The sequence below is a fragment of the Cryobacterium lyxosi genome (genome assembly GCF_004403345.1).
GTDB classification, from domain to species: domain Bacteria; phylum Actinomycetota; class Actinomycetes; order Actinomycetales; family Microbacteriaceae; genus Cryobacterium; species Cryobacterium lyxosi.
In genome coordinates this window covers 457,075-508,022 of the sequence record NZ_SOGT01000012.1, presented here as the reverse complement: position 1 = coordinate 508,022, position 50,948 = coordinate 457,075, and the positions used below count along the sequence as shown (strand labels likewise).

Below are 50,948 nucleotides of genomic sequence, written 5' to 3'. Positions count from 1 at the left end.
TCGAGCTGCCCAAACTGCACCCCATCAAACGCCAAAGCCAGAATCGCACCGGCCTTTGCAACGGCCGCAACCCGAAAACCCTCAGGTTCCGGCACGGAGCCAGTTGCAGTGGGCGGGGCGGTGAGGGTCATGGCGTCAGTGCCTCCTTCACCCACAATTATAGCCCGAATCGACCACTAAGGCGAGTAAATCTCAGCATAAAAGTGATGTCAAATCAGAAGTTTCTTCTCATCAACGAGCGCGGAAAAATGGTTGTTTTGGAAGCAACGATTGACCCGCTCTCGCGAGATACACCGCAACGGGGGTGGACGAACGATCTCTCACGCGATTCATCATGGGCAAAGTTACCCCTGAACTGGGTCCGCTATAGGGGGCGGTACCACCGGTGGGAACGGGTTCAGCCGTCGCCCACCGCGATAACGTAAGGAGTCAGTGTCGTGCCGCGACTGCGGTGTGCCTCCACGGGGGCACATTGAGCTGACTGAGAACTCCGGGGGAGCCGCGCATACGTGACCAGCCTGACCGAAATTTTAATCGTGCACGGTTTGCTCCCAACCGAGCGGCTCGACACCGTGCGGTTGAACGACCGCGCTGACGAAGCTATGGTGCGCAACCTGGTCGAGGTGGGCACGATCACCGAGCTGCAGTTCGCCAAGGCGCGTGCCGAGCAGAAAAACCTGCCGTTTGTCGAGCTGCTGGACTATCCCGTTGACCGTCTGGCCGTTGCCAAAGTGCCCGCCGCCGTCTGCCGCCGCGCCAACGTGCTCCCCATCGGCTTCGAAGACGGTCGTCTCGTAGTGGCCATGGTCAACCCCGGCGACGTGTTCGCCGTGGACGACGTGCGCGAGGCTGCCCGCATGCGGGTCAGCCCGGTCGTCGTCGAGCCGTCCGATCTGCAAGCGGCCATCGCCCGCTACCATCGTGCCGACAACGAGCTGATCGACCTCAGCACCACCCTCACGGCCGACAATGAGGAGCCCGACGATACGACGACACCTGCCGAAACGGATGACGCAGCACCGATCGTGCGTTTCGTCAACCTGCTGGTCAGTCAGGCGATTCAGGACAAAGCGTCGGATATTCACATTGAACCCGGCGAGAACGACGTGCGCGTACGCTACCGCATCGACGGCGTGCTGCACGAGATGCAGAAGGCGCCGTCAACCATCGCCGGCGGCGTCACCTCGCGCATCAAGATCATGAGCGACCTCGATATCGCCGAGCGCCGCAAACCTCAGGATGGCCGCATGTCCGTGCACCACAACGGTCGTACGGTCGACCTGCGGGTGGCCATTCTGCCCACGGTCTGGGGTGAGAAGGTCGTTCTGCGAATTCTTGACAACGCGACCTCGTCGATGAGTATGGAGGGCCTCAACCTGCTCACCGATAACTTCAACGAGTACGCGATGGCGTACACCAAGCCCTACGGCATGATTCTGGTCACCGGGCCGACCGGTTCGGGCAAGTCGACCACCCTCTACACGACACTGCAGGCTATCAACCGGCCGGAGATCAATGTGATCACCGTCGAGGACCCGGTCGAGTACCGCATGCACGGGGTCAACCAGGTGCAGGTGAACCGCAAGGCGGGCCTCACCTTCGCCGTGGCGCTGCGTTCCATTCTGCGTGCAGACCCCGACGTCGTGCTACTCGGTGAGATTCGAGACCAGGAGACCGCAAAGATCGCCATTGAGGCCTCGCTCACCGGTCACCTCGTGCTGTCGACCCTGCACACCAATGACGCGCCAAGCGCGATGACCCGGTTGATCGAGATGGGTATCGAGCCGTTTCTGGTGGGGTCGGCACTGGACTGCGTTGTGGCGCAGCGGCTGGCCCGGCGCCTGTGCGACCGTTGCAAGGTACCCGATGATCGCACCGACCTGGCCTCTTTGGGTTTTGTGGTCAATCCGACGGTGGGTTACGTCTCGAACCGTTCTATGGTCATGCCCGAGATCGGTCCGGCCATAGATCCCACCACAACAGGCACCATCATCTATAAGCCCGCCGGGTGCGCCAGCTGCTCGCAGACGGGCTACCGCGGACGACTCGGCATTCACGAGGTCATGACGGTGTCCGAAGAAATCGAGCGGCTCACCGTGGCACGCGCCTCGAGCGCGCAGATCGCAGCCGCGGCACGCAAGCAGGGAATGATCACCATGCGTGAAGACGGCTGGGCCAAGGTCGCCCTCGGGCTGACCTCGATCGACGAGGTGCTCCGTGTGGTTTCCTAGCGTCTGGGATGGCGCGGTTGGTCACCGACGGACCGCGCAGGTACCTCAGTGAGGTCGCCCGACTTCGGTTATGCCGTGCAGGAATCCGATGACATCCAATACGGGGAGCCGGCCGCTGCCGCGCCCGTCTCTACCGTTGATATCCGTGCCAGGAGGCTTATGCGGTCCGAATCATCGGCTCAATTCAGCACGCCGATGTCCGATCCCGATCTGCTCACGGCACTGCGGCTCGTGTTGAACGAGGGAGCGAGCGACTTGCATATTTCTGGCGGTGCACCGCCAAGCATGCGCGTTGACGGTTTTCTGAGGCCGATTCCCGGGTGGGATCGTTGGTCGCCCGAGAAGGTCGCCTCCGCTCTGAGGAGTATTCTCTCGCCCGGGCAGCGGGAGGAATTCGATCGGGAACTCGAGCTCGACTTCGCCCACACGGTGGGGTACACCCGCTTTCGGGTCAACTTCTACCAGCAGCGCAACACGGTCGGTGGCGCCTTTCGTCTCATTCCGAATGAGATCAAATCGTTGGCCGATCTGGGCATTCCGGAATCTGTGGCACGGTTTGCACACCTCCCGCGAGGCCTCGTGCTGGTCACCGGTCCCACCGGCTCCGGCAAGACCACGACCCTGGCCGCAATGGTTGACCTGGTGAATCGCACCCGAGACGACCACATCGTGACGGTGGAGGACCCGATCGAGTTCATTCACGAGGGCAAGAAAGCGATGATCAGCCAGCGTGAGGTCGGGCAGGATACGCACAGCTTCGCATCCGCTCTGAAGCACGTGCTGCGCCAGGACCCCAACGTTATATTGATCGGCGAGCTGCGGGACCTCGAGACGATCTCGGTCGCTTTAACCGCCGCTGAGACCGGCCACCTCGTTTTATCCACCCTGCATACTCAGGATGCCGCCCAGACCATCGACCGCATGATCGACGTTTTTCCGCCGCACCAGCAGGCGCAAGTGCGCGCGCAGTTAGCGGCGACCCTGCGCGGGGTGGTCTGCCAGACGCTCGTGCGCAAGATCGGCGGCGGACGCGTGGTCGCGACTGAAATTCTGGTGACCACTGCAGCCATCGCAAACCTCGTGAGAGAAGGCAAGACGCACCAGATAGCTTCGGCGCTGCAGTCGGGGCGATCGCTTGGCATGCACACCATGGACCAGCACCTGGCCGAACTCGTCGACGCCGGCCAGATCACCCGTGAGGCCGCCGAGGAGAAGGCAATGGACGTCGAGGTGCTCAGGCAGCTCGTGCACCGGGTTGATCCGACAGATGTTTCGGTGGGCCGCCTGAGCGCTGGCGAAATTGACTTCAACGATTCGTTTTCGCCCGGGAGGCGTTAGATGTCCATCGAAACCTCTTTCAGCTACACCAGTCGGGACTCCCGCGACCGCGTGGTCAAAGGCCGTCTGGATGCGGCGTCGGAGCGGGCAGCGCTTTCCCAATTGCGCGCCATGGGACTCTCGCCCATTACAATCGCTCCGGCCCGCGAGCTCACGAGGCTTCACGCAGATCTGAGCATTCCGGGGTTTCAGAAGCCCATCGGCCTGACCGACCTCGCAGTGATGAGCCGTCAGATGGCGACCATGACCCAGGCCGGGCTGTCGCTTTTGCGCACACTGAATATTCTCTCGGGGCAGACCGAGAATAAGCAGCTCGCCCAGGTGCTCGCAGTCATTCGCGGCGACGTCGAGACCGGCGTGTCCCTCTCAGAGGCCTTCGATAAGCATGACGTGGTGTTTCCGCCGATTATGATCAACCTGGTGCGCGCGGGGGAGATCGGGGGTTTTCTCGGAGACGCCCTCAACTCCATCGCCGACAACTTCGAGTCCGAGGTGAAACTGCGCGACACGATCAAAAGCGCGCTCGCCTACCCGGTGATCGTGTTGGTCATGGCGCTTCTCGCCGTGGTGGGGATGCTCATCTTTATCGTTCCCGTTTTCGAGAAGATGTTCCAGGGTCTCGGCGGCGATCTGCCCCCGGCCACTCAAGTGCTCGTCGTGCTCTCCAACGGCATGATCTGGGTGGCCCCGGTACTACTCATTGCCGTCATTGTTTTCTCGGTGTGGTGGCGCAAGAACAAGCACAGCCTGGCCGTGCGCCGCGTGGTCGACCCGTTCAAGCTCAAGCTGCCCGTGTTCGGCCTACTGCTCACCAAGCTGGCCATTGCACGGTTCAGCCGCAACTTCGCGACCATGATCGGCGCCGGCGTGCCAATACTGCACTCGCTCAAGATCGTCGGCGAGACCTCGGGTAACTACGTCATCGAGTCTGCCCTCGGCAAGGTGCAGGAATCGGTGAGCCAGGGCCGCTCCATCGCAACACCGCTCGCCCTCGAGCCGATTTTTCCGGCCATGGTCACGCAGATGATCGCCGTGGGAGAGGATGCCGGTGCGCTCGAGCAGATGCTCACCAAGATCGCCGATTTCTACGACCAGGAAGTGCAGTCGACCACTGAGCAGCTCACCGCACTCATCGAGCCACTCATGATTGCCGTCATTGGCGTGATTATCGGGGGCATGGTCGTGGCTCTCTACCTGCCCATGTTCAGCGTTTTCGACTACGTCAAATAGCCGCCAGGAGTCACAACCCCCGTTTAGGCTGCACTCCCACTGGGGGTAGTCCGACCGCCGAAAAAACAGCGGTACACCGTGGTGGCCAACTTAGGCTTGAAAACGGGCAAGCCACTGCATTGCTACCTGCTGAACAACGCAAAGGACACACATATGAACCGCTTCTTCACAACAGCCCTGGTCAATAAGCGCACGGCCCTCGGCGAGAAGGAGAAGGGCTTCACGCTCATCGAGCTTCTCGTGGTGGTACTTATTCTCGGCGTTCTCGCCGCGATCGCCATCCCGATCTACCTGGGCCAGCAGGACAAGGCCAAGGACAGCGCTGTGGAGGCGGCTATCACCAACGCGAAGACGGCCGTTGTCGCGGAACTGGTTGAAGGAACCGAGCTCTCCACCCTCGACACCGATTTTCCGAGTCGCCTCACCGCGTACACCGCGAGTGATGAAATTTCAGTCGCCATGGAGGTAACTTCTTCGACGAGTTTCATCATTACCGGTAGCTGGGGTCCGATTACCGACCTCGATCACGATCATTACATCACCGAAAAGGGCGCTGCGGTAGAAGGTCCGGTGCCTGCCGCCGCGTCGTCCGACGCTGTGGGGTAGCACTGCCCACCGTCTTTTCATCGGTGGGGCGTCCCAGACGCCCCACCGATGGTCGAAAATCGCCCGTAGTGAAAGGGAACTAGTGCGAGTCGGACACCGCTCCGTGACTAATTCGCGACCCGGCGAGGCAGGCTTTGGCATGATCGAAATCGTCGTGTCGATGCTGCTGCTCTCCCTGCTCGCCATCGCCTTTCTGCCGATGCTCGTCACGTCGTTGCGAGTCTCGGTCTCCAATGCCACCCTCGCCTCGGCCACCCAGCTCGTCGCCACCCAGATGGAGAACATCCGTTCCATCGGCACAACCTGCGCGCCGCTCCGCTCGCATGCTGCCACGCCGCCAGCCGCCTTCGACCCCGACGGCCGTGCCCTGCAGCCCAGCTTCGATCCGATCACCTGCCCGATCACCTACCCGGCTACAGTGCCGGTGCACGTCTTCGTGACTGAGGTATCGACCAGTGAAATTCTGGCCGAAGCGACGACGAGCATTTTCGTGAACGGCTAGGCCTGGGCATGGTTGCGAGAGCACGTCACCACCAGCACGATGTCGCGTCGGGCACCGGGGCGAACCAGCGGCGACAGCGCGGTGAAGGCGGTTACAGCCTCATTGAACTGCTCATCTATTCGAGCCTGCTCGTGATCATTCTGACCATCGTGGGCGGCATGCTGCTCAACACCCTGACGTCTAAAGCCAAGGTACTGGGGAGCGCAGACGCAAATGCCGTCAGTCAGCTGATCTCCACGTCGGTACACTCCGGTGTGCGCAATGCCACGGCGCTTCAGGTCACCGATAGCGCGAATCCCGATATCGATGACCAGCTCTTTGTGATCACAGCCGTGAGCAGCGATCCGAAAGCCCTGGCGACCGAGCGGGTCTGCCAAGCCTGGTTCTACACCGAGTCCAACGGCGGCGCCATGTTCTACCGGCGCGCAGCGGCTCCGCAAACCTTCGTTGCCCCCACGCCGGACGCCCTCGCCAATGACATGAGCGGATGGACCCTGCTGGGTACCGGCTTGTCTGCAGCCTTCGCCCAACCCGTCTTCAACCCTGATGTCACTCCCGACCGCCGGGCCGTCACCGTCAACTTCACAATCAACGCCGGTGGTGACAGCAGCCCGGCGCTGATGTCGACCAAAGTCACGAGCCGCCAGGGCGCGGCACCCCCCACGGAGCCCACATGTTTCTAGTTCGCAAGACCTTCCTTCTCCTGGCTGGCGAGACGGGAAGCAGCATGCTCGCCGTGATCGGGCTCATGGCCGTGGCGGCAGTGGCCACCGTCGCCATTGCTGGTTCCACCATGAACTCTCTCGGTGTGAGCAGCGCGACCCGCGCCGGAGTGCAGGCGCAATCGGCGGCGGAAGCGGGCATCGACGATGCCCTTCTCAAGTTGACCAACAACACCTGCACGGTGGCGAACTGGAGCACCAGCAGCCCGGCTGCGGCGGTGTTGGTCTCTTACTCCACCAGTGCCACCTCCGACAACTGGATCAGCGCGTGCCCATCACGGGCAGCGGTTCGGGTCAAAATTCTGGCGACCGGCGAAGCTGTCGATGTCGGTGTCGGGGGCAATACCACGGGCGACGCGCGCACGGTCGAAGCGATCTACGCCTACGTGCCGGCTGACACCGACACTACCGGCGCAGGCTCCGCCCTCTACTCCCACAATTTCGGAACCTTCGCGGGCTCAAGCCAGTTGAACTCCGTCGACGGGTCTGAGCCTGTGGTGCAGGTGCGCCACGACAACGTTTCCTGTGACAGCACCCACAGGGCTGATACCAGCATTCTCAACGCCGATCTAGTGATCGCGGACGGAGGGCTCGCAGTCGGGGCAACCTGCACGATCGTCGGCGACGTCTGGGCCACCGAACCTGTCGCCCTGCACGATTTAGCCCAGGTGCGCGGCAATGTCGTGGCGCCGAGCACAGAGTTCACCGACGACACCATCATCTACGGCAGCATCTGGACCACGGGGGCGACGGTGCTGGAATCTTCTGCGTGGATCAAGGGTTCGGTCACGGCCGGTTCGCTGAGCATGATCAACAGCGCAAAAATCGACCACGACGCCTGGTCTGCCGGCGAGACGACCATCGGCCACAGCACGAACGTGATCACCGGTCACCTGACGACTCAGTCCCTCGCCAACAGCGGGCCCGGCGTCATCACCGGCGGCACGACAGTGGTTGCGGTCGGTCCCGGAGCGGGTTCAGCACCGGCTCCGGCACCATTTGTGCCCGACTGGGTCGATGTCGACTATGACCTGACCGATTGGCCCGGGTTTCAGGTGGCGACGATGAACAGTGGCTGTAGGCTCGCAGACATACAAACAGTCGCAAACTTATTCACGGGTCCGGGAATCATCGATGCCCGCGAGTGCCCTCAGGGCGTTTTCCTGAAGGAGAATAACGTGACCTTGAGCCTGCCACAGGACCTGGCGATTTTTGCGGATCGATTCGAAATCGGCCTCGACGCGCAGATCGATGCGTCGGGAGCCACGCCTCGCAAATTATGGCTGATCTCGCCCGATGAGACGGCTGACGGATCGCCCACGTGCCGGAATCCCAGCGACTATTCGGACATTACACATGTCTTCATCGTGCAGGCTCCCGTGACGGCCATGCTCTACACGCCGTGCTCGATCGACCTCGATTTTTCGGCGCAGTGGCGCGGCCAGCTCTACGGTGGCACCGTCGGCATGGCCGGGACAGCGACGCTGCACTACGCACCAGTGGGTATCCCCGGAGTCGACCTGTCCACGGGAATGACACCGGGCGCGGGCGAATCGATCGCACACCTCGGCGCACGTGTTTCGATTCGAGACCTGAATGGATAGCACTATCGCGGGGGTATTCGGCATCCTGGGAGCCCTCATCGGCTCTTTTTTGAACGTGGTGATCTACCGCATACCGGCCGGCCGCTCCATCGTCTCCCCGCCGAGTTCGTGCAGCAGCTGCGGCGCGCGCATTCGGCCGTACGACAACATTCCGGTTGTGAGCTGGCTCGTGCTGCGCGGTAAATGTCGCGACTGCCAGGCGCCGATTTCGCCCCGTTACCCGATGGTGGAACTCGGCACCGGGGTCGTCTTCGCGATCGTCGCCCTCTGGGTGTTCTCGACCGCTGATTTTGGCTGGGCGGGTGTCACTACCAACGACAACACCCTCGCGATTCAGCTCATCGCGCTCGTGGCGTTCCTCTACCTGGCGGCGATCAGCGTTGCCCTGGCCATGATCGACCTCGACACTCATACCCTGCCGAACAAGATTCTGCTGCCGGCCTATCCGGTCGCCGCCGTGTTACTCACCGCTGCCGCCCTCGTGGCCGGCGAACCGGGTCGGGTGCTGACCGCCCTCATTGGGGCGGCGGCATTGTTCGGTCTTTACCTGGCCCTGGCGCTGATCAGTCCCGGCGGCATGGGGCTCGGTGACGTCAAACTTGCCGGGCTGCTCGGCTTATACCTCGGCTATCTGGGGTGGGGACCCCTGATCGTGGGGGCATTCGGCGCCTTTCTGCTCGGCGGCGTGTTCGGGCTTATTCTGCTCGCCACCCACAAGGCCAAGCGCCGCAGTGGCATCCCGTTCGGCCCGTGGATGCTCCTGGCTGCCTGGCTTGGCGTTTTTTTCGGTGACCAGATAGCGATCGGCTACCTCACGCTGTACGGCCTCGCGTAAGTGGCAATTGTCACCGCCAGGCCCACTCCTCGACCACCGCTTACACATCAAATTCTCACTGGGGGAAACAAATGACTACTCGTGTGGTCGGACTCGACATCGGCACTACCGCCGTGCGCGCCGTAGAGATGCGAGATGCCGAAACGGATCATCCCGTGCTCGTGCGCTGCTATGAGGAGCCGCTGCCCTTTGGCGCGGTCAGTCGCGGTGAGGTACTCGAACCGGCTATCGTCGCCGCGGCGCTGAAACGGATGTGGTCGAGCGGCGGTTTCACGACCAAGGACGTCGTGCTCGGTATGGGCTACCATCGCATGGTCGTGCGCAACCTGACGGTGCCCAAGATGTCGCTGCGCCGCATTCGGGAGTCGCTGCCATTCCAAGTGCAGGACCTGCTGTCGTTTCCCACCGCGGAGGCATTGCTCGACTTCTACCCCATTGCCGAGGTCGACAGCGAGGGCGAGTCTGGCCCGCAAATTTCCGGGCTGCTGATCGCAGCCATGAAAGGAGTCGTGCAGTCGCATATCAAGGCCGCCAGGCTGGCTGGACTGCACACCGTCACCGTTGACATCATGTCATTCGCTCGCAGTCGTGCCATCAACCGTGCGGTGACCGCCCCCGAGGTGATCGTGCAGATTGATATCGGTGGCGGTTCGTCGAGCGTACTGATCTCTTCGAATGCCGTGCCGCAGTTCGTGCGGGTGATTCCCTCCGGCGGCAATGAGTTCACCAAGGCGCTGCGCGTGCGCCTCGGCCTTGGCGAAGAGGCGGCGGAGTTGCTCAAGACGCGGCTGGGCTTACTGGATGAGGTTGCACCAGAAGATGAAATAGCCGCCACCATCATTCGGGAGATCACCTCGGAACTGCTGGAAAGCCTGCGCAATACCATTGCCTACTTCACGAACAGTCGTCCGGAGCTACCTATCGGCCGCATCGTGCTCATGGGCGGGGGCGCTCGGCTCGAAGGGTTCGGTGCCGCGCTCAGCGAGCTGACCCGTTTTCCGGTGGTTCCGGCGCAACCGTACGGCGCACTCGAGCTCGGTCCCGATGTCAGCCAGGAATATCTCGAAAACTCCCAGTGTACGTTCGTAGCTGCGCTCGGCCTCGCTCTCGGGAGTAAAGCATGAAACGCACAACGGATGGCCACGAGCTGATCCTCGGCGGGGAGCCACGCGCAGACCTGCTGCCCCCCGAACTCAAGGCCGCCCGCCAGGGCCGGCTGCTCCGCCGAATCATGTCGATCGTTGCGGCCGGCATCGTGCTGGTCGTTATTGCCGCCGTCGCAGCCGTGTCCCTCGAGGCGGGGCGGGCACAGTCCCGGCTCGACGCATCCGAGGTCCGCACCACTGAATTGCTGTTGGAATCTGCAAAATATTCGGAGGTACGCAATGTGCAGAATCAAATCGACCTGACAACGGCGGCGCGGCAGCTGGCTGCTGCCACCGAGGTCGATTGGCGTGCTTACCTGGTGGCCGTCCGGGCCAGTCTGCCCTCTGATGTCACCATCCAGGCGATCACCGTCGGATCCGGCACGCCGTGGGCGGAATACGAGCAGAGCAGCGTTCCCCTGTACAACCCGCGTGTCGCCAGCCTGACGCTGAGCCTCACCAGTCCGACCTTGCCCGCTGTTCCCATGTGGTTGACGAACCTGCGCACGCTTCCCGGCTACGCGGACGCCCACCCCGGTTCGGTGACCCGCACGGAAACCGGCCAGTACGTCGTCGAACTGGTCATCAATATCAATAAAGATGCGCGATCAAATCGCATCGCTGGGGGACAGTGACGCCATGACGCGCAACAGACTATTCGGTGCCGTGCTGATCTTGATCATCGGCACGGCGGTGGTTCTCGGCGGGATGCTGGGGATCGCGCCAAAATTGGAAGAGATTCAGGCCACAACGGCGCAACGTGAGGTCATACTGGCGAAATATGCAGAGCACGAGGCCGATTTGATCGTTCTGAAACAGGACTTTGCCGGAATCGCGGAGCTTCGCACCTACCTCGCCACCCTGCAGAGCGGGGTACCGCTAGATGCCGGCATCCCCGACTTTCTCGATGAGCTGGAAGTCATTGCCCGCCAGAACAGCGTGACATTGGATTCGCTGGTTATCAGCGATGCCGTTGCCTTTCAGCCCGCCGTGGAACCGGCAGTCGACAGCGGTGCTGTGGCGGCGTCAGGCGCGGGAGCGGATTCCGCAGCCGTCGCATCCGCTGTTCCCGCCACATCGTCGGCACTCATCCCGGAAAACTATCTGGCGATAACCGTTGCACTGACGATCGCCGGTGCCCACAGTAATCTTTTCGACTTCGTGGCCGGCCTTCAGCACGGCCAGCGCAGCATCGCGATTTCCTCGGTGGCGACCGATACCGGTGCGGGAGAGATCGTGAACGATATGACCGTTCTCGGCACGATCTACGTTCTGCTGGATCCAGATGGTGTGGCGCTCGAGCACTAAGGGGCACACCCCCAGATCGCGGGCTACCGCCGCGAAACGAGCTTCAATAACGTTGCGCGTGGCGTAGACCTCCCGCGAACAAGACTTACCCTGACTCCATTCTCGCGAGGCCTGCAACGACCGTTCGTCGCACCCTGGGCGAGTGGTCGCGTACCCGAACGGCCGTGCCTGTTCGCGGCAATCAGTACCCGACACGCTTGCTCCGAGAAGGAATCGCTCATGGACGACCCGAAAACCTCCCTGTCGCCAAACGACACCCGCATGCCCGGCGAGCTCGCGGGGTTCACCCCGGTATCGGCTAGCGCCGCAGTGAGCGCCACCCATCACGATGAAATTCGTGTGCTGCCCACCAATCGTCGGCGCACGCGCGTGGCACCCCGTAGCGGTCCCGGCGACTGGATTCCGCGCGGTGTCGATCCGGCGGTAGATGTGCTCGGCGTACCCGACGTCGACCTGATCGACGCCCTCCATGAGGTGGTGCTGCGGCAGGCGTCCGACCTGCACGTCTCTGTCGCCGCTCCGCCGTGCATTCGCCGCGACGGCGATCTCGGCCCGGTCGGCGCCGGCCCAGCCTGGTCGAGCCTGAAAGCAGACCGGGCCATCCGCAGCATTCTCACCCGGGCCCAGCAGGTCATCTTCGATCGAGACCATGAACTCGATTTCGCCTACACGCTGGAGGATGTCGCGGTCACCGGTGTGTCCAGTCGATTTCGGGTCAACGTGCACCAGCAGCGCGGCACCGTTGGTGCGGTCTTTCGGCTCATTCCGCACGAGATCAAAGGCCTCAAAGCCCTGGGAATCCCGCAATCGGTGTCGGCATTCGCCGGGCTGCCTCGCGGGCTGGTGCTCGTGGCCGGGCCGACCGGCTCGGGAAAATCCACGACGCTGGCAGCCCTCGTCGACCTCGTGAACAGCACCAGGGCCGACCATATCGTCACCGTCGAAGACCCGATCGAGTTTTTGCACGCCCACAAGAAGTCCCTGGTGACCCAACGCGAGGTGGGACAGGACACGGCGAGTTTTGCATCCGCTTTGAAGCACGTGCTGCGGCAGGACCCCGACGTGATTCTCATTGGTGAACTGCGCGATCTCGAGACGATCCAGGTAGCGCTGACCGCCGCCGAGACCGGTCACCTCGTGTTCGCGACGCTGCACACACAGAGCGCGGCGCAAACCATCGACCGGATCATCAACGTCTTTCCGCCGCACCAGCAAAACCAGGTGCGGGCGCAGCTGGCCCAGACCCTGCAGGGCGTGGTCTGCCAGACCCTCGTGAAGTGGGCGAACGGGGCCGGCCGGGTCGCGGCGACGGAGGTTCTCGTCACCGCTCCGGCCATCGCCAACCTCATTCGCGAGGGCAAAACGCACCAGATCGAGTCGATGATGCAGACCGGTCGGGAGCGCGGCATGCACACCATGGACCAGCACCTCGCCGAACTGGTCAACACGGGACAGATCACCCGCGCGGCCGCGCTGGCCAAGGCCCACGATATTGCCGGACTGGAACTGCTCATTCACCGCACCGAACCGGTGGCCGGGGCCTTTACCTTCGCTGCGGTCGGCGCCGGGTACGACTCCGGCCACGACGACGCCGACAACAACGTCGGGTTCGCCCGCGCGGTGCTTTAGGCAGCGTCATCCGCTGCTGCGGTAAAGTCGCTCGTCCGGCAGGATGCGCACTGGAGCGAGACCGGCTGCGCCGCCGGTTGTGCCCCCAGTACCCCCAAAATGGGAGTATGCATTCGGGCTTAAATGCGCAAAAATCCGTAGAGTGACCTCTGATTCTCTGCTCGTGATCCTGGCGGGCGCGCTTGGTTTGGCGCTGGGCGTGCCAATAACCCTTCTGGCCGAGCGAATGCTACAAAGCCCTCGCCGATTGGGGTGGAGAACTCGTGCGACGGCCGGGGTTTCGGACGCGGCGCTGTTCGTGTTCCTGACCGGCCAGTTTGGCTTCAGCCCCCAGTTGGCGCCATTTCTGATCTTTGCGACAGCATCCGTGGTGCTCTGCATTGTCGACCTGGTCGAGAAGCGACTCCCTAACGTGATTGTGCTCCCTACCACCGCAGCGGTCCTGGTCTCGCTTGCACTGGCCGCGTTGCTCGACGACCACTTGGAGGCGCTATTCGGCGCGCTGCTCGGTGGCACGGTATTCTTCGGCGTCTACCTCGTGCTGGTGCTCGTGTCGCCCGACGGCATCGGCATGGGCGACGTGAAACTTTCCGTCATGATCGGTCTCGCACTCGGCTATCTTGGCTGGAGCACGGTGCTCCTCGGCCTGTTCGCGGGCTTTCTGATCGGCGGTATTATTTCCTTGCTCGCTTTGGCCTTGCGAAAGACAACCCTAGGGAGTTCGATTCCGTTCGGCCCGTCCATGCTGCTGGGTGCGTTCATCGCAATTCTGCTCCGGACCTGGCTCTAGGCACGGTAGGCCGGTCTCGCCTAGGAGAAGGCCGCGACCATGCTGAGCACGGCGGGTGTGAGCAGCACGATGAACAACACCGGCAGGATGCAGAAGATAAGCGGGAACAGCACCTTGACCGGGATCTTCATCGCCTTCTCCTCGGCCCGCTGGCGACGGCGTAGCCGCATTTCCGCCGCTTGCACCCGGAGCACGTCGGCGATCGCGATGCCGTAGGTATCGGCTTGGATGACGGAGCGCGTGAACCGGCGCAAGTCCGGTGACGAGGTGCGGCCACTCAGAGCTTGGTAGGCGTCTTTGCGGGCGCGGCCAATGCTCATGTCCTGCAGAGTGCGAATGAATTCCTCGGCGAGCGGCCCCTTGCCGTTCGTCGCGGCCTTGGCCATGGCCGCCTCGAAGCCGAGGCCCGCCTCCACCGCAATCGTCATCTGGTCGAGGGTGTCAGCGAGAGCGAGCTGAATCTTTTCCTGCCGCTCTTGCCCCCGACTTTGAATGAGCAGGTCGGGCACGAAAAAGCAGAGCACAGTGAGTGCACCGCCGAGCCCGAACCGCAGCATGACGGGGTCGCCGCTGATCCACCACAGGGCGAGGAGCGCACCACACGCGGCCAGGACCAGTTTTGCAATGAGGATCTTGTCGATCGTCCACCCGGGCGGGCGCCCGGCGAGCGCGAGTCGGTGATCGAGCATGCCGAGATACCCCTTGGGGGCGGCGTCGCGCACGCCCGTGATGAACGAACCGCCGGTGAAGAGCGAACCCGAGGGTGCGCCGGTGCCCGCGGTGACTTCGCGCGGCCCGCGACCTCCGACCAGGATGCCGACGAGAGCTCCGAGCCCGCCGGCAATGGCCAGGGCGGCGAGGATGGCAATGAGTGGGGGCATGGGATTCTCCTAGAACTTCACTTTGACGACGACCATCATCCACAGCGAACCGATCCCAAGCAGGATGGCGGCGACGACGAGGGCGGCGATTCCCCAGATGCTGCTGAAGAAGCCGCCGAAATAGCTCGGCTGGGTCAACAAGAGAAAGGTGAAGACGCCGATGGGCAGCAGGATCAGCACCCAGGCACTCATCTTGCCCTCCGCGGCCAACGCTTTCACCTGCCGCCGAATTTCGTTGCGTTCGCGGATGGTGTGGCTCACCTGGTCGAGCACCTGAGACAAGTTGCCGCCCACTTCACGGTTGATTGCGATCGCCTGGGCGACCCATTGAAAGTCGTCGCTGCGCATCCGCATCGCGGTGTTGTCGAGGGCGTCTCCCAGATCGCGCCCGATGCGGGTTTCGTTCACGACTCGGGCGAGCTCATCGGACGTCGGTGACTCCGTCTCGTGCGAAGAAGCGTCGACGGCGCGGAGCAGGCTGTGGCCAGCGCGAAGCGAACCGGCGAGAAGGGTGAGCGACTCGTCGAGCTGTTCGGCGAATTTGGCTCGCCTGCGCCCGGCGCGCAGGCTGATCAGCACCTTGGCACCGATCGGGGCGAGCGCAGCGAACGTGACCATGAGCGGCACGACCCAGGACGAGCCGGTGCCGAGGATCAGCCCGAGCAACGACAGAACGATGGCGGCAGAGATGACCATGAGTACGAAGCCCGAGGGTTGCATCCGGATGCCCGCCTGCTCCAGTTCCGCCTCGCTGAACGGAGCCCGGCCGCCCCGGCGGAGCGCGCCATCGATCACTTCGACCGTGCGGTCGGTCATCTTGGTCAGGGTCGACGTCTCGATCGCTCCGGGCGCGCGTCGGCGTTCCAAGGGCACGCGTGGCGCCGACGGCGCAATCACCAGGAACACGAGAACCAGGAGCGCGATCAAACCGGCCCCGACCCCGACGTAGAGAATGACCTCGTTCATCGCTGTGCTCGTGTCATCAGTTCAGCCTGGAACACACCCGGCGAGAGCTCGATGCCCAGATCGCGAAACTTGTCGGCAAACCGTGGTCGTACCCCGGTGGCGACTGCGCGGCCGAGGAGATGTCCGTCGGCGTCGGTGCCGGCACCGTGGTCGAAGATGAAGGCGTCCTGCAGGGTGACGATCTCGCCCTCCATACCCTGCACTTCGGTGACGTGCGTGATGCGGCGAGTGCCGTCCTTGAGCCGACTGATCTGCACGATCACGTCGATTGCCGAGGTGATCTGCTCCCGGATAGCGCGCAGCGGCAGGTCCATCCCAGCCATGAGCACGAGGGTTTCCAGCCTCGCGATCGCGTCACGCGGTGAGTTGGCGTGCACCGTCGAGATGGAACCGTCGTGGCCGGTGTTCATGGCCTGCAGCATGTCGAGGCTTTCGCCGCCGCGGCACTCACCGATCACAATCCGATCCGGGCGCATGCGCAGGGAGTTGCGCACCAGGTCGCGGATGGTGATTTCACCTTTACCCTCGATGTTCGCGGGGCGTGATTCGAGACGGATGACGTGTTCCTGTTGCAGCTGCAGCTCCACGGCGTCTTCGATCGTGATGATGCGCTCGTCGGGCGGAATGTAGCCGGACAGCACGTTGAGTAGGGTCGTCTTGCCGGTTCCGGTTCCCCCGGAGACGATGATGTTGAGCTTTGCTTTTACGCAGGCATCAAGCAACTCCGCCATGTCCGGGCTCAGTGTGCCGAATCCGATCAGGTCTCTGACCGTGAGCGGTTCGCGAGAGAATTTACGAATAGTCAGTGAGGAACCATCGACCGAAAGTGGCGGGATGATCGCGTTCACTCGCGAGCCGTCGGCGAGGCGCGCATCCACCAGCGGTGACGATTCGTCGATGCGCCGACCGACCTTGGAGACGATCCGCTCGATCACTCGACGCAGCTGCGCTTCGCTCGTGAAACGGGAGGGGCTGAGGCTGAGGCGTCCGTTTCTTTCGACGAAAATTTGCTCGTGGCCGTTGACCATGATCTCGGATACGGCTTCATCAGCGAGCAAGACGTCGAGCGGACCGTAGCCGAGCACGTCGGCACCGATCTCGGCGATGAGTCGGTCGCGCTCGTCGTCGCTGAGCGGTACCTGCTCGGCCGAAACGATGTTGCCCAACTCGGCTCTTGCGTAGGCATGTAGCTGCTCTTCGCTCAGGCTGGGGTCGTTCAGGCGTGTTCCAATGCGTTCGAACAGCTCCTGGGCGGCGCGTTCCTTGATATCGGCGAGTGGATCAACAGGAAGTTGTGAAGCGGCTATCGGCGCCGGGGATGGCACGGGCACAGCTGTCACCGATGATAGCGACGATGCAGGGGGCAGGGAAGAAGCGTTCGCCAAAGCCGTCGGGACAGCGTTTGAATTCACCAGGGCTGGTTCCGGAGCTTTTTTGTCAAAGCGGTGGTGGGGGCCTTTTTCTCGCACCGCGTCCACTCGTTCGGTCAGTTTCATGCCACAACCACCCTTCGGTGTAGGCGGCCGTGTTTACGCGCCGCCGTCGGGTCGAATCGGCGCACCAATGCGGTGAGCGCGTTTGATGCGGAGTTTCTGGAGCCGTCTGCCAGGATGGGCACGCCTCGGTTCGTCGACAGCGCCATCAACTTGGACCGCCGGATGGCGATATCTACCGGTACGCCGATCGTCGCCTCGATATCGCGCACGGACAGGCCGCTGAAGCGGTCGCCCAGGTTCAACACCACATGGCGAGTGGGCGGCACAATGCCGATACTCGCCAGCGCGGCCAGCTCCTTGCGGAGTCCCCGTGCACTCGGCACTGACATATCGCAGACGATCACGGCGTCGGTGGCCAGCTCCAGGGCGGCCAGGGCATGCTCGCCGAGACCGGGCGCCGTGTCGATCACGACGAACCGGAACACTTCAGAGAGTTGCCTGATTAAATGGCTGAGCTGCTCGCCGGACACCCGGTCGCCGTCGACCGGGGTGTCCGCACCACAGACGGTGTAGAAACCACTTTCGTGCGGGGTGAGGTAGGTCTTGAGCACCATCGTGTCGAGCTTTGCAGCATCAGTGACCGCGTCGGGCAGGGTGTGCGCCGGCGTGAGTGACAGCGCGGTGGCGACGTCGCCGAACTGTACGTCGGCGTCGACGAGAACCACCGATAGGGGGGCCAGCCTGGCCAGCCCGACGGCGAGGTTGGTGGCAACCGTGGTCTTGCCGACGCCGCCCTTCGCCGACACGACGGCGATGACCTGGCAGCGGATGCCGGCGGCCGCGGCGACCGTCTCGATGGCCGGCGGAGGGAGGATGAAGACGTCGGGATCCCCGGCCGAAGCTGGAAAGGCGTTCGATTCCAACTCAGGCTCGAACCCGAGCCAGACTTCTGGTACTTTTTCCGCGTCTGGCCGGTGCGCTTTTCGCACGCTGTCGGGTTCAGCCCGGGTGTACCGGGCACGAGTCGGTGTGAGTAGGACCACCTGCTCGTCGCGGGGGCTCAGGACTGCGTGAATGGTCCGGTCGGAGACCCACCGGTCGGTTCCCGCCTGGTGTCCGTGCGCGATCACGATGCCCACCCCGGGGTAGAGGGTGGCGAGTCCGGTCGAGAGCGCGCTTGTTTGCCCGTGGGAGAGAGTCGAGCCGAGCAGAGCCACGTCCGGTCGGTCTGCCGCGTGCAGTCGACCGAGCACGGCCGAAGGCCCAAAGGCCAGAAACTGTCCCTTGACCAGGCTGAGGGCGGCTCCAAAGAGAAGGTGCAGGCGGGTCTCGAAGCCATGGCTGTTGCCGATGAGCAGTAGGCGGCTCATTCGAAGACCACGTTGCCGTCAACGATGCGCGAGCCGGTCTCGTCGGCTTCCTCGGTCTCCAGGGTGAGCCACACCGAGCCAAACGTCTGGCCCCAGACGAGTTTTTCAATGTCGAGCGTGCTGCGGGCGAGGGTGACCATGACCGAGCTGACCGGCTCGGACGCCGCATCGGCTCCTTCCTCACCCTTCGCAGGCGACGTCATGGTTCCCGCTTGTACGGAGGTCACGAGCACCTTGTGAAAGACCTGCTTGCTCACCGGCTGCTCCTCGGTGCCGCCGGCGGGCTTCATCGACGCAGTGATGACCACGCCGACGGTGTCGCCGGCCTTGATCGTGCCGCCGACGACGTGCTCGACGGGCAGGGCGATGGTGACGGACTGCATGCCATCAGGAACTTTCACGTCGCCGCGCGCGGCGAGCTCGGCCGAGTTCACCCAGCGGGAGGTGAGGAGCTGCTCGCCGGGCTGGAGGGTAGTGTCCGCCACCCGGCCAGCGAGGGCGCTCAGCTTAGTGACGCGACCGGGCACCGCGGCAACCGCGGGCATCTTCTTCTCGGCGATGAGCTCGCCAATCTCCTCCGCGGCGGTGCCGGCGGGGATCTCTTCCGTCACGACATAGACGGATACCATCTCGGCGCCGTTGGTGGCACGGGCGTCTGCGCTTCGCACATAACCGGTGAGCACGACAGTGCCGACCACGGCCAGCACGATCGCGAGGATTGCTCCAATGAGGCGGGTTTTCATGGCATCTCCATTGGTTCAGGCGGAATTATAAGTCTGACGACGTCGGCGTTAAGGTTGGGTCCGCCGAGTTCAAAGGCGCTGTCCACGGACACCCAGTCTTGGAAGTAACCCTGGATGAATCGAGAGTTGCCACCAGTGCAGCCACACCCCGGGTAGTTATCGACGTTCACGAGTGGCATGCGGTTTCCACCGGCGAATTTCCACCCGGTGACCTTGAAGGAGGCGAAGGCGTAAATGTGGAAGACCCCGTTGGCGCCGGTCTCGGTGGAAGAATCAAAAATGGGAATGAGGATCGTTCGGCCCTCGAGGTCGGCCAGAGTCTCCTCACAGTCAACAGGCTGGCTGTTACCGGGCCGGCTCGGCACCACGTCGGCGTCGAGGTCCACCAGCACCTCGCACTGGCCTAGTATCTGGTCGAGCCAGCCGAACCCGCCCGGGATTTCAGCGCCATCCCGCCTGCACGGATGGTTTTCGTCGTAACGAATCGTGATCTTGACCTCGTCGTTGAGCGCGCCGAACAGCAGAAACTCACAGTACGAGAGTGCGAGCGGCAGAACTGCCGGGCCGTCGCCGGGTGGGCCCCACTCCGCGGTGGCGGTGGCGCCCACGGTCGTCGAGTCGGTTCCAATGAGCGAGGCGAACGGATGCTGGATGGCATCCTCCCCGGTGTCGGTGCGGGTCGAATCAGACACCGTAACGGTTCGGGCATCCAGGTCGATGATTGGCGGGTCAACGTTGGCGGCGTCATCATTGGCGTTCGCATCGGTGTAGTCGGCTGCCAGGCTTGCCGGGTTGTTGCAGACACCATCTGCGCAATCGCGGGCGACCGCGATGGCTGCGGCGTCCGCCCCGTTTTGCAGCTGGGCACGTTCGGCGTAGAGGGCGCCGACGTCGAGTGCAATGGCCAGGAAGCCGATAAGCGGCACCAGCAGGATGGCAACGAAGACGGCGCTCGCGCCGCGTTCCGAGCGATATAGGGAATTTAACCACCGCACAGCATGACCCCCGTTCCGGTCAGTGGGAGCGTCTCCCCGAAGAACCCGGTGAGGAGGTCGACGTCGTAGTCGATGGTCATGGTCACGGTAGTGATGGTGGCGGTGCAGTTGTTCACCGTGATGTCGCCCTCAGCAACCGATGGATTAACCGACGGCGCGGCGGCAGTGGCCGCGGACCTGGCTAGCCCCGGGTTGTTTTCGATCGCCATCACCCGGGCGCCCTCTCGGGCCGCATTGCTGAGGGAGATCTGCACGTTGAAGACGCGGCTGAACTCGACGAGTCCGAGCACGAGAAGGAGGAGAATGGGGAGGATCAGCGCGAACTCAACGGCTGCTGCTCCGCGTTCGCCTGGTTTGCTGCGTTTGAATATCATGCGGTGCCCCTTCGGGTGGGCAGTTGGTGTAAGCGACGGTGGCTTCCGGAGCGGGAGCCACCGTCGCTGTGCGGTCGGCCGAGGGGCTGGCCAAGTGTTGCGGAGGGTTATGCTTACGCGGCGGGCGGGGTGAGCTTGTTGCCAACACCATCGAACATGAGGTCAAGATTGGTGCCGATCAATGCGACTGCCGCAATGATCGCGACGGCGATGAGTGAGACCATCAGGCCGTACTCCACCGCTGTGGCGCCTTCTTCGTCGTTGCGCATGCTGTTCATGAGGGCCTGGATTTTGGTATAGAACTTCACGGGTTTTCCATTCTGTGTGGAGCTGACCTAGGTAGTCGCTCGGCGAATGACAACGTATGGGTATCCGTGGCGCAATGCATTACCCAATATGGGGGGCGACAACATGCGGTCACCGTCCCCACATTTGGGGTGATCTAATGAGTTTGGGCGCGAATTCCATGGCGCAGCATCTGTTCAGGGCGGTTCGCTTTCCGCCTTCGCGAGGCCGATTGCGCCCGTGGTGGCAACGGCGGGATAATACGGCCGCCGCGCCGAGTCTCCGTGGCATTTGCCGTGCCCTTGGTACAGTGGGAGTCAATCACGGCGAAGGCCCCGAGGAGTCAGCATGAGCGACAATACGCCAACCGACGGCAAGAAGAACCCGGAAACGGATGCTGCCGTAGCGCCTGATCTGACCGTGTCAGAGCAGGTTCCCACCGACCAGGACGGTGCCCCCGAGCACGCCGCGGTGGTGGTCGAAGCGGAGTCGGCCTCGGCGAAATCTTCGGTTGAGCAGGAACCCGAGCAGGAACCCATCGTCATCGACTATGACGCCATCAACGCCAACCTGAGTGCGGCCGAGCGGTCCGACGCGGTATCCGCTTCGGCCGCAGCCCGCAACTTGGCACCCATGTCGACGGCCACTCCGGTCGCATCGACAGATGCCGCCGCACCGAGCCTCACCGACGACTACGCCGACTCCTATACGCCCGCCGCAACGGTTCCCGCCACGGGTGCCGCCGGTGCCGCTGGTGACTCCGAGCCGACGTCGCCGGTTGTGCCGGTCGCGCTCGTCGTGGGAACCGTCGCCGCGGAGTCCCCGAGCGACTACACCCCGAGCGACGCCACCCCGATCGACGCCACCCCGATCGACGCCACCCCGATCGACGCCACCCCGATCGACTACACCCCGATCGACTACACCCTGGTCGATGCTCCGCTCGACGCGCCGGTCGCGGTCGCGCCGTCGTACACGCCCCCGGCCCAGTCGCCGATCTACGTGCAGGCGCCGACCAAGCCGAAAAACCGCAGCAACCGTGGCGGCGGCATTCTGATCGCCCTTCTCGCTACCGTCGTGTTCGCCATTTTGTACGCCGTCGCGGCATTCATCATTATCGGGATGACCAGCACGACCATGGCCGTGACGTTGAGCAGCTTCCTGCTCTTCGCCTCCTTGCCAATCTCTTATGTGCCGGTTTTGTTCTTTTTCCTCGCTTTCGCCGGGCTGATCTCCCTGGTCAATCGGGGCGGCTGGTGGGCCTATGTGCTCTTCGGCTTTGTCGTTGCCGTGATCGTGTACTTCTCGTTCATCGGTGCCGCGCTCCTCGGCCTCATGCTCGACGGCACGTCCGACGGGCTCAGCCAGGCCGACGTCAGTCGCTTCGTTGCGTCGCTGTGGCTGAACCCCTACGCCATCGCTGCCGCGATCATCGCCCGCGAGGTGCCGATCTGGGCCGGAGCCTGGATCGCCCGCCGCGGACGCCGCGTCACCGCCAGGAACCTCGAGGCCCGCACCGAGTACGAGCGCCTCCTCGCCGACGGCCCGCACGTCACCCGCCCCTAACCCGAGTCCCGCGCCCCCTCTTGTGGACGGGGCCCGGGCCCGGAACTCGGGCCCATGATCTAACCTGGGCCCGCGGATGGGGCCCAGGCCCCGTCCCCGGGCGGCACGTTTCACCCAGACGGGCCTACGCTGGAGCCATGCGGGAATACCGAAAGTACGCAATCACCATGGCGGCCTTTTCGGCCGCGCTCTACGCCGCGTTCATCGTGGCAGCGTTCGGCGTACTGAGCCTGCTGCTCAATCGCGATGTCATCAACGAAGCGGATGCCGGTGCCCTCCTCGGCCCCATCATGGTCACCACCGCGGTCCTGGCTCTGGTCTGGGTCATCCTTAGTGCCGTGTTGCGGTCCCCAGAGCGACTGACGCAAATTCCCCCACTGCCGATCTTCGTCTCGGGCATCGCGGCCTATCTCGGCTACTGCATCTCCGGGGGAGTCGTCTACAGCCTCGGCGCCGGCGAACTCTTTCGGTCGGTCACCTTCATCGGCGCAGAGATGACGAGCCCGTTCGCCATTGCCATCGCCGTGAGCGGATGGCTCATCGCGTTTCTGTTCTTTCTCGTACTCCTCGCCAAGCCTGCAGGGTCCGGCGCCCCCGAGTGGCCCTGGGAGAAAAACGACAATAACTAGCCCGCGACGACGGTGCAATGTTGGCATCTCGCGCATGAAGCGTTACGGGTACCCTATTCAGTATGGATAGGTCCATCGAGTCGCGTGTCAACCACGAGGTTGAGAACTGGCTACGTTGGATCACCCAGTGGCGCCCCGCGACACACCGCGGCCGGGCGCGACTGTGCCGTCAGTGCTTCGGATCGCCGATCATCGCTTCCGCCGGACTCGCGGTCGACGTACCCCACGTCGTGCAGCACGCCCTGTCGATGCGGATGAAGATCGTGATCGACGCTTCCGTCGACGAATACACCGAACTCAACCTGCCCCGGCTCGCGCACGAGCTCAACCTGAGTGAGCGCCGCGAATCGGCTCAGGCATACCGGCCCGCCGAGGGCCTGGACCCGGAATTTCGCGGCCTGGACCTCGACCCGCAACCGGCAGCGGATGCCCCCTATCTCTTCACCTTCAGCGAACTCGCCGACCAGCAGCTCCCCGCCGGGCAATCACCGCCCCCACCTGTCGCCGAATCCGACAGCGCCAAATCCGACAGCGCCGAGCACGAGCACGAGCACGAGCACAGTGCCCCCGCGCCCTCCGACCCCCTCCCGCCGCTCAGCCCCGCAGAAAAACAAGCGCTCAAAGCGGAGATGCAGCTTGCCGACGAGTTCGCGACCCGGGTAGGCCTGCGGGTCTGCGCCCAACTCACCCAGCGGAGGCCCCGTCTGCTCACCGCGATCGCGCAATTCGTCGAGCCCCAGGTGCAGGCTCTGCTCGTCGACCTCGGGAGCACGCTTGATTCCCCGCTTTGGCCGCGCAATCCCTAGCTGAGCCGTGGCATCCGCTTCCTCAACGACCGGGCCCACCTTATGAACACGGGCCCAGTTTATAAACTGGGCCCGTGGACGGGGCCCGGGCCCCGTCCACATAAGCGATACGAAAATGGGCGCCAGGCGGGATCGAGACGGGGCGCAACCCATTTGACCAGCGTGGCTGCGTCGGGCTAGAATTGTGGGGTGTGCGCTTGTCGTGCGCCTGAATTATGCCCTCGCGATGTTCGCATCGAGGAAGCACCAGGTCGGGGCAAGATTCCACACATGCAGGGTTCGCTCTTCGAGCAAGCCCCCACGGCATACCCACCAAAACACGCGCGAGCAATCGTGTGGGTTCAAGCGGGTCCAGATGAACTCGACCAATTCGAAAGAAGAGGTCGAATGCTAACCATCACAAAGCTGTCACCGTGCAGCAATAACAAGGAGTAATTAGTGCCCACCATTCAGCAGTTGGTCAGGAAGGGCCGTAGCCCCAAGGTCACCAAGACCAAGGCTCCCGCCCTGAAATCCAACCCGCAGCAGCGCGGCGTTTGCACGCGCGTGTACACGACCACCCCGAAGAAGCCGAACTCGGCTCTGCGCAAGGTCGCCCGTGTCAAGCTTTCCAACGGCACCGAGGTCACCGCCTACATTCCCGGCGAGGGCCACAACCTGCAGGAGCACTCCATGGTGCTCGTGCGCGGAGGCCGTGTTAAGGACCTCCCCGGTGTGCGTTACAAAATCATTCGCGGCGCACTGGACACCCAGGCCGTCAAGAACCGTAAGCAGGCTCGCAGCCGTTACGGCGCAAAGATGGAGAAGAAGTAATGCCCCGTAAAGGACCCGCTCCCAAGCGCCCTGTCATTGCCGACCCGGTTTACGGTGCACCCATCGTCAGCCAGCTCGTCAACAAGATCCTTCTCGATGGCAAAAAGGGCCTCGCCGAGCGCATCGTCTACGATGCCCTCGCCGGTGTCTCCGCCAAGAACGAGCTGGATGCCGTTGTCACGCTGAAGAAGGCACTCGACAACGTTCGTCCGACCCTCGAGGTGCGTTCGCGCCGCGTCGGTGGTTCCACGTACCAGGTTCCGGTTGAGGTCAAGCCGCACCGCGCCAACACACTGGCCCTTCGCTGGTTGACCAGCTACGCCAAGGCGCGTCGCGAGAAGACCATGACCGAGCGCCTCACCAACGAGATCCTCGACGCGAGCAACGGCCTCGGTGCCGCTGTCAAGCGTCGTGAAGACACTCACAAAATGGCTGAAGCGAACAAGGCTTTCGCTCACTACCGCTGGTAGTTCGGCTCTCGAGCATTCCTGATCATCGGTTCAGGCGCGTTCCGGCTTGCGTCGGCACGCGCCTGACCGCTGAAAAAGCGGATGCTCACGGCCTCGTTCCGCATTCCCACCCCTACCCGCTGGAGGACCCCCGTGGCACTTGACGTGCTCACCGACCTGAGTAAGGTCCGCAACATCGGCATCATGGCTCACATTGATGCTGGCAAGACCACCACAACTGAGCGCATCCTGTTCTACACGGGTGTCAACCACAAGATCGGCGAGACCCACGACGGCGCCTCGACGATGGACTGGATGGCGCAGGAGCAGGAACGTGGCATCACGATCACCTCCGCTGCGACGACGTGTTTCTGGGACAACAACCAGATCAACATCATCGACACCCCCGGACACGTGGACTTCACCGTGGAGGTGGAGCGTTCGCTCCGCGTTCTCGACGGTGCCGTTGCCGTGTTCGACGGCAAGGAGGGCGTTGAGCCTCAGTCCGAAACCGTATGGCGTCAGGCCGACAAGTACGACGTGCCGCGCATTTGCTTCGTCAACAAGATGGACAAGCTCGGCGCCGACTTCTACTTCACGGTCGACACCATCATCAAGCGCCTCGGCGCGAAGCCGCTGGTCATCCAGCTGCCGATCGGTGCAGAGTCTGAGTTCGAGGGTGTCGTTGACCTCGTTCAGATGCGTGCGCTGACCTGGCGTGGCGACTCCAAGGGTGACGTGGAGATGGGCTCGAAGTACGCCATCGAAGAGATCCCCGCCGACCTCGTGGAGAAGGCCGCCGAGTACCGCAAGCTCCTGCTCGAGACCGTCGCCGAAACCGACGACGACCTCATGGAGCGTTACTTCGCCGGCGAAGAGCTGACGGTTGCCGAGATCAAGGGCGCCATCCGTAAGCTCACCATCAACAGTGAGATCTACCCGGTTCTCTGCGGTTCTGCGTTCAAGAACCGTGGCGTCCAGCCGATGCTCGACGCTGTCGTTGACTACCTCCCCACCCCGCTCGACGTGGCCGCCATTGAGGCGCACGACGTTCGCGATGAGGAGAAGGTCATCATGCGTCACCCGGATGCCGAGGAGCCGTTCACGGCTCTCGCGTTCAAGGTTGCGGTGCACCCGTTCTTCGGTCGCCTCACCTACGTGCGCGTGTACTCGGGCCGTCTCGACTCCGGAGCCCAGGTCATCAACTCGACCAAGGGCAAGAAGGAGCGCATCGGCAAGATCTTCCAGATGCACGCCAACAAGGAGAACCCGGTCGGTTTCGTTACCGCCGGTCACATCTACGCGGTCATCGGCCTCAAGGACACCACCACGGGCGATACCCTGTGCGACCCGAACCAGCAGGTCGTACTCGAGTCCATGACCTTCCCTGACCCGGTCATCGAGGTCGCTATCGAGCCCAAGACCAAGCAGGACCAGGAAAAGCTGGGCCTTGCTATTCAGAAGCTCGCTGAAGAAGACCCCACCTTCCGTACCGAACAGAACCAGGAAACTGGCCAGACGGTAATCAAGGGAATGGGTGAACTTCACCTGGATATCCTCGTCGACCGCATGAAGCGTGAATTCAACGTTGAGGCGAACGTCGGCAAGCCCCAGGTGGCGTACCGCGAGACGATCCGCAAGTCCGTTGAGCGTCACGACTACACGCACAAGAAGCAGACCGGTGGATCCGGCCAGTTCGCGAAGATTCAGATCGCGATCGAGCCGATGGAAATCACTGCTGAGAAGTCGTACGAGTTCCTCAACAAGGTCACTGGTGGCCGCATCCCGCGTGAGTACATCCCTTCGGTGGATGCTGGAATCCAGGATGCGCTCCGCGTAGGCATCCTGGCCGGCTACCCGATGGTGGGCGTTCGAGCCAGCCTGCTTGACGGCGCTGCGCACGACGTCGACTCCTCGGAGATGGCCTTCAAGATCGCCGGCTCGATGGGCTTCAAGGAAGCCGTTCGTAAGGCGAACCCCGTTCTGCTCGAGCCGCTGATGGCCGTCGAAGTTCGTACCCCTGAGGAATACATGGGTGACGTAATCGGAGACCTCAACTCGCGTCGTGGGCAGATCCAGACCATGGAGGATGCGCAGGGCGTGAAGGTAATTCGCGCTCACGTTCCACTGTCGGAGATGTTCGGATACATCGGTGACCTGCGGTCGAAGACCTCAGGCCGTGCGGTGTACTCGATGACGTTCGAGAGCTATGCGGAGGTCCCGAAGGCAGTTGCCGACGAGATCATCAACAAGAACAAGGGCGAATAGCCCTAAGGTGGCCTTCGGGCCTGAATCGCTTAGGCCACCTGGCCCGAGTAATATAAATAGACACATCCAGCGCATACCGGCCGCTCATAACGGCGGCCGTGAATTTGCACGCGAGTCCTGAGGAGGACCCACAGTGGCCAAGGCCAAGTTCGAGCGGACAAAGCCGCACGTAAACATCGGAACGATCGGTCACGTTGACCACGGAAAGACCACGCTGACTGCAGCGATCTCCAAGGTTCTTGCCGATAAGTTCCCGTCCAAGATCAACGTTCAGCGCGACTTCGCGTCGATTGACTCGGCTCCGGAAGAACGCCAGCGCGGCATCACGATCAACATTTCACATGTTGAGTACGAGACCGACAAGCGTCACTATGCGCACGTCGATGCTCCGGGCCACGCTGACTACATCAAGAACATGATCACCGGTGCTGCTCAGATGGACGGCGCAATCCTCGTGGTTGCCGCTACTGACGGCCCGATGGCTCAGACCCGTGAGCACGTTCTTCTCGCCAAGCAGGTCGGCGTTCCGACCCTGCTCGTCGCGCTGAACAAGGCCGACATGGTTGACGACGAAGAGATCATGGAGCTCGTCGAGCTCGAAGTTCGTGAGCTGCTTTCGAGCCAGGGCTTCGATGGCGACAACGCCCCCGTCGTTCCGGTTTCTGCACTCAAGGCGCTCGAGGGCGACGAGAAGTGGACCGCCAACATCCTGACTCTCATGCAGGCCGTTGACGACTTCATTCCCGACCCGATCCGCGACAAGGACAAGCCGTTCTTGATGCCGATCGAGGACGTCTTCACGATCACCGGTCGTGGCACCGTTGTTACGGGCCGCGCCGAGCGTGGAACCCTCAAGATCAACTCCGAGATCGAGATCGTCGGCATCCGCCCGACGCAGAAGACCACGGTTACCGGTATTGAGATGTTCCACAAGCAGCTCGACGAGGCTTGGGCCGGCGAGAACTGTGGACTTCTTCTTCGTGGCACCAAGCGCGAAGACGTTGAGCGCGGCCAGGTCGTCGTCAAGCCGGGTTCGGTTACGCCGCACACCGACTTCGAGGGCACCGCGTATATCCTCAGCAAGAACGAGGGTGGGCGTCACAACCCGTTCTACGCGAACTACCGCCCGCAGTTCTACTTCCGCACCACGGACGTCACCGGCGTCATCACGCTGCCCGAGGGCACCGAGATGGTCATGCCTGGCGACACCACCGACCTGACTGTCGCGCTGATTCAGCCGATCGCCATGGAAGAGGGCCTCGGCTTCGCTATCCGTGAAGGTGGCCGCACCGTCGGCGCCGGCACGGTGACCAAGATCATCAAGTAGTCACTCTCTACTGATCTACTGATCTACTGATCTACTGATCTCCTGAACAGGGGTCGGGCCTTCGGGCCCGGCCCCTTTTTTGGTACCCGGCGTCCCTACTCTCTTGCTGCAACCGCCATTGATTCCAGAGCATGTCTTCAGATGTGGTCGGCCGCGGCGAGAATGGCTTTATCCGGTTATGGTTTCCGCATGCAGATATCGAAACTGGAAATGCGCATCCTGATGGGGATTGCCGTTGTCGTGATCGCCATTCTGGCCGTGGTGATCGTGCCGCGCCTGGTCGGGTCTGCTCCCGTCACCGAATCCACGATCGCCCAGGTGACTCCGACTCCCAGTCCGTCACCTATCGACACGCCCACCCCGACGCCCACGCCTACCGCTCAGTCTGAACAGCAGATTCTCGACAGCATCGTGGCCAGTACCGTCAGTGTGTACAGCGTGTTGGTCTGCGACAGCCTCACGCAGTACGCCTCCCAGTCGATTCCCGAGATCATCAGCAAGGTGCTTGCCGAGTACCCAACGACCGGCTTATCTGAGAAATCCCGACAGATCATGGCCCAGCGCGTTTTGACCGACTCCACCGCGAAGAGCTGCCCCGACCAGAGCTCGCGCGTCGCCTCCGGCATCGCCACCGGGTAGTCGCTGGAGTTGCGGCCAAGTCGATGCCCACGGTCGGCTGCACGCGGGTATTCGTCGGCATAGCGGCCGTCACGCACGGGCCGCCGAGAAGCGTGCGACACGCCCGGGTTGCATGAAGTGGCAATTGTGTGGCAGACTCTTCTAGTTCAACACTTTCGGTGTGCGCTACGCGTCGCCGGAATCACTGCCAGGCAGTGCATAGTCGCGTCACGCTCTTTCGAAAAACACATCGTCGGATGAGCGCAGATTGCAGGCTAGGCCGCAGGGAGCAGAGCGCAGCACAAATCAACGATCTGGTCGGCGTGGGCAAAACCGTGCCGTCCCCCAGCTTCTGCTTCTGGGAGTCGACGTTGACGATGAGCGTCGTTTATTCGTACGCGATTCGAAATTGACATATGAACAGTGGTGCTAATGGCAGCAGTGCTACTACGGCGTCCAATGCAACCTCGGCAAATCGTGCCGTTGTCTGTAAGACGCCTCGACAGAGAGAGAGTTCGACATGGCGGGACAGAAGATCCGCATTCGACTTAAGTCGTATGACCACGAGGTCATCGACATTTCGGCGCGCAAGATCGTAGACACAGTGACCCGTGCGGGCGCTACAGTCGTCGGCCCGGTGCCGCTTCCGACCGAGAAGAACGTGGTGTGTGTCATCCGTTCACCTCACAAGTACAAGGACAGCCGGGAGCACTTTGAAATGCGCACCCACAAGCGCCTGATCGACATCATTGACCCGACCCCGAAGGCTGTTGACTCGCTTATGCGCCTCGACCTTCCGGCCGACGTCAACATCGAGATCAAGCTCTAGGGCCCGCGATGTCTTACTCCGATACCAAGACCACCAAGGGTCTCCTCGGCAAGAAGCTCGGCATGACCCAGGTGTGGGACGAGAACAACAAGCTTGTTCCCGTTACCGTCATCGAGATCGCGCCGAACGTTGTCACGCAGATTCGCACCAAGGCAGTGGACGGCTATAACGGCGTTCAGATCGCCGCTGGCCCGATCGACCCGCGTAAGGTCAACAAGCCTCTCGCCGGTCACTTCGACAAGGCTGGCGTCACGCCGCGTCGCCACATCACCGAGCTCCGCACCGCGGACGCCGCTGACTACAACCTGGGCCAGGAACTCACCGTTGACGGTGTCTTTGCTGCCGGCACCAAGGTTGACGTCATGGGCACCAGCAAGGGTAAGGGTTTCGCCGGTGTTATGAAGCGTCACAACTTCAAGGGTGTCTCCTCCTCTCACGGTTCGCACCGTAACCACCGCAAGCCCGGTTCCATCGGCGCATCCTCGACCCCGAGCCGTGTCTTCAAGGGCATGCGCATGGCCGGTCGTATGGGTGGTGAGCGCGTAACCGTGCTGAACCTCAAGGTGCACGCTATCGACGCCGACAAGGGCCTCATGCTCGTCAAGGGTGCCGTTCCCGGTGCTCGTGGCCGCCTCGTATTCGTTCGCAACGCAGTGAAGGGAGCCTAGTCACCATGGCTACAGCACTCGACATCATTGACGCCAAGGGCAAGAAGGCAGGCTCTGCTGAGCTTCCCGACGAGCTCTTCGACGTTCCAGCCAACATTCCGCTTATCCACCAGGTCGTTGTCGCGCAGCTTGCTGCCGCACGCCAGGGGACGAGCAAGGTCAAGCGCCGTGGAGAAGTTTCCGGTGCCGGCCGCAAGCCGTTCAAGCAGAAAGGAACCGGTCGCGCTCGTCAGGGCTCGATCCGTGCTCCTCAGATGACCGGTGGTGGAATCGTCCACGGACCGACCCCGCGCAGCTACGACCAGCGCACCCCGAAAAAGATGATCGCCGCAGCCCTCAAGGGTGCACTGAGCGACCGCGCCCGCGGTGGCCGCCTGCACATCGTCGAGGCACTGTTCACGGCTGAGACCCCCAACACCAAGGTTGCCCTGGAGCTGCTCACGCAGATCGCCACGAGCAAGCACGTATTGGTTGTCCTCGAGCGTACCGACGAGACCACGTTGCGAAGCATTCGCAACATCCCGACGGTGCACATCCTTTCGTGGGATCAGCTCAACGCCTATGACGTGCTCGTCAGCGACGACATCGTCTTCACCACTGGCGCGTTCAACGCGTTCGTGGAGAGCAAGACCAAGAAGGAAGAGGTGGCCGCATAATGACTATCGCGACCAACAAGGACCCCCGCGACATCATCATCTCTCCGGTTGTCTCTGAGAAGAGCTACGGCCTGATTGACGAGGGTAAGTACACCTTCATCGTTGACCCCCGTTCGAACAAGACGGAGATCAAGCTCGCGATCGAAAAGATCTTCAAGGTGCAGGTCGCTTCGATCAACACCCTGAACCGCGTGGGCAAGACTCGCCGTACCAAGTTCGGCATGGGCAAGCGCAAGGACACCAAGCGTGCCATTGTCACGCTCAAGTCTGGCTCCATCGACATCTTCACGGCCGTCGGCTAAGCGACAGGCAGAGGGATAACTAATGGCTATTCGTAAGTACAAGCCCACGACCCCGGGTCGACGCGGTTCATCCGTTGCCGACTTCGCGGAAATCACGCGTTCCACCCCGGAGAAGTCGCTTCTGCGTCCGCTCTCCAAGACCGGTGGACGCAACAACCAGGGCCGCATCACGACCCGTCACATCGGTGGTGGCCACAAGCGCCAGTACCGCGTGATCGACTTCAAGCGCAACGACAAGGACGGCGTCAACGCCCGCGTCGCTGAAATTGAATACGACCCGAACCGCACGGCGCGCATCGCGCTCCTGCACTTCATCGACGGCACGAAGCGTTACATCATCGCGCCGAACAAGCTCAGCCAGGGCGACATCATCGAGTCGGGAGCCGGGGCTGACATCAAGCCCGGCAACAACCTGCCCTTGAAGAACATCCCCACCGGTACCATCATCCACGCGATCGAGCTGCGTCCGGGTGGTGGCGCCAAGATGGCCCGTTCCGCCGGTTCGTCGGTTCGTCTCGTCGCGAAGGAGGGCGTCTACGCCCAGCTTCGTCTGCCGTCTGGTGAAATCCGCAATGTGGATGCTCGCTGCCGCGCGACGATCGGCGAGGTCGGCAACGCCGAGCAGTCGAACATCAACTGGGGCAAGGCCGGACGTATGCGCTGGAAAGGCGTTCGCCCGACCGTTCGTGGTGTTGCCATGAACCCGGTCGATCACCCGCACGGTGGTGGTGAGGGTAAGACGTCCGGTGGACGTCACCCCGTCAGCCCCTGGGGCCAGAAGGAAGGGCGCACCCGCCACCCGAATAAGGAAAGCGACAAGCTCATTGTTCGTCGCCGTACCGTCGGCAAGAAGCGTAAGTAGGAGTAGACGATGCCAAGAAGTCTTAAGAAAGGCCCCTTCGTTGACGACCACCTGCTTCGCAAGGTGTTCACGGCGAACGAAGCCAAGAGCAAGAACGTAATCAAGACCTGGTCGCGCCGCTCGATGATCATCCCCGACATGCTCGGACACACCATCGCAGTGCACGACGGACGCAAGCACATCCCGGTGTTCGTCACCGAGAGCATGGTCGGTCACAAGCTCGGTGAGTTTGCACCTACCCGCACCTTCCGTGGACACGTGAAGGACGACAAGAAGGGCCGTCGCCGCTAACGCGGTGACGTGAAGGAGGAGAAGAAATGGTGGAGTCGATCGCACGCGTGCGTCACATCCGCGTTACCCCCCAGAAGGCTCGTCGCGTTGTCAACATGATCCGCGGCAAGCAGGCGCACGAAGCGCTGGGAATTCTGAAGTTCGCGCCCCAGGGCGCGAGCGATCCGGTGTACAAGCTGGTGGCCTCGGCCATCGCCAACGCCCGGGTCAAGGCAGATGCAGCCAACACGTATCTGGACGAGCAGGACCTGTTCATCAGCCGGGCATTCGTTGACGAGGGTACGACCCTCAAGCGTTTCCAGGCTCGTGCCCAGGGTCGCGCATTCGAAATCAAGAAGCGCACCAGCCACATCACGGTTGTGCTCACCACTCCTGAGGAGGGTACGAAGTAATGGGTCAGAAAGTAAACCCCTATGGCTTCCGTCTGGGAATCACCACCGATCACGTATCGCGTTGGTTCTCTGACTCGACCAAGCCGGGTCAGCGTTACGCTGACTTTGTCGCAGAAGACGTCAAGATCCGTCGCCTGCTGAGCACCAGCCTTGACCGTGCCGGCGTCAGCCGCATCGAGATCGAGCGCACTCGTGACCGTGTTCGCGTTGACATTCACACTGCCCGTCCGGGCATTGTGATCGGTCGCCGCGGTGCGGAGGCCGAGCGCATCCGCTCAGACCTTGAGAAGCTCACCGCCAAGCAGATCCAGCTGAACATCCTCGAGGTCAAGAACCCCGAGCAGGATGCCCAGCTCGTCGCGCAGGGTATTGCCGAGCAGCTTTCCGCACGTGTGGCCTTCCGCCGCGCGATGCGTAAGGGCCTGCAGGGTGCACAGCGCGCCGGCGCCAAGGGTGTCCGCATCCAGGTGTCTGGCCGTCTGGGTGGCGCCGAGATGAGCCGCAGCGAGTTCTACCGCGAAGGTCGTGTGCCCCTGCACACCCTGCGCGCGAACATCGACTACGGCTTCTACGAAGCCAAGACCACCTTCGGCCGTATCGGCGTGAAGGTCTGGATTTACAAGGGCGACATCACCAACAAGGAACTCGCTCGCGAGCAGGCCAACGCTAAGTCGTCCCGCCCCGAGCGTCGTGACGATCGACCGCGTCGTGCACCTCGTGCAGATGCGCCGGCAGCGGCTCCCGTCGCAGCGGTCGCGGAGGCTAAATAATGTTGATTCCACGTAGAGTCAAGCACCGTAAGCAGCACCACCCGGGTCGCACCGGCCACGCTACCGGTGGCACCACGGTGTCCTTCGGTGAGTACGGCATCCAGGCGCTCACCCCCGCTTATGTGACCAACCGTCAGATCGAGTCCGCTCGTATCGCCATGACGCGTCACATCAAGCGTGGCGGGAAGGTGTGGATCAACATCTACCCCGACCGTCCGCTGACCAAGAAGCCGGCCGAAACCCGCATGGGTTCCGGTAAGGGTTCGGTCGAGTGGTGGGTTGCCAACGTCAAGCCGGGTCGCGTTCTGTTCGAGCTCAGCGGTGTCACTGACGCCGTTGCGAAAGAGGCGCTGACCCGCGCAATTCACAAGCTGCCCCTCAAGGCACGCATCATCAAGCGCGAGGAGGGCGACGCATAATGGCGATCGGCACCAAGGAGCTCGCCCCAGTCGAGCTCGATACTTTTGACAATGAAAAGCTGTTCGAAGAGCTGAAGAAGGCCAAGGAAGAGCTGTTCAACCTGCGCTTCCAGTCGGCTACCGGTCAGCTTGAGAGCCACGGCCGCCTCCGCGCGGTCAAGCGCGACATTGCTCGCATCTACACGGTTCTCCGTGAGCGCGAGCTGGGCATTCGTGCCACGCCCATCGCAGCCCCGGCTCCGGCCAAGGCTGAGAAGGCTGAAAAGAAGACCAAGAAGGCCAAGGCAGCAGTGGAGTCCACCGATGACGCTGCAGTCGAGGCCGCCGAGACGAAGGAGGCCTAGTCATGGCGAAGACTGACGAAACGGTCGTCGCGGGCGAAGCCACCGAGCTCGTACGCGGTTACCGCAAGACGCTGCGTGGTTACGTGACCAGCGACAAGATGAACAAAACCATCATTGTCGTGGTCGAAGACCGCGTGAAGCACCCGTTGTACGGCAAGGTCATCCGCCGTACATCCAAGCTGAAGGCGCACGACGAGGCGAACTCCGCCGGCATCGGCGACCTGGTCCTGATCAGTGAGACCCGTCCGCTGAGCGCTTCCAAGCGCTGGCGCCTGGTCGAGATTCTTGAGAAGGCCAAGTAAGCCTCGCGCTTACTTGACGTAAAGGAGTTATAAAGTGCTTCAGCAAGAATCACGAGTCAAGGTTGCCGACAACACCGGTGCCAAGGAACTCTTGACCATCCGCGTTCTCGGTGGCTCCGGCCGTCGTTACGCCGGCCTGGGCGACGTCATCGTCGCCACGGTCAAGGATGCAATCCCGGGCGGCAACGTCAAGAAGGGTGACATCGTCAAAGCTGTCATCGTTCGCACCAAGAAGGAGACTCGTCGTCCAGACGGCTCCTACATCAAGTTCGATGAGAACGCTGCAGTGATCTTGAAGGCAGACGGTGACCCCCGCGGCACCCGAATCTTCGGACCGGTCGGTCGCGAGCTTCGCGACAAGAAGTTCATGAAGATCATCTCGCTGGCACCGGAGGTTATTTAATCATGGCCAGAATCAAAAAGGGTGACCTCGTTCAGGTCATCAGCGGCCGCAGCCAGGCTCGCGGCGGAGACCGTGGCAAGCAGGGCAAGATCATCTCCGTCGACGCCACGAAGAACCGAGTCCTCGTTGAGGGCATCAACTTCGTGACCAAGCACGTTCGCGTCGGCCAGACCCAGCGCGGCACCAAGACGGGCGGCATCGAGACCTTCGAAGCCCCCATCCACGTGTCCAACGTTGCCATCGTCGACCCGGAGACCAAGAAGCCGACCCGCGTCGGGTTCCGCCAGGAAGATGTAACGAAGGACGGCGTCACCAAGACGGTCCGCATCCGTTACGCCAAGAAGTCAGGGAAGGACCTCTAATGACTGACACCATTACGGGCGCCGCGCCCGTCAAGGCCCTGCCGCGTCTGAAGCAGAAGTACCGCGATGAGATCAGTGCCAAGCTCTCCGAGGAACTCGGCTTCACCAACGTGCACCGTATCCCCACCCTGACGAAGATTGTCGTCAACATGGGTGTCGGAGAAGCAGCACGCGACGGCAAGGTGATGGACGGTGCGGTTTCTGACCTCACCAAGATCACCGGCCAGAAGCCGCAGGTCACCAAGGCTCGCAAGTCCATCGCGCAGTTCAAACTGCGTGAGGGACAGCCCATCGGCGCCCACGTCACTCTTCGTGGCGACCGCATGTGGGAGTTCCTGGACCGGCTGCTCAGCCTGGCCCTTCCTCGTATCCGTGACTTCCGTGGTCTGTCCGACAAGCAGTTCGACGGTGCGGGCAACTACACCTTCGGTCTGACCGAGCAGGTCATGTTCCACGAGATCGACCAGGACCGCATCGACCGCGTTCGCGGTATGGACATCACGGTTGTCACAACCGCGAAGTCCAACGACGAGGGTCGCGCGCTGCTCAAGGCGCTCGGCTTCCCGTTCAAGTCGGACGACGCACAGAAGTAGTCCAACTACACCGGAACAAATTCAACTAGAGTTGGGAGCTTGCGCTTAGCAGGCTCCCAACCCAGGTTGGTCCCGCCCGCATCCAGTGCATAAACACAGGGTAAGCCGGGCGCACACAGATTTTCACCCCGGAAGCTGATCAACCGATCGGTTTCCCCACCACCACAGGTCGTCATTCGTGTAACGGATGGGCGAAACCAGGCGAGAAAGGCACCACAAAATGACAATGACAGATCCGGTCGCAGACATGTTGACCAGACTGCGCAACGCGAACTCGGCGTATCACGACACCGTGTCCATGCCGCATAGCAAATTGAAAGCGCACATCGCTGACATCCTCAAGGCTCAGGGTTACATCTCCGCCTGGACCGTCAAGGATGCAACAGTAGGCAAGACCCTCACGCTGGACCTCAAATTCGGTCCGAACCGCGAGCGTTCCATCGTAGGCATCAAGCGGGTTTCCAAGCCCGGCCTGCGCGTGTACGCGAAGTCAACCGAGATCCCCACGGTTCTCGGTGGCCTCGGCGTTGCCATCCTGTCCACCTCCAGCGGTCTGCTCACCGACCGCCAGGCTGAGAAGAAGGGCGTAGGCGGAGAAGTTCTCGCCTACGTGTGGTAACTGAGAATGTCACGTATTGGAAGACTCCCCATCCCGATCCCCGCTGGGGTAACGGTTGTGGCTGACGGCCAGGCCGTCTCCGTCAAGGGCCCGAAGGGCGAGCTCGCTCTCGTCGTTTCCAACCCCATCTCGGTGTCGATCGAGGACGGTCACGTTCTCGTCACGCGTCCGAACGACGAGCGCCAGTCGCGTTCGCTGCACGGTCTGACCCGCACCTTGATCAACAACCAGATCATCGGCGTAACCGTTGGTTACTCCAAGGGTCTTGAAATCGTCGGTACCGGTTACCGCGCAGCGCAGAAGGGCACCTCTGTTGAGTTCGCCCTCGGCTTCTCGCACCCGGTCGTCGTCGAGCCGCCTGTCGGAATCGTTTTGACCGTCGAGAGCGTCAACAAGCTCACGGTCAGCGGAATCGACAAGCAGGCCGTCGGCGAGGTTGCCGCCAACATCCGTAAGATTCGCAAGCCAGAGCCCTACAAGGGCAAGGGTGTGCGTTACGCCGGCGAGATTGTTCGCCGCAAGGCCGGAAAGAGCGGTAAGTAACCATGGGACTCGGAACTAGAGGCAAGAGCAAGGCCGCAGCCCGCGGACGTCGACACACCCGTCTTCGCAAGAAGATCGAGGGAACGGCGCTTCGCCCGCGCCTTGTCGTCACACGCTCGGCTCGCCACGTATTCGTGCAGGTCGTCGACGACAGCAAGGGTTTCACCCTTGCGTCGGCGTCCACGCTCGAAACGGACTTGCGCACCTTCGATGGTGACAAGACCGCCAAGGCCCGCAAGGTCGGTGAGCTTGTTGCTGAGCGTGCGAAAGCCGCCGGCATCGAAGCCGTTGTATTTGACCGTGGTGGCAGCAAGTACGCAGGACGCGTCGCAGCCATCGCTGAAGGAGCTCGAGAGGGTGGATTGAACCTGTGAGCACTGAAAAGATCGAAACCACAGCACCTGTTGCTGCCGTTGCCGAGGCGCCGGTTGAAACCGCTGCCTCCACTACCCCGCCGCAGAACGAGCCTCGCGAGGCTCGTCGTGGTGGACGTGAGCGCAACCCGAACAAGGACCGCGGAAGCCGCGATGCCGACAAGAGCCAGTTCCTGGAGCGCGTCGTCACCATCAACCGCGTATCGAAGGTCGTCAAGGGTGGTCGTCGCTTCAGCTTCACCGCGCTCGTCGTCGTCGGTGACGGTAACGGCCTGGTTGGCGTTGGATACGGTAAGGCCCGCGAGGTCCCGACCGCTATCTCCAAGGGCGTTGAAGAGGCGAAGAAGAACTTCTTCCGCGTTCCTCGCGTTGGCCTGACCATCCCGCACCCCGTGCAGGGTGAGGCCGCAGCCGGCGTCGTTCTGCTTCGTCCGGCAGCAGCAGGTACCGGCGTTATCGCCGGTGGCCCGGTGCGCGCCGTACTCGAATGCGCTGGCATCCACGACGTACTGAGCAAGTCGCTCGGTTCGTCTAACACCATCAATATCGTGCACGCCACGGTTGAGGCACTGCACCAGCTCGAAGAGCCGCGTGCGGTTGCGGCTCGCCGCGGCCTCGCCTACGAAGACGTGGCTCCGGCCCGTTTTCTTCGTGCCGACGCTGCTGCAGCTGCAGCGGCTGCAACCGCGAAGGCAGGTGCCTGATGGCCCAGCTGAAGATCACACAGATCAAGTCCAAAATTAGTGAGAAGCAGAACCAGCGCGACACTCTTCGCAGCCTGGGTCTGCGACGTATTGGCGCCGTCACAATCCGCGAGGACAACTCGCAGAACCGTGGCTACGTCAACACCGTCGCTCACCTCGTAAAGGTCGAGGAGATTGACTAATGGCTGACGAGAAGGAAGCTACCAAAGTAGCCGACAAGCCTGCCACGAAAAAGGCCGCTACATCCAAGAAGGCCGCTGTTGCAGCGCAGCCGACTGAGCCCCGCGAGCACGTGCTGAAGGTACACCACCTTCGCCCGGCGCCCGGAGCGAAGAAGGCCCGCCAGCGCGTTGGCCGTGGTGAAGGATCCAAGGGTAAGACCGCGGGTCGAGGCACCAAAGGCACGAAGGCACGCTACAGCGTGCGCGTTGGCTTCGAGGGTGGGCAGATGCCTCTGCACATGCGCACCCCGAAACTGCGTGGATTCAAGAACCCGTTCCGCGTCGAGTATCAGGTTGTCAACCTGGAAAAGCTCGAAGTGCTCTACCCGGACGGCGGCGATGTCACCATCGCCAGCCTGATCGCCAAGGGTGCAGTTCGTGACAATGAAAAAGTCAAGGTTCTGGGAACCGGTGAAATTACCGTTAAGCTGAATGTGACGGTCGACAAGGTCTCTGCTTCAGCTGAGCAGAAAATTGTTGCCGCGGGTGGATCTGTAAAGTAAGTCCGTAGACGCTCAGTCGAGCTTGTCGAATCCGTCAATCGAGTCAATCGTTTGGTGTGATTCGACAAGCTCGATCGTTTTAAGTCGAGTGCCGCTCTATATCGATCTGCATTGTCGATCTGCGTAAAAATCTGGAGGCCTTCTTGTTCAGCGCCATTGCGCGGATTTTCCGCACACCCGACCTTCGTAAGAAGATCGGCTTCACCCTGGGCATCATTGCTCTGTTCCGTTTGGGCTCGTTCGTTCCGACGCCATTCGTGGACTTCGCCAACGTGCAGTTGTGTCTCGCTGCCAACCAGGGCACGAGCGGTCTCTACGAGCTCGTCAACCTTTTCAGCGGTGGCGCACTGCTCCAGTTGAGTGTCTTCGCACTCGGAATCATGCCGTACATCACGGCCTCGATCATCGTGCAGTTGCTGCGCGTGGTCATCCCCCACTTTGACACCCTGTACAAAGAAGGTGCATCGGGCCAGAGCACCTTGACCCAGTACACCCGTTACTTGACCATCGCCCTGGGCATTCTGCAGTCGACCACCTTGATCACCGTGGCCCGCAGCGGCGCCCTGTTCGGCACATCCGCCAGCACCGAATGCACGCAGCTGATCACCAACGACGCCTGGTATGCCATCATGCTCATGGTCATCACAATGACCGCCGGCACCGGCGTCATCATGTGGATGGGTGAGCTCGTCACCGAGCGCGGCGTTGGTAACGGTATGTCGCTCATGATTTTCATCTCGATCGCGGCATTGTTTCCCGGCTCGCTGAGCGCCATCGGCAACCAGCAGGGACCAAATACCCTCATCATTGTGCTGATCGTGGGCATTCTGGTGGTCGCCGGCGTCGTCTTCGTGGAGCAATCTCAACGAAGAATTCCCGTGCAGTACGCCAAACGCATGGTCGGGCGTCGCACCTACGGCGGCAACAACACCTACATTCCGATCAAGGTCAACATGGCCGGCGTGATTCCAGTGATCTTCGCCTCCTCGCTGCTGTACCTGCCGGCCCTGCTCGCGCAGTTCAACCAACCGGCAGCAGGCGCTGAAGCCCCGGCCTGGGTGGTGTGGATCTCGCAGAACCTCACCGGTGGTGACCAGCCGCTGTACATGGCAATGTATTTCTTGCTCATCATCGGCTTCACCTACTTCTACGTCGCCATCACGTTCAACCCCGAAGAAGTCGCCGACAACATGAAGAAGTACGGCGGGTTCATTCCCGGCATTCGGGCTGGCCGGCCGACCGCCGAGTACCTCGACTTCGTGCTGACGCGCATCACTCTTCCCGGCTCGATCTACCTGGGCCTGATCGCCCTGATTCCGCTGATCGCATTCTCGGTTGTCGGCGCCGACCAGAACTTCCCGTTCGGCGGCGCGAGCATTTTGATTATCGTCGGCGTGGGACTCGAGACGGTCAAGCAGATCGACTCGCAACTACAGCAGCGACACTATGAGGGGCTTCTTAAATGACGCGTTTACTGTTGATCGGCCCACCCGGCGCAGGCAAGGGTACGCAGGCCGAGCGCCTGGCGCTGGCCTGCGAAGTTCCCGCCATCTCCACCGGCGACATCTTTCGCTATAACGTGACCAACAAAACCGAGCTCGGGCTCGAGGTCAAGTCGTTCATCGATGCTGGTGCCTACGTGCCAGATACCCTCACCAACGCGATCGTTGCAGACCGACTGAAAGAAGCGGATGCTGCCGGCGGTTTTCTCCTCGACGGTTATCCGCGTACGACCGATCAGGTCGCTGAACTCGACCGTCTGCTCATTGCCGAGGGCACTCAGTTGGATGTCGTCGTGCTGATCACGGCCGACACCGACGAAGTTGTCGCGCGGCTGCTCAAGCGTGCTGTCGAGCAAGGCCGCGCGGACGACACGGCCGACGTCATCCGTCACCGTCTTGACGTCTACGCCGAACAGACCGCTCCGTTGATCGACGTGTACAGCGCCCGCGGCCTTGTGGTCACCATCGACGGCCTCGGCGCCGTGGAAGAGGTCACCGAACGCATTCTTGCTGCGCTGACCGAACGAGGCCTGTGCGCCAGCGCCGCCACGACCTGAACTAGGTTTTTTGGGCCGGTTTAGTCGTTTCGGGCCGGGCCTCACGGCCCGGCCCATCATCATGTGAACAGCCAGTTACATAAAATATCGCTCCCGTCTTCGGAGCTAGTTTGTAGGAAATCAGTGAGTCTTCGTCGTTCCATCTACAAGAATCCAGCGCAACTGCGCCTCATGGTCGCGCCCGGTCTGGCCACCGCGGCATCGCTCCGCGCTGCCCGCGCTGCCCTGGTCGTCGGCGCTACCACTCTCGACATCGACGCTGCGGCCGAGGCCGCGATCGTGGCGCTGGGCGGCAAGCCCAATTTCAAGCTCGAAGAGGGCTACCACCACACCGTGTGTGCGTCGGTGAACGATGACGTGGTGCACGGCATCCCGTCCGCACGCCGACTCGGCGCCGGCGACATCGTCTCGATCGACAGCGGCGCCATCATCGAGGGCTGGAACGGCGACGCTGCGTTCACCGTCGTGCTTCCCGATCCATCACGGCCCGAAGTCGTGGCCGAACGCCAGAAGCTGTCCGACGTGACCGAGCAGTCGCTCTGGCACGGTATTGCCCGACTGCACACCGCCCGGCACCTGAACGAGGTGGGTGATGCCATCGAAGACTATGTGGAATCGCAGGGCACCTACGGGATCCTCACCGACTACGTCGGTCACGGCATCGGCCGTTCCATGCACGAGGCCCCGCCGGTGTTCAACTACCGCGTGCGCCAGAAGGGCCCCGACGTGAAGCCGGGCCTGGTCGTCGCCATCGAGCCGATGGTCGTGCTCGGTTCGATCGATACCTACACCCGCGAAGACGACTGGACCGTCGCCACGAGCGACGGCTTGGCCGCCGCGCACTGGGAACACAGCATCGCCGTACACAAGGACGGCATCTGGGTACTGACCGCTGAAGACGGCGGAGCCGCCGGCCTCGCCCCGTTCGGCATCGTTCCCGTTCCGATCCGCTAGGGTCTATTGGTCGATGAGGTGCACGAGCTCGTCGATGAACGACGGGAAGTCCACCGAGCGCTTGATGAGACGCTGCACATCGGCGCGCTCGGTGAAGACCTCGACGAACTGATCGAAGACGGACTGGAACGACGCCCGCCCGGCAGCACTGAAGGCGATCAGCGCTACGACGTTGACACGGCTGTCGCCCCAGGGCATGGGGGAGTCGTTGACCGCAATGGCAATGGACGTCTGCTGCGCGGTCATGGCCATGGCATGGGGAACGGCGAGGTGGTCGGTGAATGCGGTCGACGACATGCGCTCGCGCTCGATAGCACCGTCGACGTAGCTGAGGTCGATGAGTCCGCGCGCGACCATGCGGCCGCCAAGCTCACGGATCATCGCCTCCTCGTCGGGGGCGGTGAAGTTACGCAGGTAAAGGGACTCGTCGAAAAACTGCAACAGGTCATTCTTGATGTGCGAGCGCCGACGAACCCGGCGCACACGGATGGCCGCCTCACGGATTCGATGCACGTCGCGTTCCGTGAGGAACGGCTGGATGACGATCACGCCGTCGGCCGGAACAGGCGGCTCGATCGTGGTGAGCACGAGGTCGGCGCGAAGGTCTGCCCACGGCACGTCACTGCGCGTGATCTGGTCCACGATGGTCAAGTCATCACCGAGAACCCGTTCGATACGCTGACGCAACTGCACGTGCATCGTGTAGTAGTTGGGGCAGACGATCACGCAGGAGACGAGTTGCTCGGATTGCGAATGCTGTTCCAGGTATGACCCGACGTGCATCGCGATGTAGGCGATCTCGTCATCGTTGATGTGGATCTGCTCCTGACGCTGCAGTTCGCTCGCGATGAACACAGCGAGTTCGTAGATCATCGGATAAGCGGTCTTGATCGACCGGGTGAGCGGGTTCCGTGAGTAATCCCGCACCTGGGCGCGGTCGATGAGGTTGCGCACGTGCAGCGTGAGTCGGGTGATGAAATCCTCGTCGGCCAGGTCGACAAGGTATTCCTCGCTGGCCTGGGCCACGATGCGTCGCACAACCTCGAGGTCCCCGGCACAGGCAACGGTTGCGCTGATCGCGTCGGTGGCCTCGTCATGTCCGGGCGTCACCACCCGGGTCTGGAGAAGGAGCACGAGATAGGCGAGGTCGGTGACATCCAGCACGACGCCGAAATGAGTGTCGATGAGACTGGCCAACGCGACCGTGAGGTGTGCGCCGACGGCTGGTGCGTCGTCGGCCCGGGCGGCGGCGCGCTTGCTCACCCTGTCCACGGCGATGGCCACGTGCAGCAGAACATTGTTGGTGCCGTACTCATTCACGAAATAACCCTGGGCGTCGAGCATGGCGATCAGGTCGGTCTTGAACGCACCGAGGCTGTCGGACGCGAATTCCTTCTGGATCGCCGCGAGTTCGAGAAAACCGCGGGCGAACTCCTCACGGAACATCCGGCTGATCAGGCGGCGCCGGTCGGTTTCGGATCCGAGAAGGGTCACCCTGCTGCCGTGGCGAGCCAGGGAGAGTCCTGTGCCTGGCAGCAGTGCGCGCACTCGGGACAGATCGGCCTCGACGGTGGAGTCACTGACGAAAGTGTCGGCCGCGAGCTCATAGACATCAAGGCCTTCTGCCGAGTCGATGACGCGACGAACCAGCTGGTACAGACGGCGCTGCGGCGTGTCGTTCTCTGGGTGCCGCCCCGGCGGTACTGCACGGAACGCCGTGTAGGCCTCATGGTTGACGCGGTAGCCGGCCGGCCCCGACTCGATCACCTCGAGCGGATCCGCCGCCGTCTTCACGCTCGTGACGTAGCTGCGTACCGTGCGCGCAGTCACGCCGAGGTGTTCGCCCAGTTCACCCGCTGTGACCCAGTCCGGGGAGCGGAAGAGATAGTCGAGCATCCTCGATTGCTTATCGCTCATTGTGCCTTGTTCTGTGCCGTGTTCTGTGTCGTGCGCGGTCCCATCACGTTGATCTTATCCGCCCAACCCGAGCTTTTCCGGGGGTGCGGAAATGCGTCTGGTGGCCCCCGGACGAGGTGCCCGACAGACTTTACTGAGCGTGTTGTGCGTCGACGACGAAAGGGTGAATCGATGAGGATTCATATTGTGTGTGGCGCCGGTGCGTCCAGCACGTTCGTGGCGCTGCGGCTGCGCACGAGCGCGGCGGCCCGGGGCATTGCGGCTCAGGTGACCGCCGGAAGCGAATCAGATCTGGCGAGCATGCTGCCGGTCATCGATGTGCTTCTCGTGGGTCCGCATCTGGAAGCGCTGTTCGCCCGGATCCAGCAGCAGGCCGCAGCGGCCGGCGTACAGGCCAGCCTGATGTCCACGACGGTCTTCACCGCCCGCGATGGCGAAGAGGCCCTCGACCTGGTCCTCGTGATGGCCGGCACCCGTTCATGACTCGGGGAAACCCACCCGTGCTGCACAACTCAGACGCAACGAAAGGCACCGCAATGCTCGAACGAACGGTTCTCATCGGATCCACCCACGGATTGCACGCCCGCCCGGCGAAACTTTTCAGCCAGGCCGCTGCGGCCGCGGGTATTCCCGTCACGCTCACCAAGACCGGCGGCAAGACCGTGAACGCCGCGAGCATCCTCGGCGTCATCTCCCTCGGCATCGGCCACGGCGACGAGGTCACCCTTGCGGCCGATGGTGACACGGCCGAGACTCTCCTCGACGAGCTGGCCCGGCTGCTGCTCATCGACCACGACGCTTAAGGGATCAGCATGGAACTGCAGGGAATCGGAATCGGCCAGGGTGTCGTTGTGGGCCGTGTCGTGCGCATGCCCGACCCGCTGCCCGACCCCGTCGCCGCGGCCAGCGCGCTGACCCCGGCGGAAGAGGGCGACCGGGTCGCCGCAGCGCTCGGCGCCGTTGCCGCCGACCTCCTCGCCCGCGCAGCGCGGGCCGGCGGAGTGGCCGGCGAGGTACTCGGGGCCCAGTCCATGATGGCCGAAGACCCGAGCCTCGTTGACGACGTCACGCTGCGGCTCGCCGCCGGCGCGACTGCCGAGCGAGCGGTCTTCGAAGCCTTCGCGGCCTTTCGCGACATGCTGACCGGGCTCGGCGGCTACCTGGCCGAGCGAGCGGGCGACCTCGACGACGTCTCCCAGCGAGTCGTCGCGCATCTCCTCGGAGTCTCGGCGCCCGGGGTACCCGACCGGGGACATCCATTCATTCTTGTGGCTCGCGACCTGGCTCCGGCCGATACCGCCACCCTCGACCTGAGCCAGGTGCTCGGTCTCATCACCCTCGACGGGGGTCCCACCTCGCACACCGCGATTTTGGCCCGCGAGAAGTCCATCGTGGCTATCGTGCGCGCGATCGGTGCGGCGGGCCTCACCGATGGCGACGAGGTCATTCTCGACGCCGCGAACAACCTGGTGATCACCTCGCCCAGTGCCGAGCAGCTCTTTGAGGCGCACGCACGTGTGGCTGCTCGGGCTGCCCGCGTGCTCGCGCCGCTGTCGCCGGGCCGCCTCGCAGACGGCACCCCCATTCCGCTGCTGTCGAACCTCGGGTCGGCCGACGGAGCGGCTTCGGCCGTCGCCCTCGGCGCGGAAGGCGTTGGCCTGTTCCGCACCGAATTCCTATTCCTCGACGCCGTCACCGCGCCGACCGTGGCCGAACAGCGCACCGAATACGAGCGGATGCTGCGCGCCTTCCCCGGCAAGAAGGTCGTCGTGCGGGCGTTGGATGCCGGGGCGGACAAGCCGCTGGCCTTCCTCAACGACGCCCGCGAAGAAAACCCGGCCCTCGGCCTGCGGGGGCTGCGCGCGCTGCGCGCATCCGAACAGATCCTGCGCGACCAACTGGAAGCGCTCGCCCAGGCGGACGCCGCCACCGACGCTGACCTGTGGGTGATGGCCCCGATGGTCGCCACCGTCGAGGAGACCCGCTACTTCGTGGCACTCGCGCGCGAGCTCGGACTCAGGACCGCCGGGGTGATGATCGAGATCCCCGCTGCCGCTCTTCTCGCCGATCGTATTCTGCAGCATGCCGACTTCGCCTCGATCGGCACGAACGACCTCACCCAGTACACGCTCGCGGCCGACCGCCTACTCGGCTCCGTGGCCGCTTTTCAAGACCCCTGGAACCCTGCTGTGTTGCGCCTGGTGGCCGAGGTCGGTGCCGCCGGTGCCGCGCTCGGCAAGCCCGTCGGCGTGTGCGGTGAGGCCGCCGCGGATCCGCTGCTCGCCGTGGTGCTCGTCGGCCTGGGCGCAACGAGCCTCTCGATGTCAGCCTCGGCTCTCGCCGACGTGCGAGCGGTCCTGGCGGACTTCACCAGTGCGCAGGCCCGGCTGTTGGCCGAGCTTGCCCTCGCAGCCGAGGACGCGGCATCCGCCCGCGAAGTGGTCACGATCCAGGCTGCCAAATTTCTTGATTCATCTTCTCGTGTGAACCCTCCCCTACAGCACACCCTAGAAAGGTACTGAAATGACGACGACGTCAGCCGACACCAAGCGAACGGGCACTCGAGTGCACGTGCAGCGCTTTGGCACATTCCTCAGCGGAATGGTCATGCCCAACATTCCCGCCTTCATCGCGTGGGGACTGATCACCGCGCTGTTCATCCCCACCGGATGGACCCCGAACGAGACGTTCGCAACCCTCGTCGACCCGATGATCATCTACATGCTGCCGCTGCTGATCGCCAACACGGGTGGCCGCATGATCTATGACACCCGCGGTGGCGTGATCGCCACGATCGCCACGATGGGTGTGATTGTCGGCAGCAGCATACCGATGTTCATCGGAGCCATGATCGTCGGTCCGCTCGCCGCTTACCTCCTCAAGAAGGTCGACAGCATCTGGGAGGGCAAGATCAAGGCCGGCTTCGAGATGCTCGTGAACAACTTCACGGCGGGAATCCTCGGTGCCATCCTCGCCCTCGGCGCGTTCGTCGGCATCGCCCCGCTCGTGACCGGGCTGAGCAAACTGCTCGAAACCGGTGTCGACTTTCTGATCGCCAACGGATTGCTGCCCCTCGCGAGCATCCTGATCGAACCGGGCAAGGTACTCTTCCTCAATAACGCCATCAACCATGGCGTGCTCACCCCGCTCGGCGTGCAGCAGGTATCCGACACCGGCAAATCGATCCTGTTCCTGCTCGAGGCCAACCCCGGCCCCGGACTGGGAATCCTGCTCGCGTTCACAATCTTCGGAACCGGCATCGCCCGGGCCAGCGCGCCCGGCGCGATCATCATCCAGTTCCTCGGCGGCATCCACGAGATCTACTTCCCCTACGTGCTCATGAAGCCGATTCTCATCCTGGCCGCCATTGGCGGCGGTATGACCGGTGTGGCTATCAACGTGGCATTCGCCACCGGTCTGCGCGCTCCCGCCTCGCCCGGCAGCATCTTCGCCGTGCTTTTCCAGACGTCGCCGGACAGCTACATCGGTGTCATCCTGTCGGTCATCGGTGCGGCAGCGGTCTCCTTCCTGATCGCCGCCGTCATCCTGCGCGCCAGTCGTCGCCGTGACCTCGCTGATGGTGCCGGTCTCGACCTGACCGCCGCCGTGGCGAAGACCGAGGCCAACAAGGGCAAATCCAGTTCGGTGCTCGGTAGCCTCGTCGGCTCCACCGAAACGGATGCCGCAGACGGCGGCAACGCCCCCACTCGCGACTTCCGCAACATCGTGTTCGCCTGCGACGCCGGAATGGGCTCGAGTGCGATGGGCGCCTCCGTGCTGCGCAACAAGATCAAGAAGGCCGGCATCGTGGGAATCACGGTGACCAACCAGGCCATCGCCAACCTCGACGGCAGCGCCGACCTCGTGATCACGCACCAGGACCTGACCGACCGTGCGCGGGCCAAGTCACCGGGCTCCGTGCATGTCTCGGTCGACAACTTCATGAACAGCCCGAAGTACGACGAAGTCGTGGGCATGCTCGAGCACCAGACCAACGAAGGAGTCATCTCATGAGCCAGATCCTCGAACCCCGTAACCTGATTGCCCGCGGTACGGCCCGTACGCGCGACGAGGCGATTCGCGAGGCCGGCGGCCTTCTCGTGGCGTCCGGCGCCGTGAGCGACGACTACGTGACGTCCATGTTCGAGCGCGAAGCATCCGTTTCGACGTACATGGGCAACTTCCTCGCCATCCCGCACGGCACGAACGACGCGAAGGAGTCCATCCTGCGCTCCGCCCTGTCGCTCGTGCGCTATGCCGAACCGATCGATTGGAACGGCCAGCCGGTGCGCTTCGCCGTGGGCATCGCGGGGCTCAACAACGAGCACCTCGAGATCCTCTCCAAGATCGCCATCGTGTTCTCCGACGAAGACGAGGTGGCCAAACTCATCGACGCCGGCTCGGCCGAAGAAATTTACGCCCTTCTCGAGGAGGTCAACGCAGAATGAAGGCTATTCACTTCGGCGCGGGCAACATCGGACGCGGCTTTGTCGGACTCCTGCTGCACGAAGCCGGGTACGAGGTGGTCTTCGCCGACGTGAATTCGACCCTCATCGACGCGCTGCACGCCGCACCCAGCTATGAGGTGCACGAGAAGGGGGAGGGGGCCCGCCAGCACACGGTGACGGGGTTCCGCGCCATCAACAGCGCCACCGACAGCGACGCGCTGATCGACGAGATCGCCACGGCCGACATCGTGACGACGGCCGTCGGACCGAACATCCTCAAGCTCGTTGCCCCGCTCATCGCGGCGGGGCTGGCTCGCCGGGCAGTGTCGCTGCCGCCGCTGGCCGTGATGGCGTGCGAGAACGCCATCAACGCCACCGACCTTCTCGCCGAGCACGTGCACAGCCACGTGACCGGTGCCGACTGGCCGGCCGTCTCGGCACGCGCCGCCTTCGCGAATACGGCCGTCGACCGCATCGTGCCCAACCAGGCGGCGGATGCCGGCCTGACGGTGACGGTGGAGGCCTTCTACGAATGGGTCATCGAACGCGGCGCATTCGGCGACGCGGTTCCGGTCATTCCGGGAGCCACGTTCGTGGATAACCTTTTGCCCTATATCGAACGCAAGCTTTTCACGGTGAACACCGGGCACGCCACCATCGCCTACCTCGGCAGCCGGGCCGGCGTCAGTACGATCGCAGAGGCGCTGGACGTGCCGGCTGTCGTGCTCGCCGCCCGCGCCGTGCTCGAAGAGACGTCGGCGTTGCTCGTCGCCAAACACGGGCTCGACGAAGCCGCCCAGCGCGCCTACCGTGAGAAGATCCTCGTTCGGTTCAGTAACCCGGCCCTGCTCGACACCGTCGAACGAGTGGGCCGCCAGCCGCTGCGCAAGCTCAGCCGCAACGAACGGTTCATCGGCCCGGCCGCGGAATTGATCGAATCGGGCCTCATGCCCGAGGCTCTTGTGGGCGCCATCGGTGCGGTGCTGAGCTTTGACGTTGCGTCCGACGAGCAGAGCGTCGAGCTGCAGCGGATGCTCAAGACCGAAAGCGCGGAGCAGGTGGTTCTGCAGGTCTGCGGGCTCGATGCGGCGCATCCACTCTTCGCGTCTGTCGTGCGTGAAGTACGACGCGCGCAGGGATTATAGGACTGAATTGCCAAAAGGCAATCTCGTACCATAAGATTGACCCTTGGTGTCTGGTATAGCCCTTTCGGGCGTGTCCGGCATCAATCCCGCATGACCAGCAATCAATACAGAGCGACAGTGAGGGTATGGCCAAAAAAGACGGTGTCATCGAAATCGAGGGCGCAGTAGTCGAAGCTCTGCCCAACGCGATGTTTCGCGTTGAGCTGTCAAACGGCCACCGAGTTCTTGCCCACATCTCGGGCAAGATGCGTCAGCACTACATCCGCATCCTCCCGGAGGACCGCGTGATCGTTGAGTTGAGTCCTTACGATCTGACCCGTGGCCGGATCGTCTACCGCTACAAGTAACGGCTGCTGTAAGTAACGGCCCGCGGCATCCCGAGGGTACGAAGACAGCGAAAAACAAGGAATCACCATGAAGGTCAAGCCCAGCGTCAAAAAGATCTGTGACAAGTGCAAGGTCATCCGCCGTAACGGCAACGTGATGGTCATCTGCGAGAACCCGCGTCACAAGCAGCGCCAGGGTTAAATCCGTCGCGACTTGTCGTTTCGAGATCTACCTGAGTACACGCACTAAATAAGCACATCTAGATAGCAGTTCCGGGAGCCCTTCGGGGTGACACCATCGGCTGGAGGCCGGTGTACAGGGGCTGTTACAGACCTCCATCACTAACAGGAGACACAATGGCACGTCTAGCCGGCGTCGACATCCCGCGCGATAAGCGCGTGGAAGTTGCATTGACTTACATTTACGGTGTTGGCCGTACGAGGGCCCTCAAGACCCTCGCCGACACTGGAATCGA

The 50,948-nt window shown here is 62.7% G+C and carries 62 protein-coding genes (1 of these 62 running past the window's edge); 53 read left to right on the top strand and 9 right to left on the bottom strand.

Features of this window, described 5'->3' with window-relative positions:
- Window positions 1–509: 509 nt before the first annotated feature.
- From E3T27_RS12165 to E3T27_RS12105, 13 genes are all read left to right on the top strand, one after another.
- Entirely contained in the window at window positions 510–2,231 is a 1,722-nt protein-coding gene (locus E3T27_RS12165) for a GspE/PulE family protein (RefSeq protein ID WP_134572993.1), read from the top strand.
- Window positions 2,232–2,426: 195 nt separating this feature from the next.
- Complete coding sequence (locus tag E3T27_RS12160) at window positions 2,427–3,569, top strand: type IV pilus twitching motility protein PilT (RefSeq protein ID WP_134573054.1); 1,143 nt, start codon at window positions 2,427–2,429, stop codon at window positions 3,567–3,569.
- Window positions 3,570–4,799 carry a type II secretion system F family protein gene (locus E3T27_RS12155; protein WP_134572991.1) on the top strand — a complete coding sequence of 410 codons (1,230 nt, stop codon included), beginning with the start codon at window positions 3,570–3,572 and terminating at the stop codon, window positions 4,797–4,799.
- Between the two features lie 153 nt (window positions 4,800–4,952).
- Window positions 4,953–5,405, top strand: coding sequence for a prepilin-type N-terminal cleavage/methylation domain-containing protein (locus tag E3T27_RS12150; protein WP_134572989.1), 453 nt, complete (start codon window positions 4,953–4,955; stop codon window positions 5,403–5,405).
- Window positions 5,406–5,508: 103 nt separating this feature from the next.
- A complete protein-coding gene (locus E3T27_RS12145) occupies window positions 5,509–5,907 on the top strand; it encodes a type IV pilus modification PilV family protein (protein WP_134572987.1) in 399 nt (132 codons plus the stop codon).
- 8 nt (window positions 5,908–5,915) lie between these two features.
- Window positions 5,916–6,590 (top strand): hypothetical protein, encoded by a 675-nt coding sequence (locus E3T27_RS12140; protein ID WP_134572985.1) that lies wholly within the window; start codon window positions 5,916–5,918, stop codon window positions 6,588–6,590.
- Entirely contained in the window at window positions 6,581–8,233 is a 1,653-nt protein-coding gene (locus tag E3T27_RS12135; RefSeq protein WP_134572983.1) for a hypothetical protein, read from the top strand. Before E3T27_RS12140 ends, E3T27_RS12135 begins: the two co-directional genes overlap by 10 nt.
- Complete coding sequence (locus E3T27_RS12130) at window positions 8,226–9,068, top strand: prepilin peptidase (protein WP_104198480.1); 843 nt, start codon at window positions 8,226–8,228, stop codon at window positions 9,066–9,068. Before E3T27_RS12135 ends, E3T27_RS12130 begins: the two co-directional genes overlap by 8 nt.
- Window positions 9,069–9,139: 71 nt before the next feature.
- Window positions 9,140–10,192 (top strand): type IV pilus assembly protein PilM, encoded by a 1,053-nt coding sequence (gene pilM / locus E3T27_RS12125; protein WP_134572981.1) that lies wholly within the window; start codon window positions 9,140–9,142, stop codon window positions 10,190–10,192.
- A complete protein-coding gene (locus tag E3T27_RS12120; RefSeq protein ID WP_104198478.1) occupies window positions 10,189–10,848 on the top strand; it encodes a hypothetical protein in 660 nt (219 codons plus the stop codon). The genes pilM and E3T27_RS12120 overlap by 4 nt, the downstream gene beginning before the upstream one ends.
- A gap of 4 nt (window positions 10,849–10,852) precedes the next feature.
- On the top strand, window positions 10,853–11,521 hold the full coding sequence (locus tag E3T27_RS12115; RefSeq protein ID WP_104198477.1) for a hypothetical protein: 669 nt from the start codon (window positions 10,853–10,855) through the stop codon (window positions 11,519–11,521).
- A gap of 219 nt (window positions 11,522–11,740) precedes the next feature.
- A complete protein-coding gene (locus E3T27_RS12110) occupies window positions 11,741–13,150 on the top strand; it encodes a type IV pilus twitching motility protein PilT (protein ID WP_277612404.1) in 1,410 nt (469 codons plus the stop codon).
- 142 nt (window positions 13,151–13,292) lie between these two features.
- Window positions 13,293–13,940, top strand: coding sequence for a prepilin peptidase (locus E3T27_RS12105; RefSeq protein WP_166786199.1), 648 nt, complete (start codon window positions 13,293–13,295; stop codon window positions 13,938–13,940).
- A 20-nt stretch (window positions 13,941–13,960) separates the two neighbouring features.
- On the opposite strand, the gene E3T27_RS12100 is transcribed toward E3T27_RS12105, so the two are convergent.
- From E3T27_RS12100 to E3T27_RS12065, 8 genes are all read right to left on the bottom strand, one after another.
- Entirely contained in the window at window positions 13,961–14,821 is an 861-nt protein-coding gene (locus E3T27_RS12100; protein WP_134572977.1) for a type II secretion system F family protein, read from the bottom strand.
- 9 nt (window positions 14,822–14,830) lie between these two features.
- Complete coding sequence (locus tag E3T27_RS12095) at window positions 14,831–15,787, bottom strand: type II secretion system F family protein (protein WP_134572975.1); 957 nt, start codon at window positions 15,785–15,787, stop codon at window positions 14,831–14,833.
- Window positions 15,784–17,283 carry a TadA family conjugal transfer-associated ATPase gene (locus E3T27_RS12090; protein WP_134572973.1) on the bottom strand — a complete coding sequence of 500 codons (1,500 nt, stop codon included), beginning with the start codon at window positions 17,281–17,283 and terminating at the stop codon, window positions 15,784–15,786. The genes E3T27_RS12095 and E3T27_RS12090 overlap by 4 nt, the downstream gene beginning before the upstream one ends.
- Complete coding sequence (locus E3T27_RS12085) at window positions 17,280–18,593, bottom strand: CpaE/TadZ family protein (RefSeq protein ID WP_134572971.1); 1,314 nt, start codon at window positions 18,591–18,593, stop codon at window positions 17,280–17,282. The genes E3T27_RS12090 and E3T27_RS12085 overlap by 4 nt, the downstream gene beginning before the upstream one ends.
- Window positions 18,590–19,336: a Flp pilus assembly protein CpaB gene (gene cpaB / locus E3T27_RS12080; protein ID WP_134572969.1), complete on the bottom strand. Its 747-nt coding sequence runs from the start codon at window positions 19,334–19,336 to the stop codon at window positions 18,590–18,592. The genes E3T27_RS12085 and cpaB overlap by 4 nt, the downstream gene beginning before the upstream one ends.
- Window positions 19,333–20,331: a pilus assembly protein TadG-related protein gene (locus E3T27_RS12075; protein ID WP_166786198.1), complete on the bottom strand. Its 999-nt coding sequence runs from the start codon at window positions 20,329–20,331 to the stop codon at window positions 19,333–19,335. Before E3T27_RS12075 ends, cpaB begins: the two co-directional genes overlap by 4 nt.
- Window positions 20,319–20,705, bottom strand: a complete 387-nt coding sequence (locus E3T27_RS12070; RefSeq protein ID WP_134572965.1) for a TadE/TadG family type IV pilus assembly protein — start codon at window positions 20,703–20,705, stop codon at window positions 20,319–20,321. Before E3T27_RS12070 ends, E3T27_RS12075 begins: the two co-directional genes overlap by 13 nt.
- Window positions 20,706–20,818: 113 nt before the next feature.
- On the bottom strand, window positions 20,819–21,013 hold the full coding sequence (locus E3T27_RS12065; protein ID WP_338144900.1) for a Flp family type IVb pilin: 195 nt from the start codon (window positions 21,011–21,013) through the stop codon (window positions 20,819–20,821).
- Between the two features lie 325 nt (window positions 21,014–21,338).
- Here E3T27_RS12065 and E3T27_RS12060 point away from each other — a divergent pair, with 325 nt between their 5' ends.
- The 31 genes from E3T27_RS12060 (at window position 21,339) to map (ending at window position 42,636) form a co-directional block, all read left to right on the top strand.
- A complete protein-coding gene (locus E3T27_RS12060; protein ID WP_134572963.1) occupies window positions 21,339–22,556 on the top strand; it encodes a M48 family metalloprotease in 1,218 nt (405 codons plus the stop codon).
- Between the two features lie 137 nt (window positions 22,557–22,693).
- Window positions 22,694–23,185: a DUF6121 family protein gene (locus E3T27_RS12055; protein ID WP_134572961.1), complete on the top strand. Its 492-nt coding sequence runs from the start codon at window positions 22,694–22,696 to the stop codon at window positions 23,183–23,185.
- A gap of 62 nt (window positions 23,186–23,247) precedes the next feature.
- Window positions 23,248–23,991 (top strand): spermidine/putrescine ABC transporter substrate-binding protein, encoded by a 744-nt coding sequence (locus tag E3T27_RS12050; protein WP_134572959.1) that lies wholly within the window; start codon window positions 23,248–23,250, stop codon window positions 23,989–23,991.
- 438 nt (window positions 23,992–24,429) lie between these two features.
- Entirely contained in the window at window positions 24,430–24,804 is a 375-nt protein-coding gene (gene rpsL / locus E3T27_RS12045; protein ID WP_035834602.1) for a 30S ribosomal protein S12, read from the top strand.
- On the top strand, window positions 24,804–25,274 hold the full coding sequence (gene rpsG, locus E3T27_RS12040; protein WP_092107221.1) for a 30S ribosomal protein S7: 471 nt from the start codon (window positions 24,804–24,806) through the stop codon (window positions 25,272–25,274). The genes rpsL and rpsG overlap by 1 nt, the downstream gene beginning before the upstream one ends.
- 132 nt (window positions 25,275–25,406) lie before the next feature.
- The gene (fusA, locus tag E3T27_RS12035; protein WP_104198526.1) at window positions 25,407–27,521 is read left to right on the top strand and encodes an elongation factor G; all 2,115 of its coding nucleotides are present in this window, start codon (window positions 25,407–25,409) and stop codon (window positions 27,519–27,521) included.
- A 133-nt stretch (window positions 27,522–27,654) separates the two neighbouring features.
- Entirely contained in the window at window positions 27,655–28,848 is a 1,194-nt protein-coding gene (tuf, locus tag E3T27_RS12030) for an elongation factor Tu (RefSeq protein WP_104127849.1), read from the top strand.
- A 189-nt stretch (window positions 28,849–29,037) separates the two neighbouring features.
- Entirely contained in the window at window positions 29,038–29,487 is a 450-nt protein-coding gene (locus tag E3T27_RS12025) for a hypothetical protein (RefSeq protein WP_104198464.1), read from the top strand.
- A 499-nt stretch (window positions 29,488–29,986) separates the two neighbouring features.
- Window positions 29,987–30,295 (top strand): 30S ribosomal protein S10, encoded by a 309-nt coding sequence (gene rpsJ, locus E3T27_RS12020; protein ID WP_035834607.1) that lies wholly within the window; start codon window positions 29,987–29,989, stop codon window positions 30,293–30,295.
- A gap of 8 nt (window positions 30,296–30,303) precedes the next feature.
- Window positions 30,304–30,963, top strand: coding sequence for a 50S ribosomal protein L3 (rplC, locus tag E3T27_RS12015; RefSeq protein WP_092107229.1), 660 nt, complete (start codon window positions 30,304–30,306; stop codon window positions 30,961–30,963).
- A 5-nt stretch (window positions 30,964–30,968) separates the two neighbouring features.
- Window positions 30,969–31,619 (top strand): 50S ribosomal protein L4, encoded by a 651-nt coding sequence (gene rplD / locus E3T27_RS12010; protein WP_092107231.1) that lies wholly within the window; start codon window positions 30,969–30,971, stop codon window positions 31,617–31,619.
- The gene (gene rplW, locus E3T27_RS12005) at window positions 31,619–31,921 is read left to right on the top strand and encodes a 50S ribosomal protein L23 (RefSeq protein WP_092107233.1); all 303 of its coding nucleotides are present in this window, start codon (window positions 31,619–31,621) and stop codon (window positions 31,919–31,921) included. Before rplD ends, rplW begins: the two co-directional genes overlap by 1 nt.
- A gap of 22 nt (window positions 31,922–31,943) precedes the next feature.
- Window positions 31,944–32,783, top strand: coding sequence for a 50S ribosomal protein L2 (gene rplB, locus E3T27_RS12000; RefSeq protein WP_092339441.1), 840 nt, complete (start codon window positions 31,944–31,946; stop codon window positions 32,781–32,783).
- Between the two features lie 9 nt (window positions 32,784–32,792).
- Window positions 32,793–33,074: a 30S ribosomal protein S19 gene (rpsS, locus tag E3T27_RS11995; RefSeq protein ID WP_104127852.1), complete on the top strand. Its 282-nt coding sequence runs from the start codon at window positions 32,793–32,795 to the stop codon at window positions 33,072–33,074.
- Between the two features lie 26 nt (window positions 33,075–33,100).
- Window positions 33,101–33,466 (top strand): 50S ribosomal protein L22, encoded by a 366-nt coding sequence (gene rplV, locus E3T27_RS11990; protein WP_035880249.1) that lies wholly within the window; start codon window positions 33,101–33,103, stop codon window positions 33,464–33,466.
- Complete coding sequence (gene rpsC, locus E3T27_RS11985) at window positions 33,466–34,236, top strand: 30S ribosomal protein S3 (RefSeq protein WP_104127853.1); 771 nt, start codon at window positions 33,466–33,468, stop codon at window positions 34,234–34,236. Before rplV ends, rpsC begins: the two co-directional genes overlap by 1 nt.
- Window positions 34,236–34,655 (top strand): 50S ribosomal protein L16, encoded by a 420-nt coding sequence (gene rplP, locus E3T27_RS11980; protein WP_035880247.1) that lies wholly within the window; start codon window positions 34,236–34,238, stop codon window positions 34,653–34,655. Before rpsC ends, rplP begins: the two co-directional genes overlap by 1 nt.
- The gene (rpmC, locus tag E3T27_RS17200; RefSeq protein ID WP_104198463.1) at window positions 34,655–34,999 is read left to right on the top strand and encodes a 50S ribosomal protein L29; all 345 of its coding nucleotides are present in this window, start codon (window positions 34,655–34,657) and stop codon (window positions 34,997–34,999) included. Before rplP ends, rpmC begins: the two co-directional genes overlap by 1 nt.
- 2 nt (window positions 35,000–35,001) lie before the next feature.
- Window positions 35,002–35,301, top strand: coding sequence for a 30S ribosomal protein S17 (gene rpsQ, locus E3T27_RS11970; protein WP_035834619.1), 300 nt, complete (start codon window positions 35,002–35,004; stop codon window positions 35,299–35,301).
- Between the two features lie 34 nt (window positions 35,302–35,335).
- The gene (rplN, locus tag E3T27_RS11965; protein ID WP_035834620.1) at window positions 35,336–35,704 is read left to right on the top strand and encodes a 50S ribosomal protein L14; all 369 of its coding nucleotides are present in this window, start codon (window positions 35,336–35,338) and stop codon (window positions 35,702–35,704) included.
- 2 nt (window positions 35,705–35,706) lie between these two features.
- Window positions 35,707–36,066: a 50S ribosomal protein L24 gene (gene rplX / locus E3T27_RS11960; protein ID WP_104198462.1), complete on the top strand. Its 360-nt coding sequence runs from the start codon at window positions 35,707–35,709 to the stop codon at window positions 36,064–36,066.
- Entirely contained in the window at window positions 36,066–36,659 is a 594-nt protein-coding gene (gene rplE, locus E3T27_RS11955; RefSeq protein ID WP_104198461.1) for a 50S ribosomal protein L5, read from the top strand. Before rplX ends, rplE begins: the two co-directional genes overlap by 1 nt.
- A gap of 220 nt (window positions 36,660–36,879) precedes the next feature.
- Window positions 36,880–37,278, top strand: coding sequence for a 30S ribosomal protein S8 (rpsH, locus tag E3T27_RS11950; RefSeq protein ID WP_092107248.1), 399 nt, complete (start codon window positions 36,880–36,882; stop codon window positions 37,276–37,278).
- A gap of 6 nt (window positions 37,279–37,284) precedes the next feature.
- Window positions 37,285–37,821: a 50S ribosomal protein L6 gene (rplF, locus tag E3T27_RS11945; RefSeq protein ID WP_104127858.1), complete on the top strand. Its 537-nt coding sequence runs from the start codon at window positions 37,285–37,287 to the stop codon at window positions 37,819–37,821.
- Window positions 37,822–37,823: 2 nt separating this feature from the next.
- Window positions 37,824–38,195, top strand: a complete 372-nt coding sequence (rplR, locus tag E3T27_RS11940) for a 50S ribosomal protein L18 (RefSeq protein WP_092107252.1) — start codon at window positions 37,824–37,826, stop codon at window positions 38,193–38,195.
- Window positions 38,192–38,899 (top strand): 30S ribosomal protein S5, encoded by a 708-nt coding sequence (gene rpsE / locus E3T27_RS11935; protein ID WP_369827303.1) that lies wholly within the window; start codon window positions 38,192–38,194, stop codon window positions 38,897–38,899. Before rplR ends, rpsE begins: the two co-directional genes overlap by 4 nt.
- Entirely contained in the window at window positions 38,899–39,081 is a 183-nt protein-coding gene (rpmD, locus tag E3T27_RS11930) for a 50S ribosomal protein L30 (protein ID WP_066597599.1), read from the top strand. The genes rpsE and rpmD overlap by 1 nt, the downstream gene beginning before the upstream one ends.
- Window positions 39,081–39,623: a 50S ribosomal protein L15 gene (gene rplO, locus E3T27_RS11925; protein WP_104198460.1), complete on the top strand. Its 543-nt coding sequence runs from the start codon at window positions 39,081–39,083 to the stop codon at window positions 39,621–39,623. The genes rpmD and rplO overlap by 1 nt, the downstream gene beginning before the upstream one ends.
- Before the next feature lie 143 nt (window positions 39,624–39,766).
- Window positions 39,767–41,089 (top strand): preprotein translocase subunit SecY, encoded by a 1,323-nt coding sequence (gene secY, locus E3T27_RS11920; protein ID WP_104198459.1) that lies wholly within the window; start codon window positions 39,767–39,769, stop codon window positions 41,087–41,089.
- On the top strand, window positions 41,086–41,682 hold the full coding sequence (locus tag E3T27_RS11915; protein ID WP_104198458.1) for an adenylate kinase: 597 nt from the start codon (window positions 41,086–41,088) through the stop codon (window positions 41,680–41,682). Before secY ends, E3T27_RS11915 begins: the two co-directional genes overlap by 4 nt.
- A 123-nt stretch (window positions 41,683–41,805) precedes the next feature.
- Window positions 41,806–42,636 (top strand): type I methionyl aminopeptidase, encoded by an 831-nt coding sequence (gene map / locus E3T27_RS11910; RefSeq protein ID WP_241992232.1) that lies wholly within the window; start codon window positions 41,806–41,808, stop codon window positions 42,634–42,636.
- Between the two features lie 3 nt (window positions 42,637–42,639).
- On the opposite strand, the gene E3T27_RS11905 is transcribed toward map, so the two are convergent.
- A complete protein-coding gene (locus tag E3T27_RS11905) occupies window positions 42,640–44,553 on the bottom strand; it encodes a BglG family transcription antiterminator (protein WP_134572957.1) in 1,914 nt (637 codons plus the stop codon).
- Between the two features lie 171 nt (window positions 44,554–44,724).
- On the opposite strand from E3T27_RS11905, the gene E3T27_RS11900 reads away from it, so the two are divergent.
- The 9 genes from E3T27_RS11900 to rpsM all read left to right on the top strand — a co-directional run.
- Complete coding sequence (locus E3T27_RS11900; protein ID WP_104198456.1) at window positions 44,725–45,036, top strand: PTS sugar transporter subunit IIB; 312 nt, start codon at window positions 44,725–44,727, stop codon at window positions 45,034–45,036.
- Between the two features lie 53 nt (window positions 45,037–45,089).
- Window positions 45,090–45,356, top strand: coding sequence for an HPr family phosphocarrier protein (locus E3T27_RS11895; RefSeq protein ID WP_104198455.1), 267 nt, complete (start codon window positions 45,090–45,092; stop codon window positions 45,354–45,356).
- Window positions 45,357–45,365: 9 nt separating this feature from the next.
- A complete protein-coding gene (gene ptsP / locus E3T27_RS11890) occupies window positions 45,366–47,075 on the top strand; it encodes a phosphoenolpyruvate--protein phosphotransferase (protein WP_134572955.1) in 1,710 nt (569 codons plus the stop codon).
- 1 nt (window position 47,076) lies between these two features.
- Window positions 47,077–48,567, top strand: coding sequence for a PTS mannitol transporter subunit IIBC (locus E3T27_RS11885; protein ID WP_104198453.1), 1,491 nt, complete (start codon window positions 47,077–47,079; stop codon window positions 48,565–48,567).
- Entirely contained in the window at window positions 48,564–49,001 is a 438-nt protein-coding gene (locus E3T27_RS11880) for a PTS mannitol transporter subunit IIA (RefSeq protein WP_134572953.1), read from the top strand. The genes E3T27_RS11885 and E3T27_RS11880 overlap by 4 nt, the downstream gene beginning before the upstream one ends.
- On the top strand, window positions 48,998–50,146 hold the full coding sequence (locus E3T27_RS11875) for a mannitol-1-phosphate 5-dehydrogenase (protein WP_134572951.1): 1,149 nt from the start codon (window positions 48,998–49,000) through the stop codon (window positions 50,144–50,146). The genes E3T27_RS11880 and E3T27_RS11875 overlap by 4 nt, the downstream gene beginning before the upstream one ends.
- 125 nt (window positions 50,147–50,271) lie before the next feature.
- A complete protein-coding gene (gene infA, locus E3T27_RS11870; RefSeq protein ID WP_035834638.1) occupies window positions 50,272–50,493 on the top strand; it encodes a translation initiation factor IF-1 in 222 nt (73 codons plus the stop codon).
- Between the two features lie 67 nt (window positions 50,494–50,560).
- Window positions 50,561–50,674 (top strand): 50S ribosomal protein L36, encoded by a 114-nt coding sequence (gene rpmJ, locus E3T27_RS11865; protein ID WP_035834639.1) that lies wholly within the window; start codon window positions 50,561–50,563, stop codon window positions 50,672–50,674.
- A gap of 155 nt (window positions 50,675–50,829) precedes the next feature.
- Window positions 50,830–50,948 carry the 5' end (the start) of a 30S ribosomal protein S13 gene (rpsM, locus tag E3T27_RS11860; protein ID WP_092449488.1) on the top strand. 256 nt of this gene lie beyond the right edge of the window, so the window shows 119 of its 375 coding nt (coding positions 1–119); its start codon is at window positions 50,830–50,832; its stop codon lies off the right edge, out of view.

Coding starts and splice junctions, on each gene's coding strand:
- E3T27_RS12160 (WP_134573054.1), top strand. CDS start 2,427: ATGTCCGATCCCGATCTGCTCACGGCACTGCGGCTCGTGTTGAACGAG.
- E3T27_RS12155 (WP_134572991.1), top strand. CDS start 3,570: ATGTCCATCGAAACCTCTTTCAGCTACACCAGTCGGGACTCCCGCGAC.
- E3T27_RS12150 (WP_134572989.1), top strand. CDS start 4,953: ATGAACCGCTTCTTCACAACAGCCCTGGTCAATAAGCGCACGGCCCTC.
- E3T27_RS12140 (WP_134572985.1), top strand. CDS start 5,916: ATGGTTGCGAGAGCACGTCACCACCAGCACGATGTCGCGTCGGGCACC.
- E3T27_RS12135 (WP_134572983.1), top strand. CDS start 6,581: ATGTTTCTAGTTCGCAAGACCTTCCTTCTCCTGGCTGGCGAGACGGGA.
- E3T27_RS12130 (WP_104198480.1), top strand. CDS start 8,226: ATGGATAGCACTATCGCGGGGGTATTCGGCATCCTGGGAGCCCTCATC.
- pilM (WP_134572981.1), top strand. CDS start 9,140: ATGACTACTCGTGTGGTCGGACTCGACATCGGCACTACCGCCGTGCGC.
- E3T27_RS12120 (WP_104198478.1), top strand. CDS start 10,189: ATGAAACGCACAACGGATGGCCACGAGCTGATCCTCGGCGGGGAGCCA.
- E3T27_RS12115 (WP_104198477.1), top strand. CDS start 10,853: ATGACGCGCAACAGACTATTCGGTGCCGTGCTGATCTTGATCATCGGC.
- E3T27_RS12110 (WP_277612404.1), top strand. CDS start 11,741: ATGGACGACCCGAAAACCTCCCTGTCGCCAAACGACACCCGCATGCCC.
- E3T27_RS12100 (WP_134572977.1), bottom strand. CDS start 14,821: ATGCCCCCACTCATTGCCATCCTCGCCGCCCTGGCCATTGCCGGCGGG.
- E3T27_RS12095 (WP_134572975.1), bottom strand. CDS start 15,787: ATGAACGAGGTCATTCTCTACGTCGGGGTCGGGGCCGGTTTGATCGCG.
- E3T27_RS12090 (WP_134572973.1), bottom strand. CDS start 17,283: ATGAAACTGACCGAACGAGTGGACGCGGTGCGAGAAAAAGGCCCCCAC.
- E3T27_RS12085 (WP_134572971.1), bottom strand. CDS start 18,593: ATGAGCCGCCTACTGCTCATCGGCAACAGCCATGGCTTCGAGACCCGC.
- cpaB (WP_134572969.1), bottom strand. CDS start 19,336: ATGAAAACCCGCCTCATTGGAGCAATCCTCGCGATCGTGCTGGCCGTG.
- E3T27_RS12070 (WP_134572965.1), bottom strand. CDS start 20,705: ATGATATTCAAACGCAGCAAACCAGGCGAACGCGGAGCAGCAGCCGTT.
- E3T27_RS12060 (WP_134572963.1), top strand. CDS start 21,339: ATGAGCGACAATACGCCAACCGACGGCAAGAAGAACCCGGAAACGGAT.
- E3T27_RS12055 (WP_134572961.1), top strand. CDS start 22,694: ATGCGGGAATACCGAAAGTACGCAATCACCATGGCGGCCTTTTCGGCC.
- E3T27_RS12050 (WP_134572959.1), top strand. CDS start 23,248: ATGGATAGGTCCATCGAGTCGCGTGTCAACCACGAGGTTGAGAACTGG.
- rpsG (WP_092107221.1), top strand. CDS start 24,804: ATGCCCCGTAAAGGACCCGCTCCCAAGCGCCCTGTCATTGCCGACCCG.
- E3T27_RS12025 (WP_104198464.1), top strand. CDS start 29,038: ATGCAGATATCGAAACTGGAAATGCGCATCCTGATGGGGATTGCCGTT.
- rpsJ (WP_035834607.1), top strand. CDS start 29,987: ATGGCGGGACAGAAGATCCGCATTCGACTTAAGTCGTATGACCACGAG.
- rplC (WP_092107229.1), top strand. CDS start 30,304: ATGTCTTACTCCGATACCAAGACCACCAAGGGTCTCCTCGGCAAGAAG.
- rplD (WP_092107231.1), top strand. CDS start 30,969: ATGGCTACAGCACTCGACATCATTGACGCCAAGGGCAAGAAGGCAGGC.
- rplW (WP_092107233.1), top strand. CDS start 31,619: ATGACTATCGCGACCAACAAGGACCCCCGCGACATCATCATCTCTCCG.
- rplB (WP_092339441.1), top strand. CDS start 31,944: ATGGCTATTCGTAAGTACAAGCCCACGACCCCGGGTCGACGCGGTTCA.
- rpsS (WP_104127852.1), top strand. CDS start 32,793: ATGCCAAGAAGTCTTAAGAAAGGCCCCTTCGTTGACGACCACCTGCTT.
- rplV (WP_035880249.1), top strand. CDS start 33,101: ATGGTGGAGTCGATCGCACGCGTGCGTCACATCCGCGTTACCCCCCAG.
- rpsC (WP_104127853.1), top strand. CDS start 33,466: ATGGGTCAGAAAGTAAACCCCTATGGCTTCCGTCTGGGAATCACCACC.
- rplP (WP_035880247.1), top strand. CDS start 34,236: ATGTTGATTCCACGTAGAGTCAAGCACCGTAAGCAGCACCACCCGGGT.
- rpmC (WP_104198463.1), top strand. CDS start 34,655: ATGGCGATCGGCACCAAGGAGCTCGCCCCAGTCGAGCTCGATACTTTT.
- rpsQ (WP_035834619.1), top strand. CDS start 35,002: ATGGCGAAGACTGACGAAACGGTCGTCGCGGGCGAAGCCACCGAGCTC.
- rplX (WP_104198462.1), top strand. CDS start 35,707: ATGGCCAGAATCAAAAAGGGTGACCTCGTTCAGGTCATCAGCGGCCGC.
- rplE (WP_104198461.1), top strand. CDS start 36,066: ATGACTGACACCATTACGGGCGCCGCGCCCGTCAAGGCCCTGCCGCGT.
- rpsH (WP_092107248.1), top strand. CDS start 36,880: ATGACAATGACAGATCCGGTCGCAGACATGTTGACCAGACTGCGCAAC.
- rplF (WP_104127858.1), top strand. CDS start 37,285: ATGTCACGTATTGGAAGACTCCCCATCCCGATCCCCGCTGGGGTAACG.
- rplR (WP_092107252.1), top strand. CDS start 37,824: ATGGGACTCGGAACTAGAGGCAAGAGCAAGGCCGCAGCCCGCGGACGT.
- rpmD (WP_066597599.1), top strand. CDS start 38,899: ATGGCCCAGCTGAAGATCACACAGATCAAGTCCAAAATTAGTGAGAAG.
- rplO (WP_104198460.1), top strand. CDS start 39,081: ATGGCTGACGAGAAGGAAGCTACCAAAGTAGCCGACAAGCCTGCCACG.
- E3T27_RS11915 (WP_104198458.1), top strand. CDS start 41,086: ATGACGCGTTTACTGTTGATCGGCCCACCCGGCGCAGGCAAGGGTACG.
- E3T27_RS11905 (WP_134572957.1), bottom strand. CDS start 44,553: ATGAGCGATAAGCAATCGAGGATGCTCGACTATCTCTTCCGCTCCCCG.
- E3T27_RS11900 (WP_104198456.1), top strand. CDS start 44,725: ATGAGGATTCATATTGTGTGTGGCGCCGGTGCGTCCAGCACGTTCGTG.
- E3T27_RS11895 (WP_104198455.1), top strand. CDS start 45,090: ATGCTCGAACGAACGGTTCTCATCGGATCCACCCACGGATTGCACGCC.
- ptsP (WP_134572955.1), top strand. CDS start 45,366: ATGGAACTGCAGGGAATCGGAATCGGCCAGGGTGTCGTTGTGGGCCGT.
- E3T27_RS11885 (WP_104198453.1), top strand. CDS start 47,077: ATGACGACGACGTCAGCCGACACCAAGCGAACGGGCACTCGAGTGCAC.
- E3T27_RS11880 (WP_134572953.1), top strand. CDS start 48,564: ATGAGCCAGATCCTCGAACCCCGTAACCTGATTGCCCGCGGTACGGCC.
- E3T27_RS11875 (WP_134572951.1), top strand. CDS start 48,998: ATGAAGGCTATTCACTTCGGCGCGGGCAACATCGGACGCGGCTTTGTC.
- infA (WP_035834638.1), top strand. CDS start 50,272: ATGGCCAAAAAAGACGGTGTCATCGAAATCGAGGGCGCAGTAGTCGAA.
- rpmJ (WP_035834639.1), top strand. CDS start 50,561: ATGAAGGTCAAGCCCAGCGTCAAAAAGATCTGTGACAAGTGCAAGGTC.